Genomic DNA, 57,671 nt, shown 5'->3' with positions numbered 1-57,671 from the left:
GCTTTCATAGAGAGACAAAATTCTATCAACTTTTGGCTGAACGAGAAGATAATTTGGATGTAACCAGTATTGTCGGTGCTGAAAGACCTTTTGAAAAAATCGTTGAAGAAAGTATTATCAATCAAATCGATTTTTTAATAGAAAAGGCTACTAAAAATCAATTAGCGCTCGAGCAGGAGAAGGATGAGCTATTATCTTGGATTCATGAGGTGAAAACACCGCTAACAGCTATGCAATTAATCATCGAACGTTTAGAGGATGAGGAGATAAAAGCTCATTTGAAGTATGAGTGGCTGCGAATACACTTATTACTTGATCAGCAGCTACACCAAAAACGAATACCATTCATTGAAAATGATTTGTATATAGAGAATGTTGAATTGGAAGCTATTCTTTTTAAAGAAATAAAAGATTTACAATCGTGGTGTATGCAAAAAGGGATTGGTTTTGATATCGATCTAGTAATAAAACAGGTACAAAGTGACTCCAAGTGGCTAGCTTTTATCATCAGACAACTTTTAACAAATGCTGTCAAATATAGTAGGGAATCCGATATCATCATTAAAAGTTATCAGCAACATCATTTAACCATACTCGAAGTAAAGGATAATGGGCGTGGAATTGACCCAAGGGATATAACACGTATATTTGAGAAGGGTTTTACATCTACAAGCAGACATCATGATCATGCCGCTACAGGAATGGGTCTATATTTAGCAGAAAAGGTTGCGAAGTCATTACTTATAAAAATCAGTGTTAAATCTAAGCTAGGAGAAGGAACAACCTTCTCATTAACATTACCAAGAAAAAATGAATTCGTTAATCTCAGAAGCATGTGACAAAAATGTCACATGCTTTTATTATTTGTTCGGATAATCGAAGGAGAATAGAAGGGAAGAATTTTATAATGAGAATATAGAATAAAGGAGTCGATAATTATGACAATATTAGAGGCAGTAAAAATTCATAAAAGCTACGGTAATAAATTTAATAAACAGGAGGTTTTAAAAGGAATTGATATAACAATTGAGGAAGGAGAGTTCGTTAGTATTATGGGAGCATCTGGTTCTGGTAAAACCACTTTGCTCAATGTTCTTTCTTCAATCGATAAGGTAAGCAACGGGCTTATTAAAATTGAAAAAAAAGAAATAACAAGGATGAAGGAGAAGCAGCTTGCTGAGTTTCGTAAGCATCATTTAGGCTTTATTTTTCAAGATTATAATTTATTAGATACGTTAACGGTGAAGGAAAATATTCTATTGCCATTATCTATATCAAATGTATCAAAAAAAGAAGCAAATCAAAGATTCGAGACAGTTGCGAAGGAATTAGGAATTTATGAAATGAAGGATAAGTATCCAAATGAAATATCTGGAGGTCAGAAACAACGAACATCAGCAGCGCGTGCTTTTATTCATGAGCCAAGCATTATTTTCGCAGATGAGCCAACTGGGGCACTCGATTCAAAATCTGCGTCAGATTTGCTTAACAAACTAAGTGATTTGAATCAAAAGCGTAAAGCAACGATCATTATGGTTACTCATGATCCAGTTGCTGCAAGCTATTGTAGTAGGGTTATTTTTATAAAAGATGGACAAATCTATACCCAGCTAAATAAAGGAGAACAAGAAAGACATGCCTTCTTTAAGGACATCATGAAAACACAGGGTGTACTAGGTGGGGTGCAAAATGAACATTAATCAACTCATTTTTCGAAATCTGAAAAAGAATTTAAAGAATTATTATCTGTATGTCTTTGCACTTGTTTTTAGTGCGGCACTTTACTTTGCGTTCGTTACCTTGCAATATGACCCAGAAATGGATGAGACGGCTGGTTCAGTAAAAGGGGCTGCAGCAATTAAGGCGGCATCAATCTTACTTGTAGCAATTGTTTCAATCTTTCTTTTATATGCAAATACTATTTTTATAAAACGACGAAGTAAAGAAATCGGTCTATTTCAGTTAATTGGCATGACGAAGGGTCGAATATTCCGTATTTTGAGTGCCGAGAATTTAATGCTATATTTTGGTTCTTTGTTCATTGGAATCTTCGTAGGGTTTGCGTTTTCCAAGTTAATCATTATGGTTTTATTAAAAATTACAGGTGTAAATGGAATTGCAAGTCTGCAGTTTTCCGTTGAAGCACTTGTTCAAACGGTTATTATTTTTACACTGATCTATCTATTTATCTTGATCATGAACTTTGTTTTTATTAAGAGACAAAGTATTCTATCATTATTTAGAGTGACTTCTAAAACAGAAGCAAGAGTGAAAAAACTTTCTATTTTTGAAATCATCATCGGAATCATCGGTATAGTCTTTATTGTTGCGGGCTACTACACTTCAACAAAATTATTTAGTGGAGATTTTGTAACAATGACTGAGTTATTTTTAGCGATGATTTTTATTCTCGGAGCAGTTATTTTAGGAACTTATCTTTTTTATAAAGGGTCGGTTAGTTTTATCTTTAATCTCATCCGTAAAAAAAAGGGTGGCTATTTAAATATTAATGAAGTGTTGTCCCTTTCTTCAATCATGTTCCGAATGAAATCGAATGCCTTTTTATTAACGATTATCACAACTGTCTCTGCACTAGCGATTGCATTATTATCATTAAGCTATATTTCCTACTATTCTGCGGAAAAAAGTGCTAAACAAAATGTTCCAAACCATTTTTATATGACAAATGGCCAGGATGCTGAACTTTATAAAACGGCTTTAACGGAAAATAACATTGAGTTTAAGGAAAAAGTCATTGATGTCATCCAAATTGATGCTAAGATAGAAAAGATTTTAGAAAGTAGTTTGGAAGGTATGGATTTTGACACAGGCACTGTACAAACTCCTGTAATAAGTGATAAGGATATTAATGGAATTGATCTTAAACCAGATGAAACTATTTTCACAGGACAAAATGATCTACTAAGTAAATTTATGTCTTTAAAGGATTCTGGTAATATTGAATTAATTGGAAAATCAGAAGCAATCCCGCAAAAATATTTGGGTATGAAGGATGCTTTTTACGTTTCGTATTATTTCACAAGTGGGGGTTTACCGACAGCCATTGTAGATGAGTCTGTTTTTGAACAATTAAAGAATGATATCAATCCAGCCATTCAATTGGAATCATCAACTTATATTGGGATTGATATTGAAAATAAAGCAGAGCTTGAGCAGGCAAATGAGATATATAATAAAATAAAATTCAGTAGTAAAAGCGATTCCCGTCTAGAAATGAGTAAAAATCAGAAAATGAATATGGGATTAATTATGTTCATAGTTGGATTTTTAGGGCTAACATTTCTGATTACATCGGGTTGTATCTTATATTTTAAACAAATGGATGAGAGCGAGGATGAAAAACCGAACTACACCATTTTACGTAAGCTTGGCTTCACACAATTTGATTTATTAAAAGGAATACAGGCAAAACAACTCTTTAATTTTGGAATTCCATTAGTGATAGGATTATTACACAGTTATTTTGCAGTAAAATCAGGTTGGTTCATGTTTGGGACAGAGCTATGGACACCAATGTTTATCGTGATGTTATTGTATACTGCGTTGTATTCGATTTTTGGTTTACTCTCTGTTCTTTATTCGAAAAAGGTGATTAAGGAATCATTATAAATAAATGAAAAGGCTCCAGTCCGATGGGATTGGAGCTTTTTGATCAAATATCTGTTTGAAGTCCTTTTCCTTTGGCTTTGTATATTTGGTATAAAATCAATGCAATTAAAGATAAAACAATACCTGATATATACGGCAGCCCAATCGTAATTGAGAATAGCCAGCCACCGAGTGGTGGACCTACAATTCTTCCTAATGAATCAAAAGATGATAAAAGCCCGGTTGTACTGCCATGTCCGATTGTGGAAGTCTTTGTTAATAAAGAGGAAATACTAGGACGGATAAAGCCATTCCCAATTCCAAATATCGTTAAATAGACCGCCGCTGTCAAAAAGCTATTAACTAGTAAAATTAGTGCAAAGCCAATGATGGAAATAATGATTCCAAGCTGGATAACAAACCCTTCACCAAGTTTTTTTGTAAGCCTACCAACTAAACCACCCTGTACAATGGCGCTAGCTAATCCCATAATCATAAATATGTATCCTAATTTCACTGTTCCAAGCTCAGCCTTTTCTGCTGCGAAATAAGCAAAGGTTGCCTCTAGACCTGATAATGATAAAGAAACAAATAATTGTAATAAAAAAAGAATTGATACTGACCCTTTAAATGCTGCAAGTAAAGGTGTCTTCTGCTTTGTTTCTCCGGTACGAAGATCAGGTGTTAGTGATTCTTTGAGAATGACCATAACTAAAAAGAAAGTTAACAGACAGGATGCAGCTGCTATGTAAAAAGGAGTGCTTAAACTTATTTTAGAAAAAACACCACCAATTGCTGGCCCAAAAATAAAGCCAAGACCGGTCGCAGCTCCGATGATTCCCATGCCTTTTCCGCGATCTTCAGCAGATGTAATATCTGCCACATACGCCATGACAGTCGGCATATTAGCAGAAGATAAAATACCGCCAATAATTCTAGCTGCAAATAGCATCCAAAGTGAAGTGGACACCGCTGTTAAGAAAAATGATAAAGCTAACCCGAAAATCCCAATCATAATAACAGGCTTTCGACCGACTCGATCGGAAATACGTCCCCACATTGGAGCAAATAAAAGCTGCATTAATGAATAAACAGCCATTAATAAACCTAACTCAGTGGGGGATGCCCCTATTTCCTCCGCATAAAAGGGCAATACTGGAATAATAATTCCAAACCCAACCATAACAAGGAACATAACTACAAACAATATCGGCAAAGCTTTTTTTGCTTCCAAAATAAAATCCACTCCAATATCTAAAACTTGTCCAACCTATATTATACAAAAGATCAGTGCCTGACACCATTTTGGTTGATGTGGGTGGGTTCATAATCGGGCACGGGCACAAATACGACAAGACGCATTTGATCCATTCGACTTCTTTTGGTCGATTTTTTTTCATTTCCCGTGCAATAATTGTAAGTTTTGGGGAGGGCTTGTTGGTTGATGTTGGAGATGCAAGTCCCTCATTTTTTGTTTTTTTACAATTTTATGTTAAATTATGTATAAACCGTGCTTTTTTGAACGATAATGGAAGGATGAGTGATTTGTCATTGAAAGTGTAAAAGCCCATTTCAAACCATGGAATCGAGAAGAGGTTATAATGTTGCCCATTTGGATTGCCGAATAATCTAGAGGTATACTTAGATGTCTCTTGGATTTAATTGAGCATGAAGTGGACCCAAAATATAGAAAGCAGTATAAATCTGTTTGGAAATAGGGAAAAATAGGTATTCTTATAATATTTCTTTAAAAATTTTTCAAAGGGAATAAACTCCAAATGATATTATTGCATTAATTTGATATAATAAGGTATTGTTAACATTACTAAGGGGGAAATTTTTTTGTCAATCGAAGTAGGTAGTAAGGTTCAAGGTAAAGTAACAGGCATCACTAACTTTGGAGCATTCGTAGAATTACCAGAGGGTTCAACAGGTCTTGTGCATATCAGTGAGGTAGCGGATAGCTATGTTAAGGATGTTAATGATCATCTAAAAATAGGTGATGAAGTACAAGTAAAAGTGATTAGTGAGAAAGACGGAAAAGTTGCCTTGTCCATCAAAAAGGCTATTGATAAACCAGAGGGACAAACTTCTTCTTATTCTGGGCGTCCACCACGTCAGGGTAGAGATGATCGTCGTTCCAAAGACTTCCGTTCAAAAGGCAATTTCAAGCCAAAGGAAAGCTTTGAAGATAAAATGGCGAAATTTTTGAAATCAAGTGAAGAAAATTTATCTTCCCTTAAACGCAACACTGAAACAAAGCGTGGCGGCCGAGGAGGAAGACGCGGATAATTCGATAATAAAATATCTGACATATAAGATAAAGGCATGCCTGAAAAAAAACGGGCATGCTTTTTTGTTATGTCTGAGATAGAAAACCTCTATTGCCTAACTAAAGTAATTTTTAAGTTTGCTAGTCTAATAGGTATATTCTTTCACATTCTTGGTAATGCTTACTAAGGAGGTGAGGGACTTATGAAATTAGCAATCTCAATACTAGTATCATTTGGTTTAGTAATAGGTATTTACTCAAATGATCCTACTGAGTCAAACAAAATAAATGACATGATCGAAGTGAAGGAAATTGCAGATAAAAATAAGATTAATATTTCATCCTGGAAAGTATATCAAAGAAAAGAACTAGATACAGTAAATAACTTCACAGACATGAAGAAGAAAACAAACGAAATTATGATAACATATAAAAACTATGACTGGGAACTAACAGATGAGGAAAAAAATCATCACTATGTTTGGAATGGAAAGAAAAATACAAATACTTCTGGCCTAACTGAAGAATTGAAGCTAACCTCTTATGCTAAAGGTGGAAAATATGAAATTGGAATGTCGTATGAGGTAAGGGGAGCAACATTAAATAATAGCCACCTGGACTGGATAGAAAAGACTTTTAAAGAAGATGAAAATGTTTTTTATACAATATCGGGTAAACTTTCAGAGATAGATATTATAAGCGTATCGGAGAAAATATTGGCCGATTCACAGGGGGAAGTAGTGGAGCAACTAACAGAACCATCATTTGTTTCTATTTCAGCATTTTCTAAAGCTTTTGAATCCGAACTAATTACAAAGGACAATCAAAAAATCAATATGCAAATTGGTTTAAGGGTCGATGATAATCCGAATCAGATTGATGTCACGCTTGGAACGCCAATAATTACAAGTGAATACTAAAAAGGAAGGCGCAATCCAGGTGATATGCGCCTTTTAAGAATTATTCCACATTTTTCGCATCTTCGACAATATGGTAGAGCAGATGTGCAAGATGATGGATTGAGCCATATTCTTGTTCTTCAGAATCCTCTTCAGTTTCATCTTGAAATTCGAGATCATTTAAATACAATGCAAGAAATTCATAAAAGTCCTTCAGTTCAAAAGAAAAACAAAAGGTTGGATCCTCGGACTCCTCTTCATACTGGAGGGCGAGATAATGCAAGTTCCCTTCAGAATCTTCACCATCAAAAAAGACAAAAAAGCCAATATTCGTATCTAATTCAAATAAATGACGAGTTCCACCTTCCGTTACCTTTTCAAAATCCTCCTCCTCAAGAATCTTTACATTCATCGCTTCAACCGCGTCTTCTTTGTGAAAATTCACGGATATAGTTTTCATGTGACACCTCCCAATCAATTTCCTCTATCCCGCATTAACGAGCAGTAATCCCACACTACAAGACTTAGCAAAAACTAGAAGCATTAGTGAAGGATAAACTGCCCGTAAAAGCCCGATTAGTTCAACTAACAATCAGCGGGGGCCCACTGCTTGAAGTTTCACTTAGTATAATGCACCGAAAAAGATGGAACTAATCAAGGTTAGATAGCAAAATTGACAACACAACAATTTTTTGGTATATTTATCTCGAAATTAAGATGTTTTAAATTAAGATAAAGTATTCGAATTACAATAATATAGCACCTTAAATATAATTGGAGGAATTAACATGAAGAGTTTAAAAGGAATGCACCATGTTACTGCGATTACAAGTAGTGCAGAGAAGAACTATGAATTTTTTACGTATGTATTAGGCATGCGTTTAGTCAAGAAAACTGTGAATCAAGACGATATCCGCACCTATCACTTATTTTTTGCTGATGATACAGGTAGTCCCGGTACAGACATGACTTTTTTTGATTTTCCTGGTATTCCACAGGGTGTGCATGGTACTGATGAGATTTCTAAAACATCATTCCGTGTACCAAGTGATGAGGCAATCGGGTATTGGGTTAAACGCTTTGACCGCTTAGAAGTAAAGCATACGGGGATTAAAGAGCAATTTGGTAAAAAGACACTCTCCTTTGTTGATTTTGATGATCAACAATATCAATTGATTTCAGATGAAAATAATGAAGGTATTAAAGCGGGTACACCGTGGGAAAAGGGGCCGATCCCATTAGAATATGCGATTACTGGATTAGGACCAATTTTTGTACGAGTAGCAAACTTCGATTATTTTAAAGAAATGATGGAAAAAGTTCTATTATATAAAGAAATTGGTCAAGAAGGAGATTTTCATTTATTTGAAGTTGGTGAAGGTGGCAATGGGGCACAAGTGATTGTCGAACATAATACGACTCTTCCCCAAGCACGTCAAGGCTTTGGAACAGTTCATCACGCTGCCTTCCGTGTGGATGACAGATCTGTATTAGATGAATGGGATCATCATTTGAGAAGCTTTGGTTTCCAAACATCAGGATTTGTGGATCGCTTCTTTTTCGGGTCTTTGTATTGTAGAGTAGCACCACAGATTTTATTTGAATTTGCAACAGATGGCCCTGGATTTATGGGAGACGAACCTTATGAAACACTTGGTGAAAAATTATCACTTCCTCCATTTTTAGAGGGTAAACGTGAACAAATTGAAAGTTTTGTCAGACCAATTGATACAGTAAGAAGTACAATAGAATTGGTAAAGGAATAAGGAATTAAATGCACATCCTAAAAATGGATGTGCATTTCTTGCTTTATGAATATGTAATAATGTATTCGCAATGTTCATCCCCGTTCACATTACACTTTATTTCCCTTACACTTATTTTGCCATCATATATCTTTGAAAGAGCTCCTTCTAAAATTGCTCCTTCTAAGTCACATACCATGTTACCTTCCATAGGCGGAAGCCCTTCACAGAAGCAGTCTTCAATCGCGATATGTATTTCATTATCGGTTCTTTTCAAGATTTTTGGAATCCCAATTTTTAATTCCTCGAATAGGTTAAGGGCATCTTCAACTGTATGGATAGGCATACTCTTTCCAATTTCTCTTCCGACAGTTAAAGTAGTATTTTTCCCCTTCATTGGCAGTCCTTGATACATTCCAATCAAGCGTACAGAACGAAATAATTCGAGTGGGACAAGATCTCCCAAAGTTTCGCGTTTGATTTTTTTCATATCATCAAATGTAAATAAATTCATTATGATTCACTCCATTACTTCTTTGTTAAAAAATCTAAGATTTATATTTTAATTATAGTAATATTTCTTCTTCGAAACATTGATTTATATCAATTTCATTTAGGAAATATACTAGTAGAATGAATAATAAGGGAAAATAGAGGTGAATAAATATGGATAAATTTGGTGCAGAGTTATATAAGGATATCTTCGAGCAACTTAATTTTTCCGCCATTATAACTGACGAAAATAAGACAATTATTTCTGTAAACGCTGCTTATCTATCATTAAGTGGGTGCAAGAAGGATGAAATGCTTAATAAGCAGATTGAATTGTTTTTTGCTGACACATATGATGAATTAAGAGATGAGATCGTAATAAAAACAAATGATGGCCGTGAGATTTTACAACAGCTTATTGTTAATCCAATTAAAGTTGAAAACCATTCATTCCAAATTTGGTTAATGACGGATTATCAGGTAAGTGGTTTAGATCCTTTAACGAAACTTCCAAATCGTTTTTTACTATCCCAAAAAATTGACAAAGCAATTCAAAAAGCCCGAACAGAGGGTGCAATCTTTGCTGTATTGTTTTTAGACTTGGATCGATTTAAATTTGTGAATGATACACTTGGCCATTCATATGGAGATTTGCTATTGAAGGAGGCGGCAAATCGGATTAAGACTGCAATTGGTCATCATAATGTGATTGCAAGAATGGGTGGGGATGAATTCGTTTGTGTTCTTGAAGATATAAGGGACGAAAAAGAGGCAGAGCAATACGCAAAAAAAATACTCGAAGCATTCTCGACCCCCTATCTATTAAATGAAACAGTGATCTATGTAACAACAAGTGTTGGGATTAGTACCTTTCCATATGATGGTGATGAGGTTGAGATGCTCATTACGAATGCTGATTCCGCGATGTATGTTGCTAAGAAAAAGGGGCGAAATCAATATGAGATGTCAAACGCTGATATTAGTGCGGGTGGGTTTGAAAAATTACTGATCGAAAATAACTTGCGAAGAGCATTGGAGAATGATGAACTTTCACTCTATTTTCAGCCACAAGTTAATTTGAAGTCGAACCGAATTATGTCAATGGAGGCATTGCTGCGTTGGAAACATCCAGATTTAGGCATGATCTTACCTGGAGAATTTATTCCAATTGCTGAAGAAACCGGTTTGATTTTGCCAATTGGAGATTGGGTAATACGAACAGCATGCCACAAAATGAAAGAATGGCAAGATGATGGATATCCTCCGATTAGAGTAGCTGTTAATCTATCGGCAGGACAGTTTTTGCAAAATGATTTAGTCGAAAAGATTAGGAATGTTTTAACAGAGGTCTCACTCGATCCCACTTATTTAGAGCTTGAGATTACTGAAAATATGGTGATGCAAGATGTACATAAGGCAATCGACGTACTACAACAGTTAAAAGAATTAGGTGTATGGATTTCAATTGATGATTTTGGTACAGGTTATTCATCCTTAAACTATTTGAAGGATTTCCCAGTGGACACTTTAAAAATTGATCGTTCATTTATCTATGATATTGATAAAAATCCGAGCAGTGTTGCGTTAACAAAGGCGATTACAACATTAGCTCATGATCTGAAATTAAAGGTTATTGCAGAGGGGGTAGAAAATTACAAACAATTATCAATGGTTAAGCAATTCTCTTGTGATGTTGTCCAGGGGTATTATTTTAGTCAACCTTTAAGCTATGACCATGTGGTTCGCTATTTAAATGAATATCAGAGTTCAAAAGTGAATAATGCATAGGATATAAAAAAGAAAAAACTACTGTCTTTAAGACTCAGCCAGTAGTTTTAGTTTCCGATAGTTAAGAATATGTAGATTTTTATTATCATCGAACTTAATTAAATTTTCCTCTGTAAGTAACTTGATTTTCCGGCTAAGAGTTTCTGGTGTTGTTCCTAGCAAAGAAGCCAGCTCTTTTTTTTGAATTGGAAGTTGAAAGCATTTATGTACGGGTTGAATTTTTTCCGAAAAAAGTAGAATTGCTCTGGCAAGTCGTTGTTCTACTTCAAGAAGGCTTAATGAACGAACTAATTCATCGGTTACTTGTAAGCGTTCAAATAAGGTAGTAATGATCTTAGAAGAGAGCTCTGGGTTAGTTCGCATTGCCTTTGTGAAGTCATTCTTATTAATCGTACAAATTATACTATTTTCAAGTGCCATGGCATTGGTATAGTACTTACCGTCTTTTAATAAGGATGACTGTCCGAATATGTCCCCCGGAAATAATAAGCGAATGATTTGCTCCTTACCATTAGATGATACATTTGATAATTTAATAAGGCCACTTTCTGGAATGAAAAAGGTATCTGCGTTCTCCCCCTCCCTAAAAATAATCTCTCCTTTCTGAAAGAAAGTTGCGTGAGTTACTTTTTCTAAAAATACAAACTCTTCTTCATTCAAATTTTTAAAAATAGGCACTGTTCTTACACAGTTAGACTGATGACAACATAGTGATTCCATCTGAGAATTCATTCCTTTGTTGAAAATATGTGAGGTGTAGTGGCATTTATACTTTTACAATATTGCACTATTAACATGGTAGTATATCTCAAAATAAAAAGATTATAAGTGATATATATCACTTATAAAAAATCGAAATTTCAACTTGATTTAAATCAAGTTAAATAGAGTGTTGGTTTAGTAATCTAGGAATGATAGAGACTATGGATATTTTAGTAGCAATGTATCTCTGAAATGACTCCCAGAAAACAATAAAAAATGAGGTTTGGATGGACATGAAAATAAAAATAGAAGGTGAAAAATATAGTTCCATTATTCATTCCTTACTTAACAAAGTAATGGAAATCGGGGAGGAGTGGACAGAGTATAGTGATTTCTGTGAATTAATTGAAGAAATTGATTCAGAGTTATATGAGTTGATCAATATAGGATACGCAATCGATCAATCATTTATTATTTCGGCTACAGATGATAAAGGGAAAATTATCTATGTAAATGATAAATTTGTTGAAATGTTTAAATATAAAGCTTCTGAATTAATAGGAAAAAGACATCGAATCTTGAATTCAGGTTATCATGATAATTCTTTCTTTAGGGATATGTGGAATATCATACAAAATGGGGAAGTATGGACAGGAGAAATAAAAAATAAGGCAAAAGATGGATCCTTTTATTGGGTGAATACAGCGATTGTACCATTACTCTCCACAAATGGCGATCCGTCTAGATATATCGTATTTGGGACTGATATTTCACAGAGAAAAGAAAGTGATGAGAAACTAGTTAATGCTTTAAAAAATGATTTTGAACTAGTAGTAAATACATTACAAAATCTAGTTTTTAAGGTTGCTAAAGATGATTCAGGAAATTTTATTTATCTGTTTGGTGAGGGGAAACTTGCATATCAATTAGGAGTTCAAACTGATGTGATTTATAAAAAAGGCCCAAGGGAACTTTTTCCTGAATATTTAGCTGACTTATTAGAAAAATCATATGAACAAGGATTCCGAGGGACAACGTTAACGTATAATTATTCTTTTAATAAAAGATACCTCCAATCTACATTATCTCCTAAATATGAAGGAGAACAAATCATAGAATTAATAGGCTGTTGTAATGATATGACAGAATTATATGCTGCACAGGAAGAAATCAAGTTTCTATCATTTTATGATACATTAACTAACTTACCTAATAGAAGAAAGTTTAATGATGATATTTCAAAGCTCATAAGTAAATTTAAGAAGGAAGAAATAAGGGGCTTTTCCATTTTTCTTGTTAATTTGGACAGATTTAAAAATGTTAACGATTCACTTGGTCATACCGTTGGGGATAAGTTATTAATAGAAGTTAAGAACAGGTTGTTAACGGTTCAAGTAGAAAAAGGTTGTCTATATAGGCTTACCGGAGATCAATTTATTATTTTATGCACTGATATGTATGATGAATTATTACTTGAACAATATGCCATGACTATTTTGGATGTATTTGATAGTCCTTTTAATGTGGATCAAACATTAACCTTACATATGTCTTGCTGTATAGGTGCTTGCGTGTGCTTAGATGATGAAGAGGATCCCGATTCACTGTTTAAAAAGGCAGATACAGCTTTACATACTGCAAAATCTCTAGGTAAGAACACATATAAAAAATATGAACAAAAAATGAAGCAGCATTATGATGAGTATTTATTAATCGAATATTATCTACCTATCGCTAGGCAAAACGATGAATTCGAACTATACTTCCAACCCAAGTTAGATTTAACAACAAATTCAATAAATGGAATGGAAGCATTACTGCGGTGGGATCATCCAATTTTGGGAAATGTTCCACCAAGTAAATTTATTCCGATTGCTGAGGAAACGGGGCATATTATTAAAATTGATGAATGGGTATTAAAAAAGGCGTGTTTGCAAAATAAGAAATGGAGCGAGGGAATGTTTCAAATTCCTTTACGCGTTGCGGTTAATATTTCCCCACTTCACTTCCGCCATCCCAATTTTGTGAATATGCTAGAAAGAGTTTTGAAGGAAACAAATTTGGAACCTGAATTTTTAGAAATAGAGATTACAGAAAATACAGTTATAGATAATATCGAGGAATGTATAGCATGTGTGGTAAAACTAAGGGAAATGGGTGTGATCGTTTCCATTGATGACTTTGGAACGGGTTATTCGGCATTGAGTTATCTTAAAAACCTTCCAATTAATTGTCTAAAGATAGACCAATCATTTATTAAGGAAATTGCAAAAAATATAGGAGACATTGCAATTGTCAAAGCAATTATTTGTCTAGCACATGAGATGGGACTTAAGGTTGTTGCTGAGGGTGTTGAAGAAAAAGAGACACTAGAGTGCTTAAATGAATTAGGGTGTGATGAAATACAGGGCTATTATGTAAGTAGGCCTATGCCAAGTAGTGAATTCGAGAAAAAAATTATAAGAGGTTGATATTAAGGGGGAAATCGTAATGAGTAAGGGAAGGAACTCGTTATTACAGAAGTTTCAATTTCATACCATCCGAGCAAAATTAATTGCTATTAGTCTATTATTACTAACTGTACCTTCTATCATTATAGGTATTTCAGGCTATGTAGTGAGTAAAAGCAGTTTAGATGAACTTGGTAAAACTAACTTGAAGAATAGTGTCGAATATTCGATTAAACTTATTGATGAATTAAATGTGCGTGTGGAACAAGGTGAATTGACATTAGATCAAGCTCAAGAGGAAGCAAAGGTTTTGTTACTTGGAAACAAGAATGATGATGGCACAAGAGAAATTGATAAAAATATAGATATGGGTGAAAACGGTTACCTATTTATTTTAAATAATAAAGGGGACCTTCTCGTCCACCCTACAAGTGAAGGAGAAAATCTTTGGGATTCAAAGGATTCTAATGGCGTCATGTTTGGTCAAGAACTTGTTAAGAGTGGTTTGGCTGGGGGAGGATTTAGTTACTATGAGTGGCCTCTTCCCTATAACGAAAGTGAAATTGCTCCAAAAGTTAGTTACTCAAAAATGGATCCTAACTGGGATTGGATAGTTGCTGCGGGAACCTTTATGGTAGATTTTAATGAAGGCGCGGACCATTTATTAAATGTACTGGTAATTACACTTGTATTTAGTTTGTTGCTTGGATGTATTATTATTTGGTTATTCTCGGGACGTTTATCTAAACCGATTATTATAGCTGTTGAAAGGATTGGTAAAGTTGCTTTAGGGGACCTAACTGTGGAAGAAATTAAATTAAAACAGAAGGATGAAGTAGGTCGTCTTGCAAAAGGTTTTAACCTGATGGTGAATAATTTGAAGGAGATAATTTCGAAGGTAGCTGAAGCCTCTGATTCATTGGCAGCATCGGCTGAGGAGTTAAATGCCAGTGCAGATCAAAGTGCAAAAGCTTCTGAACAAATTGTTACTGCTATAGAACAAGTATCAACTGGATCCAATGATCAAGCAGAATATGTTAGTAATACACGTATGATTGTGGATAATATTTCAAATAGAATCGCAACAATTACAAATCGAACAAATGAAGCAACTAGTGCTGCGGAAATTGCGTCTAGTAACACAGAAGAAGGACAAGTTGTAATGAAACAAGTAATTACACAAATGGATTATATAGAATCATCGACAACAACTATGAGTCAACATATTAACTCACTTCAAGAAAAGTCATTAAAAATTGGACAAATTGTTACACTCATTACAGAAATATCAGATCAAACGAATCTTCTATCATTAAATGCTGCGATTGAGGCTGCTAGAGCAGGAGAACATGGAAAGGGTTTTGCAATAGTTGCACAAGAAGTAAAAAAATTGGCTGAGCAATCAAGTCAATCAGCAAGACAGATTGATATATTTATTAAGGAAATGCAAAAAAGTACAATTGAGGTTGTTAATTCGATGAAATATAGCAAGGATGCTGTTATTAAAGGAACGTCATTTACTGATGAGGTAGGAGAAACCTTTGAGCAAATTGCCATCGCCGTATTTGAAATAACAGAATTTATAAGAGAGGTACATGAACAATTAAGTGATATCCACATTAGTTCTGATTCATTAGTCGATGCGATGAGGCATACGGATCACATTATTCAAGAAACAAATAATGCTACTCAAGAAGTTGTTGCTTCAACTGAGGAGCAGAATGCATCAATTGAAGAAATAAGTGCTGCTACTCAAGTATTGGCAAGAATGGCTCAGGAATTGCAGGATGCAGCTATGAAATTTAAACTCTAGTAAAATTCAGTACTACTTAGGCATAAGTTAACATGTATATTAAGAAATTGATTTGTATCAAGGTTTCAAAATATGAAAAAAGATATTATTAACCTATACATAGGAAAGGTAGTGTCAAAATGGATGACTTCTCATTTGAAGAATTAAAAAACATTAATAGAAAAAAACTAAGTAACTCAGTACCACTTGAACTTTATCGGGCAATTCGCTTAATTGGAATGTATCAAGGACTTCCAATGCATGGTAAAAGTACGACTGCAACAATTGGGAGAAAGATTGGAGAAAGTCTCCCTGTAAACTCTATTAATGAGGCATTGAAATTATTTGAATCACTAAATATTGGAGTACCTACAATTGTTGATGAAAAGGAGAATGAAGTTATAGTTCAAGTCGATGATTGTTTCTGTAAGGGATTGCCTCATAAGGAAGGCCATCTAGTGTGTGATTTAGAAGGGGCAATTTTAGAAGGGGCTTTTACGAAGATATTGGATAAAAGGGTTAGGGCAAAAGAAACAAAATGTAATGTAAATGGTGATAGTTGCTGCGAATATCAGGTGAAAATGTAATGGACGTAGAAGAGACTGATTAAGAAATATTCAGTCTCTTTTTTTTTTGATTATTTATCTATATGATATATTAATATAACTGTAAAACTATTCATAATTTGGTAAAGTATAATTATATTCAAATATATACAACTAGAATGGAGAAGTATATGAAAACATCCATCTTTTCAATTATCCTCAAACAACTATTACTATGGGGTTTGTCCACAGTTCTTCTTATCATTATTATCTTCATACCAAGAGATGTTATCTTTGAAACTAGTAAATATGGAGATATACAGAATGTTGTTTATCACTATAGTATTGAAAATCATATTGAAAATATCAAGTCCTTTTTTCACTATGTGAAAGAGAACAAAGGATTAGGTGAATACGCAAGTGGGGAATCAGTTGGGGCACATGTTTTTGAAGCATCAATTAGAAGTTTAAAGCTTATCATACCAGCGATTTTATTAGGGTTCTTTTTAGGAATTGTAAAAGGAGTTTTTGATTTTTTAACGAAGAGGAAGAAAATTGGAGTTGGAAGCGGGATGACATGGTTCATGTTATCTGTTCCAGATTTATTTTTCATGGTTTTCAGTCAGCTGGCACTTATGTTTCTATATGAAAAGGGTCTTTTCCCGCATATCGATTTATTTGGACATGAAAAAGCAGAAAATCAGATTGTTGCGATTGTTTTCCTAGCAATGTATCCACTCTTTTTTATTGCAAATATAACATATACGAGCCTGCTGGAAGAGGAATCTATGGATTATATTCCGACTGCAAAATCAAAGGGTGTAGGGAGTTTTAAAATTCTTTCAGTCCATATGTTGAAAAATGCCTTGCAGAAGATCAATGTGAGTAGTAATACAATGACCTTATATGTTCTATCAAATTTATTTATTGTTGAATTTTTAACGAATTACCGAGGTGCTGCTTACTATTTTTTTAGTTCGATTGCAACACCGAGCAGCTTTCGTGTTGGACAGTCATTTTTTATAAATCTAAATATCGCATTCGGCTTTGTACTATTATTTACCTTTATTATCTTTCTTTCAAATGCATTCTTTCAAACTATTAATTCATTCGTGACACCGAAAGGAAAAGACATATGAGGAGATTCTCATTTTATATTGGTATTTCAATCTTAAGCTTTATTCTGTTGATGGCGATTATTGGACCATATTTACCGATGATTGATACTGAGTTATCTGAAAGTCTTTATATAAAGCATGATAATGGCAAAATTGAAGTACCCCCATACCCACCATCAAAGGATTATTTACTAGGAAGTGATAGACGGGGAGTAGATCTATTAAGTAGATTAGTAGTTGGTGCAAGGGAAACATTAGTGGTTATTTTTGGGATCGTATTCATCCGATTTATGATTGGATTACTATTGGGATTAGGGTCCCTCTATTCAAGGGTTATACGAGGTGTATTAAACATATGGTATCAACTTTTTTCCTATATCCCATCGGTTTTCCTTATAGTGATGATTGTAGGAATACCATTCTTCTTATTTTCTCCTAGTCGAGCTTATTGGTTTGTCTTTGTAATTGCCTTAATAGAGGTAGGAAGAGTAGGGGATGTGATCTACAAATTAGTGAAGGAAATTGCAGGCAAGCCTTATTATGAAGCTGGTATTGTCGCAGGATGTACCCCTTTTCGCTTATCAAGAAAGTACATATTCCCGAATATGAAATCGCAATTGGTGACGATTATTGTTAATGAATTAGGTCGCACACTGTTCTTAATTGCCCAGTTAGGAATTGTCGGCATTTTTATTAGCATGTCTTTTGAAGCGGATGGATTTGGTGGATACAATTTTATTAATACATCTGATTCATGGGCATTGGTTCTTTCTGGCATCTTAAAGGATATGTGGAGTGCAAAAATAATTCCAATGAGTGCGATTTTCTTAATATCGTTAACTGTCCTATCCTTTTATCTAGTGGGGAATGGAGTTATTAGAAGATTTAATAAGAGGTAAAGTTGCTAGGATTTGCTAACGACCGTAAAATTATAAATAAGGTCTGCTCTCAATATGTAAGAGGCAGACCTTATTTCAATCCCTTTTCCCAACGATTCCATAAAAGATCAAATTCATGATATCTTCAGTTATAGGGAGGATTTTTTGATAGACTTCTTCACGCTGAATATAGTCATGAAAGGCTTGGATAAATAATAATATCGCTTCATTTGACAGATTAGGGTCCACATACCCGTGTTTCTTCCCTTCGTCAAATAAAACAATAAAGCGCGGAATGGCCTGTTCTACATATATTTTCTCCATATAATTTTTATCAGTTGTATATTCCTTCATTAAATAATCATAAAAATCCTCATGAATCTGTTGTGCCGCTTCTTTCTTAGCAAATACAATCTGCTTGATTTTCTCAGGAAAATCAATGGTATTGTTATTTATGATTTGATCAAATTCATCAGATGCCTTATCCAAATAATATAGAAATGTTTCATGAACTAAATTATGTTTGCTTTCAAAATAATTATAAATTGTGACTTGTGATACATTTGCTTCTTTGGCGATTTCGGAGATTGCGATTTTTTTTACTCCAAATTCCATAAATAAGCTTAATGCTGCCTCTAAAATATTTATTTTCTTTTGTTCTCTTCGCCGCTGAAAACCGTCCATTTCTTTCACCTCATTGTTAGTGTAGACAAAGTTTTGAAATAAAACAATAAGAATATTTCATAAACTATTGTCAAAAGAGATATATTTTTATATTATGAACTAAACCGATAAAAATATTTCAAAACTATTTAAGGGGGTAGTAAGAGTGACAGTTTTAAAAGTAACCAACTTAACGAAAAGGTTTGGAAAGTTTATGGCATTAGACGGTGTTCATATAGAAGTGAATAAAGGTGAGGTCTTTGGTTTCATCGGTCCAAATGGAGCAGGGAAATCAACGACGATTCGTGTCCTACTTGGTATTTTAAAAGCGTCAGAGGGAGAAGTGAAGATTTTTGGAAAGGATGCTTGGAAGGATGCAGTTGACATACACAAGCGTATTGCCTATGTTCCAGGTGATGTAAATCTTTGGCCTAATTTAACTGGTGGCGAAGTAATTGATTTATTTGTTAAATTGCGGGGCTCTAACGATCAAAGTAGAAGAGAAGAGCTAATCAAGAAATTCGATTTAGACCCCTCAAAAAAATGTCGCACATATTCAAAGGGAAACCGTCAAAAAGTAGCGTTAATTGCGGCGTTTTCATCAGATGCTGACCTATATATTTTAGATGAGCCAACATCTGGTCTCGACCCATTAATGGAGAGAGTATTCCAAGACTGTGTGCTCGAAGCAAAAAATGCTGGGAAAAGTATATTATTGTCTAGTCACATTTTATCGGAGGTAGAAAAATTATGTGACAGAGTAGGTATCATTCGACAAGGTAAGATCATTGAAACAGGGACTTTACAAGAGTTGCGTCACTTAACAAGAACCAGCCTTTTGGTCGAAACGAAGGAGCCGCTTACCTCTTTAGCTGAAGTAAAAGGAGTTCATGATATCGAAGAGAAGGATCGGGCACTTTCATTCCAAGTTGATTATGAAGAATTAGATCATGTGATGAAGTATATTAGTCAATTTGGAATTACAAGATTAGAAAGCGCGCCACCAACTTTAGAAGATTTATTCATGCGTCATTATGAAGGAGCTGGAGGTGCATTATAATGTCAAACCAGTTATTTAGTAATACAGGAAAACTATCAAGATTTATCATTCGTCGGGATCGACTTCGAATCCCTATTTGGCTGCTTTCCCTAGCTATCTTTACATTTGTTCTTGCCTTAGCGATACCAGGTATGTATCCGACACAGCAAGAAAGACAAATTGTTGCAGAAACGATGGTAAACCCTGCGATTACTGCGATGATGGGTCCAGCATACGGTATTGAAAACTATACAAATGGAGCAATGTTTGCACATGAAATGTTACTTTTCACAGCAATTGCTGTAGGGATTATGAGTATATTGCTTGTCACTCGGCATACAAGGGCTGACGAGGAAGATGGTCGAATCGAAATGATTCGTTCATTACCTGCAGGTCGATTAGCAAATTTACAAGCAACATTAAATGTTTTGATTGGTACAAATGTATTGCTTGCAGTCGTCGTTGGAATTGGCCTGTATGCACTTGGAATTGAAAGCATGAATTTAGAGGGCTCTCTATTATATGGTTCAGCACTTGGAGCAGCAGGAATATTCTTCACTGCACTAACTGCATTTTTTTCTCAGCTCACAGTAACATCAAGAGGGACAATTGGATTTTCGATTTCGATCTTGCTTCTTTCCTATTTAATTCGCGCGATAGGTGATGTTGGTAATGAGACGCTATCTTGGGTTTCGCCATTTGGATGGATTTTAGGATCAGAGGTGTATGTGAATAATTATTGGTGGCCAATCTTACTTACAATTGGTGTGTCGCTTATTTTGATTTTTATAGCCTTTTACTTGAGTGCGATTCGAGATTTGGGAGCGGGATTAATACCTGCTAAGCCTGGTAGAAATTATGCATCACGATTTTTACAAAGTCCCCTAGGTCTTGCTCTAAGACTACAACGAACAGGATTGATTTCGTGGGCAGTAGGAGTATATCTACTTGGGGCATCGTATGGATCAATATTCGGTGATCTTGAGTCCTTTTTTTCAGATAATGAAATGGTTGCACAATTATTGCAGCCAATGGAAGGCTACTCATTAATCGAGCAATTTATAGGGATGTTAATGTCGATAATTGCAATGATTTGTACGATCCCAGCTTTAATGGCAATCTTAAAGCTCAAAGGGGAAGAGAAGAAGAATCGTACGGAACATTTATTAACTCGTGCGGTATCACGTACAAGTCAGCTGTCGTGTTATTTTATCATATCTGTAATTGTAGGGCTTGTTATGCTAGTTCTATCAGCAATTGGATTGGGATCAATCGGTAATTCGGTATTAGATGAAGGAGTCGCGTTTAGCACTTACTTTAGTGCTGCACTGGTTTATTTACCTGCAATGTGGATTATGAGTGGAATTGCGGTGCTCTTAATAGGTATAGCACCAAGGCTTTCAGGGTTAACATGGCTTTATTTAACGTATTCCTTCTTTGTCGTGTACTTAGGTGGGATGCTTAAACTCCCAGAATGGATGGGGAATATATCGCCATTTGGTCAAATACCAAAGCTTCCTGTTGAAGACATGGATTGGATGAGGTTCTTTATTTTATCTGTGATTGCGGTGGTATTAACAGTGATAGGGTTTTTGGGTTATAATAAGCGAGATATACATGGCTGAGATCCGAAGGGAAGGAGTAACGAAGGTTACTTCTTTTTTTGGCATTCAGAAGGTTTCCTTAAATTTTTCTTTATGGTATGAAGAAATTTGATATGATTAATAGATAGTACATTCTAAATATTTTCATACTAACTAGATTTCTCTCCTAGTTTTTCATGGTCAATAGGCATCGGAGGTTTTATAAATGGGTCGTAAAGATGATATTTTCGATTATGTAAAACATGTGAAAAAGAGTGTTTCTGCGAATGAGGTATCAGAGCAACTGCAATTAGATCGTTCAAATGTAAGTAGATATTTAAATGAGCTCTTTAAAGAGGGTTTGATTGAAAAAACAAGTGGTAAACCAACACTGTACTTCTATCCAACCACAAGTCAAAACCGTGAGATAACCGCGCAAAATGATGTGGAGACATCTCATGTGTTTGAAGGTTTAATAGGGTCAGAAGGTAGCTTGAAGATTGCGATTCAGCAAGCGAAGGCCGCGATTTTGTACCCACCTAGAGGGTTGCATACATTAATATTAGGGAAAACTGGGACTGGTAAATCATTTTTTGCAGAATGTATGTATAAGTATGCTTTAGAATCCGGCAATATTGAGGGGAATGCACCATTTATTCAATTTAATTGTGCAGATTATGCGCAAAATCCCCAGCTTTTATTCGGTCATATTTTTGGAGTGAAAAAAGGAGCCTTTACTGGTGCAACAGAAGATCGTAAAGGATTGATTGAAAAAGCAAATCAAGGAATATTGTTTTTAGATGAAATCCATCGCCTTCCACCAGAAGGACAAGAAATGTTATTTACATTCATAGACAAAGGTGAGTTCCGTAGTCTTGGAGATAGTGAACAAGTCAAAACCGCGTCCGTTCAGATAATTGGCGCTACAACTGAATCAACCGAGTCTTTTATGCTAGAAACCTTTACCCGAAGGATTCCAATGACCATTACGTTACCGTCTCTAGAGGAACGGAAATTTGAGGAAAGGTACCAACTAATTGAACATTTTTTAATTCAGGAATCGAATCGTTTACATGAAAAAATCTATGTGGAAAGACGCGCACTTGCTGCATTTTTACTATATAGAACTTCAGCAAATATCGGTCAGCTACAACGGGATCTAAAGCTTGCGTGTGCAAAATCCTTTTTGCAATACAAATCAAAACAAGTATCTACCCTTTTTATCAGACAAGAAGATTTGCCTCTCCATGTTCAAAAGGGTCTGTTAGATGTAAAAGAATATCGAGATAAGATGGACAGAATCATAGATGCTGATCAAGAAATATTCACCTTTGTTGATAGAGAAGCATCAGATGGTAAATCTGACATCGATGATATGGATTTTTATCAGCATATTGAGACGAAATTAAAAATCCTTAATAAAGAAGGAAAAACGATCAAGGAAATTCAAACTGAATTACTCAGTGATGTAGATCAGTATTTTAATGAATATATTGATCAGCTTCCTCAAATTGGGTTTGATGAAATGGTTGATGTTCAAATATGGAATCTTACTGATAAAATTTACAAATATGCTGAACAGGAATTAAACCGTTCATTTAAGAAAAAAATGAGGTTTGCATTTGCTCTTCATTTACAAGGTACTGTTGATAGAATAAGACAAAATAAAGCAATCAATCATCCAAATCTTAATGAAATTCATAAAAAGTATTCAAAAGAGTTCAAGGTTTCGATAGAAGTAGCACAAATAATTGAAAATGAACTAGATATCGAGATTCCACTAGATGAAATTGGTTTTATTACGATGTTTTTAGTTGCTGATGTTGAAGAAGGCATGTATATCCAGGAGGATAAGGTAAGGATTATTGTGATCATGCATGGAACCTCTACAGCCTCAAGTATGCTGCAAACGGTTCAGAATTTATTAGGGGTTCAAATTGGTAAGGCTTTTGATATGCCTCTTACAATGGAAGTAAGAGATATGTATGATGCAGTAAAAAAGAATATATTAGAATTGACACCTTCAAAAGGAGTATTGTTCTTAGTTGATATGGGATCTGTATCGTCGTTTGGAAATATGATTTATGAAGAGACTGGTATCAGAACAAGAACGATATCAATGGCTAGTACCCCAATTGTAATGGAAGCAGTCCGAAAGACATCTTTAGGTAGGAGTTTAGAGGATATTTATCAAAGCTGTCATCAGCTATTTGAAAGCCAATTCAAATCAGTTGTATTTCGCCCTAAACCTACCAAGAAGGCGATAATAACGGCCTGTTTTACAGGAGAAGGCGTTGCAATAAAAATAAAGGAAAGATTAGAACATCTGGAGGTTAGTATAAAAAGTAGACACAAGCTTTGGCGTCATGATTAAATCAAATTAAGACGAAAAAGGACGTGTTTAATATGGGGAAAAATAGAACCTATTCAAAAGAATTTAGGGACTATGTGACCAAACTGGTTGTACTGGATGGAAGGAAGATTGTAGATACTTGTCAGGAACTTAACATCCCTTATGATACTCTTCAAAAATGGGTGGCTAGTTACCGAAAGAAACAGAAGGAAGAAGAACATATCAGACAGAGTCAGTTGTTGACTGCATCTGAATACAAGGATCTGTTTGAGGAGGAACGGCGCAAGAAACTCGAGCTTGAGGAGGAGGTCGCCATTCTAAAAAAGGCTATGCACATCTTCACGCTAGAAAAGAAGTGAGATTTGAATTTATTGACGCTCATAAGGTTGAGCATACTATTGTGAAGATGTGTCAAGTACTGGGAGTATCAACTGCGGGCTATTACAGATGGAAAGAACGTCAAAAGCAGGGGGAGACAGAAAAGAACAAACGCGATCGTTATCTAGATGAAAGAATTCTGTTCCACTTTAATGACAATTTAGGCACGTATGGCAGCCCGAGAATTCATAAAAAGCTTGTTGGGGAGGACAAGATACTAGTCTCAGAAAAGAAGGTCGGAAATCGCATGAGGGAGTTAGGCCTATTCGCTGTGCCGCCAAAAAGATATATCCATACTACAGATTCCAACCATGATAAAAAAGTATTTGGTAACGAATTAGACCGCAAATTTAGACCAGAAAAGCCAAATCAGGTCTGGGGTACAGACATTACTTATATCCATACAGGAGAAGGCTTTTTATACCTTAATCCCGTCATCGACCTGTTTTCACGAAGGGTTATTAGCTATGCGATCGATGATTGTATGGACCATACTTTGCCACTACGTGCCATAAAGAAAGCAATAGATATACGAAACCCTGAGGAGGGATGGATCCACCATTCGGATCGGGGCTCCCAGTATTGTTCTACCAAATATATTGAAGAATTAGTGGAGGCCAAAGCAACCATCAGTATGAGTCGCAAGAGTACACCCTATGACAATGCGTGTGTAGAATCTTTTTTCGCCACTCTAAAAAAAGAATATATTTATAGATTTGTATTTAAAACAAAGGGAGAAGCCATCGCAGCAATTGACTTTTACATTCAGTTCTATAACAGAAAACGGATGCATTCAACACTAGGATACGTCAGTCCAATTGAGTACGAAAAAGCGTATGAAAATGCGCAAAGCAAGGACGCCAATAATAGGCAAATTACCTCTGCGTAAAGGAACAATTGGTTTTAGATTGTTCCTTTACACAGAGGCCTCCAAGCGAAGCGCGGAAGTAAAAAAGTACGCCAAAGCAAGCAGGATAATTATCTACTTTATTGACAGAAGTCCACATCTAGTAACCGGGAATAATATCGAACTAATTTCTCTGCAATTTCTTCATAGACAATCATTTACTGAAAAGATTGAACAATTATCAGAGGAATATGATATTCTAGCGATTGTCGGAACGGTTCAATTTGAATACAATGATATTCCGTATTTTTCTTTAATTGACATTTTTAATGATGACCATTTAAAGAAACTAAATAGCATCATTTGCAAAGATGAGCCATACAGTGAAATGATTCAAACATTAGAAAATCACTTAACGATGGTACCTTCTGTTTCCCGTTTAGTACAACGTTTGAGGAAGGTCATTGTTAACTTAGAGCTTCAATTAAATGTGAATCTTAAAGAAGATATAGTTATAGGAATGATTCTTCATATGGCTTTTTTAGTTGAAAATATGAAACTTCAACAGCCAGGGCGTATTTTTCCTAATATGGAAGAGTATTATAATTCCCATAAGGAAGAAATAGCAAAAGTTAAAGAAGTTCTCAAGGATATTGAGATTGAATATGATATTAAACTTACTGATGGTGAAATAGCTTACATTTGTCAAATGTGCTTAGAAAATCAACAATTATAGATGTGTGTAATGAAAAAACACAAGTGTGTAAGAATTCTTATACTTTGTGTTTTTTTGTGTGTAAATGACAAACGTTGAAATGAAAGTGTTTTCATGTTTTTGAAGTTGGCACGATTCTTGCATGTATATATTTAAGTGAAAGGGCAACTACTCTTTCAAAATTTATTTTAATCAATCTTATTAATTATAAAAAAGGAGAGATTTTACGATGAAGACAATTATGCTAGTTTGTTCAGCAGGTATGTCAACAAGTCTTTTAGTTACAAAAATGGAGGAGGCAGCAAAAAATGCGGGTGAAGATGTAAAAATCTTTGCGGTATCTGAAGCAGAAGCAAATCGCCATTTTGATGAAATCGATGTTCTATTATTAGGACCGCAAGTACGCTTTTTAAAAGGTAAAATTGAAAAAGCTGTGGCGGGCAAGAACATTCCGGTTGATGTAATCGATAGCATCGCTTATGGAACAATGAATGGTCAAGTAGTATTAACAAAGGCTTTATCTCTTCTAAAATAGACGAGTACTGCAAGAAACAAAAATTAAGCAATTATATATATAATAGAGAAATGAAAAGGGGAAACTTATATGAATAAATTTCTTGAAATTGCTGGACGTATTGGTTCACAAAGACATCTTGTAGCAATTCGAGATGGTTTTGTAATTATTATGCCTTTAATGATTTTAGGATCAATGATTACGCTGATTAATAACCTACCGATTGATGCATATCAAAATTTTATGAATTCAATCTTTAATGGAGATACATGGAAACAATTTGGTGGAAGTGTTTGGACAGGTACATTTGCAATCGTATCATTACTCGTTAGCTTTACCATTGCTTATCAATTAGCAAAATCATATGATAAGGATGGCTTATCAGCAGGGATTGTCTCTTTCGCTGCATCGATCACGATTATGCAGCCAGTTGCTGAAGGTTCTGGACTTCCAATGATATGGGCAGGAGCTCAGGGATTATTTATCGCAATTATTAGTTCACTTATTGCTACTGAGCTGTTCATCAGATTACTTGGAAACAAAAAGCTAGTTATGAAAATGCCACCTAGTGTACCACCGGCTGTAGCAAGATCATTTGCTGCATTATTCCCAGCAATGATTACATTATCTCTTTTTGGTCTAATTAAAGTATTAATGCTTGTAGGTGGAATTCCTGATATTCACCAAGCATTCTATGATTTGATTCAATCACCAGTTTCAAAAATGGCTAACACATTATGGTCTGCAGTTATTATTGCATTATTAATTCATGTGTTATGGTTCTTTGGTCTACATGGTTCAAATATTATGGAGCCAGTTATGCAAACAGTGTACCTACCAGCAATCGAAGCTAACGCAAAAGCATTAGAAGCTGGTCAAGAAATACCTTATATCGTTACAAAACCGTTCTTTGATGCATTTATGTATCTAGGTGGAACAGGGGCAACATTAGCGTTGATTATTGCAGTATTTATTGCTGGTCGTCGTCATAAGCACTACCGAAATATATCTGGATTAGGTGCGGCACCATCATTATTTAATATAAATGAGCCAATCCTTTTTGGATTCCCAATTGTATTAAATCCATTATTAATCATTCCATTTATTATAACACCGGTTGTTTTAACTGTATTCAGTTACCTAGTGATTGCGGCAGGAATTGTACCGAAAACAATCGCGTTTATCCCATGGACAACACCACCAATAATCGGAGGATTCTTAGCAACAGGTTCATTGAAAGGTGCGGCATTAGCATTTGTTAACTTAGTAATCGCAGTAGTAATTTATCTACCGTTTATTAAAGTAGCAGAAAGAAATGAAGTTAAAAAGCTTGAAGAACTAGCTAAAGCTGAGCAAACTACTCAACAATAGATATAACAGGGAGTCGAGAGCAATGAATATAGAAGAAACAATCATGAAGATTATTCTTCATAGTGGAAATGCAAAAAGTGATGCCTTTGAAGCGATCCAAGCTGCAAAGGATCATAATATTGAATTGGCAAGAGAGTGCATGGAAAAAGCTAATCAAGAGCTAACAAATGCTCACCATGTACAAACATCTTTAATTCAAGCTGAAGCTCGTGGAGAAAAGACGGAAGTATCATTACTACTTATTCATGCACAGGATCATTTAATGAATGCAATCACTTTTAAAGATCTTGCTAATGAATTTGTAGATTTATATGAAACATTAAAAGGTTAATAGGATAGATTATCATCATAGAGTGGCTATGTGAAAAGATATGTTATATTTTTAACAATTTCTTCTCACAGAGCCTTTCTTTATTGGATTTTCGTACATCAAGAATAGATACAATGGGGAGGAAAATAAAATGAAAATTGCTGTTATTGGTGGAGGAAGTAGCTATACTCCAGAACTAATTGAAGGATTTATTTTACGTGCAGATAAAATGAAAATTGATGAAATTGTACTTGTTGATATTGAAGCGGGTAGAGAAAAACTTGAAATCGTCGGTGGTCTTGCTAAAAGAATGATTGAAAAAAGCGGCCTGCCAATTAAAGTTGAACTTACCTTTGACCGCGTCAAAGCAATTACAAATGCTGATTTTGTTTTAACTCAATTCCGTGTTGGTGGTCTAGATGCACGTGCTTGTGACGAACGAATTCCATTAAAATACGATGTAATTGGACAAGAAACAACAGGTCCAGGAGGATTCGCAAAAGCACTTAGAACCATTCCTGTCATTCTTGATATTTGTAAGGAAATTGAAGAGTACTCTAATGATGCTTGGTTAATTAACTTTACAAATCCAGCTGGTATGGTAACAGAAGCTGTTCATAAGTATACGAATGTAAAGGCAATTGGGCTATGTAATGTGCCAATCAATATGAGACAAATGTCAGCGAACATTTTAGAGGTTGATCGTGATGATGTGAGCATGTCATTTGCGGGATTGAATCACCTTGTATATGCAACGAATGTACATGTAAAAGGCAAGGATGTAATGGATGAATTACTTCAAGGTATTATTGAAGGGAAAAATATGAATATGCGAAATATCCATGATGCTCCTTGGGAAGAAGAATTTTTACATGCGTTACGTGTTCTTCCATGTCCATACCATAAGTACTATTACATGATGGATGAAATGCTTGTTGAGGAAAAAGAAGCTGCAGAACAAAGAGGTACACGTGCAGAACAAGTAAAAGAAATTGAAAAGGAACTTTTTGAAACATATAAAAATCCTGATTTAAATGTGAAGCCTAAGGAATTAGAACAACGTGGTGGCTCATTATATTCTGAGGCGGCGGTTTCACTTATTACTTCAATTATGACGAATGATAATGCTATTCATACAGTGAATGTACCAAATAACGGTACGATTTCACAATTACCAGATGATGTTGTTGTTGAGGTTACTTGTGTGGTGAACAGTGAAGGACCAAGACCATTACAGGTGGGTAAACTTCCAACAGCTGTTGTTGGTTTAGTACAACAAGTTAAGGCATTTGAGGAATTAACAATTGAAGCAGCTGCTACTGGAAACAGACATAAGGCACTGCTTGCATTAGTGAATAATCCTTTCGTTCCATCAAGTAAGGTTGCGAAACAAATATTAAATGATATTTTAGAAGAAAACAAACAATACTTGCCACAGTTCTAAATAAGGGAGAGTGTTAAGGATGAGAAAACTAGGAATCTCAATCTATCCGCAGTATGGTACTGAAAAGGAACAAATCGAGTATATTGAAAAAGCAAGTTCATACGGATTTTCTAGAATCTTCACTTGTTTAATGTCTGCAGATAATGAAAATGATGTTCGCAAGCTTCAGAATCTATTGAAAAGAGCAAATCAGCTTGGCTTTGAAGTGATCGCCGATGTAAGTCCATCCGTATTCCAAGAAAAGAATCTATCTTATAAGGATTTAGGTTATTTTAAAGAGCTAGGACTTTCAGGACTTCGACTTGATCTTGGTTTCTCTGGAATGGAAGAAAGTGTGATGTCCTACAACGAACACGGACTAAGTATTGAATTAAACATCAGTCAGGGTACTAACTATTTGGAGCAAATTCTTTCGTACGCGCCAAATAAGCACCAATTAATTGGCTGCCATAATTTTTACCCGCGTCGATTCACTGGTCTTTCAAGAGAGCACTTTTTAAAATGTTCTAAGCAATATAAAGAGCACGGTATTCGAACAGCTGCGATGATTTCTTCTAAGGTTGCAGCATATGGTCCATGGCCAGTTCAGGAAGGACTACCAACGCTTGAGGAACATCGTTTTCTACCACTTGATGTTCAAGCAAAGGACATGTTCCAAACAGATTTAATTGATGATGTCATAATCGGTAATTCATTTGCTTCAGATGAAGAACTGAAGAGCTTATCAGACCTTAATCGTTATCAATTAGAATTAAAGGTTGAATTTAAAGAAGCTACAACGAAGGTAGAAAAAGAGATTGTTCTTGAAAATCAACATGTATACCGTGGTGATGCATCAGCTTATATGGTCCGTTCTACTGAAAGTCGTGTAATATATAAACATGAGGATTTTCCAGCACATGATACTGATTTAATTACTCATGGTAGTGTAACGATTGATAACAATGGATATGAGCGTTATAAGGGCGAGTTGCATATTGCACTTCAAGATATGGAGAACAGTGGGAAAACTAATATTGTCGCAACTGTTACTGAAGAAGAGAAATTTTTACTAAATCATATGCGCCCGTGGCAAAAGTTTAAGTTGATTGAGAAATAAAAGTGTGCAGAATGAGAAAATTAAATGATAAAACCAAGTTTTTAATTGAACTTGGTTTTGCCTTTTACGAAGGAGGTCAATCTAATGAGTGATATTCAATATAAGTTTCCAGAAGGATTTTGGTGGGGTTCTGCAGTTTCGGCAACTCAGATTGAAGGTGCGGCAGATATTGATGGAAAGGGACCGAATGTATGGGACTATTGGTTTGAACAGGAACCAAATCGTTTTTTTGACGGAGTAGGACCAGCGAATACATCTCAATTTTATTATAAATATAAGGAAGATATTCAACTATTGAAGGAAACAGGGCATAATAGCTTCCGCATGTCGATTTCTTGGTCACGTCTAATTCCTAATGGTCGTGGCGAGGTTAATCAAAAGGCAGTTGATTTTTATAACCAAGTGATTGATGAATTATTACTTAATAATATTGAACCATTCGTTAATTTGTATCACTTCGATATGCCTCAAGCGATGTACGAGTTAGGTGGCTGGGAGTCTAGAGAAGTAGTAGCGGCATATGCAGAATACGCTTCTGTGGCGTTTGATTTATTTGGAGACCGCGTGAAGAAATGGTTTACTCATAACGAACCGATTGTTCCAGTTGAAATGGGTTATTTATATGGTTCACATTTACCTGATACGGTAGATTTTCATAAGGCTGTAATCGCTGCATATCATACGATGCTTTCAAGCGCAAAGGCTATAGAGAAATATCGGGAAAAGAATTTGGATGGGAAAATTGGGATCATTTTAAATCTGACACCATCCTATCCAAGAAGCCAGCATCCAGCTGATTTGAAGGCTTCCACGATAGCTGATGCTTTGTTTAATCGTGTGTTCCTTGATCCATCCGTGAAAGGAATCTATCCTGATGATTTAGTAGAATTGATTAAGGCTGAAGGATTTATGCCACATATTGAAGCAGGCGATCTTGATACTATATTTAATAATACGGTTGATATTCTTGGCATCAACTACTATCAGCCAAGACGGGTAAAAGCAAAGGAAAATATGCCGAATCCATATGCACCATTTACACCAGATCGTTTCTTTGATTATTATGATATGCCTGGGAAAAAGATGAACCCTTATCGTGGTTGGGAAATCTATGCAAAAGGAATCTATGATATTTTAATCAATGTGAAAGAAAACTATGGAAATATCGAGTGCTTTATTTCTGAAAATGGAATGGGAGTTGAAGGTGAAGGCCGATTCCTTGACGAAAATGGGGTAATCAATGATGACTACCGAATTGATTTTTATAAGGATCATTTAAAATGGATCCATCAAGCAATCCAAGAAGGTTCGAATGTAAAAGGCTATCACGTATGGACATTTATGGATAACTGGTCTTGGCTTAATGCCTATAAGAACCGTTACGGACTTGTTGCTGTTGATGTACACGGAGATAACTCGAGAACGATTAAAAAGAGTGGAAAATGGTATAAGCAATTGTCCGATAATAATGGTTTTTAAATTAACTGGAAGAGGGAGTGACATTTTTTGTCACCCCCTTTTTTATTATTTTTCCATTGTTACATGATGGGAATATCCTTATTGACCCCATTCTTCTTTTGAAGGACCGTACATTCCAGGAACCTTAAGCCCTGCTTGACGCATCAGGACAGTCATCTGTCCTCTATGGTGGATTTGATGGGTGTTGACCATTCCTAGTGTAAATCCATTTGGCCATTGTTGACCATACATATCTACCATTTCATTCAAAGAATCATCATTCCACTGTTCTTTAATCGCAGAAATCATGTTTTCACTTGATGTTCGGTAAGCATCTGCCATTTCCTTTGCAGTTGCTGGTGCAGGACTTTCATGCTCAGCACCTTCAAATTTGAGTCCAGTTCTTGAAAGCATTTCATGAAGTGATGTAACGACATGCCATGCAAGATCACCTAACGTACGGTGTCCTTGTGCAACTGACTGTGATAAGGATTCGTCAGTTAATTCATCCAAGATTTTTTGGGTAGAACTCCCCTCGTATTGCCACTCTTGTACGAAATCCTCAATTGAATTAAACTTCATTATCGGTTCCTCCTCTAATAGGTTATATTCCATTATTCTTCATGGTCATTAAAATTCCTTCTTAAACAACAATAGGATAAAAATATTCTATTTAAAATGGCTTCAAAATCATAAGAGCAATGATAATTAAAAAAATGATATTTTCAAGATTTTCATATCGAAATAACTCTTTTGATAAACGGAAGTACTCCTCAGGAATATCTTCGCCCACATGTGATGCTAATAAAGCTTTAATGGGTCTTGAGCGTGGTGATAGCATAACCGGTCCAATTGCAAGTGCTATGAGAAACAGAATCAAACTTGTGTTATACCAAAAGGTTCGAAAAAGATATGGTGACATAATACCCATAATCAAACCAGTAATTAGTAAAAGAATGCCGCCAATCATAACAAATATATGTAACTTATGTCTGATTTTATAAGAATGCCTTAATTCAGTCATTGTATTGCCTGATTTTACAACAGTAGTTAAAATAAACCCTGGCCCCATTCCGAGAATGGCAGAAAATATATGGATAAAAACTATGACTTTATAGAATGTTATCAACTGCATGTACCTCCATTCACTACCGTATACAATTTTATCATAAAGAAGAATGGAATATACAACAGTGTAATTTGACAATTATGTGAATGTACGACAATTCAATTTATTTTTTGCAATATTGTTAGATGCTATAATGTATATAGAAATTAGAATATCCTTGATTTATGATAGGGGGCTTTCATCATACATAAGATTGTTAAATTATTCTTTATTGTCATGGGATTTATAGCCCTTGGCTTCGGTATATTAGGAATTATTTTACCAGTATTACCTACAACACCTTTATTGCTATTGGCATCCTTTTGTTTTGTAAAAGGATCTGAGCGATTTGAGCACTGGTTTAAAGGAACGAAGATTTATAAGAGGCATCTAGAAAGCTTCGTCAGAGAAAGATCGATGACATTAAAACAGAAAATTATCATTTTATTATTTGCTGATGCAATGATAGCTGTACCATTAATTATTCTCGACAGCATTCTAATAAAAATCTTCCTAATCCTAGTCGTAATCTACAAATACTACTACTTCATCACAAAAATAAAAACGGTGCCTGAAACAATTGTGGATAGTGTGGATAAATCTTGAGTTAATATAAAAACCTTGCCAGTGGCAAGGTTTTTCTCAATTTATTCATTTATAAGGCTAAATTCGTGAACCCACACCTTCATTTGCGGAAGCCACGGCATTCCTGGGTGATAAGCTAGAATAGATTGTTTGTAGTCTTCGACTGTGTCAAAGCCTTCTTGTTGAGCGTGTTGATCTGTTAATTCGCCAAGACTTTGCTCATATACTTTATCGACACGATACTTTTTACCTTCTAATTCCATTATTTCACCAACATCTGCATATCTTCCATTGCGGCGTGTTGCTGTTTTCTTGCCTTCTAAAACCTTCTGTACATCCGCTTCCATTGTAACGAGCTTATCAACTGTACTAGTTTTTGGTGGTAGTTCATTATGAGTTGTCATATGTATGCTCCTTTCAATTGTTATCCTTACTAATGTATCACATTTCAAACTAGAAAATGAATGTTAATCCTATATCTACAACTCTGATGTTGTACATCGGGAATGAATGAGCTATCCTAAAATAAAATCTAAATATTCAAACATATTAAATGAACGACACTATCCTATCATATCCAGCTATTTTCACAAATATAACGTGAGGAGAGAGAATCTTTGGAAACAATTATTTATTTTAATCAACAGCAAACAATTTTATTTGCTGTTGAAGAATTAAGAAGATACTTACGGAAAGCGGGTCATCTGGTACAGGTATATCATGCGTCATACAAAGAGAAAGTAATTGAAGGGCAGAATATTATTTTAATGTTGGAGGAGGAGTATAGAATATCGCCATATTTTATTGAAGAGAACCCTCTACAGAAAGACGGATTTGCCATATATGAAGACAAGACAAATACATATATCATCGGAAAAGAAGCGCGTTCAATCCTATATGGTATTTATTATTATTGTGAAAAAGTACTGGGATATCAGTGGGTAACTCTTATTGAGGAACCCCCAGAAAAGCCACAACGAAAGCCGCTTATAAAATCATGGGACATTCATAATCCTATCTTCAGTAGAAGAGGAAATATAATCGAAACGGTTAATGATCCGATTTACCTTCACCAGTTAATTGATTGGGGAGTTAAAAACCGATTGAATGAATTCTTTTTTACCTTCTTTTTATGGGATGAGGTTAAGGCATCTATAAAAGAGGCATTAGTACAGCGGGGTGTACATGTAACTTTGGGAGGACATAGCTTAGACTTCCTGTTAAAAGGCGAAGACAATGAGCAACCCAATTTTTTCGCTGGAAATCATCAGCTTCAACATATCGTCATTCAAAAAATAATCGATATTTGTAAGGAAACTCCAATTATCACTAGATTATCACTATGGCCTGAGGATATTGGGATTAGTGAGAAGGAATTCGCTGATTTTCTGCCAACGTATGTAACATTTATGGAACGATTAAAAGCAGCATTAAAAGTAAACCAACTTAATGTCAAAGTGGAGCATATCGTCTATAATGCAGGGTTGTCTTGGAATATGCTGGAACGTAAGGAGAGTACCGAAGCATCTACTGATATTGATGTACTTTTTGCATATTGGGGACGAGATTATTCTAGATCAATAGATTCACCCTCACCACAGCAAAAACGCGCACATCATGCTTTAGTAGATTGGCGAAAACAAACAAGGCAAAATCATACATCAATGACAGTGTTAGAGTATTATAGTGATTCTTTTATGTTAAGTGAACTATTTCCACCACTACTTAACAGAATGCAAAAAGATATTCTTGATTATAAGAATGAAGGCGTGGATGGTGTGTTAAATCTGATTGTTCCCTATCACGCCAAACGAGCTAATGCAGAAATGAAGAAAAAATACCCATGGAAATGGATTAATCAACTCAACAACTTTTTCTATGCAGGACTAGTCTGGGGGAGGGACTACAATGAATTACTCGAACAGTTTTTTGCGATATTTGGGGAAAATAAAGATCAATATCGTTCCATTGTATTAGAGTTAGAGAATATAGTAGCAAAGCATAGTAAATGGAATGTGCCATTATTTCCTGCTAGAGTTGTAGATCCCGAGAAGGCTCAATTACCTAACAGTTCAGAGGCTATTATAATCTTGTTAGAGGAGATCCTTGATTTCCTAAACAGTCAGGAAGCGAATCTGGATCAAGAATTATTGGCTTTACAAACAACAGATAATTATCATGCATTTTCTAGTAATGAAATGCTGCTCATATACTTCCACTATGTAAAAAAGGTAGCTCATTTATGTAAACAAGGATGGAATTTGAAAATTAATTAGATGTTGAATAAGGACAGCGAATCTAGCTTATTTTGAACGATTGAATTTCAAAAGGAATCAGTCATGATGAAATGATTCCTTTTCTTTTTTTGATTTTTGAAAATGCACTGAAACTAATCAAGTTGGCTAGGAGTGCAAATACACTACCACTGAATAAGGGGATAATTCCTGGAATAAATAATATAATGTAGTAGATAACAATAACACTAATGCCGATGCTTACTGTTTGCAAAGGGCATGTAATGGCAATGAAGAAGGCTTGTTTAATATATTCAAAGAATTTTAATCGATAGTGTACATAAACAGGAAAGAAGAATAATAATGTCATCACAAATGAGAGTAAAATAAAGAAAAAAACGGGTATTAAGAATGCCGGTTTGCCTTCATTCATTTGGATAAAAATAAAATCAACATACAAGATGTAGCTAATAGCCCCAAATATTAACGCAAACCCGTTCACTTTGAAAAACTCTGTTCGAAATATTGACCAGAAGGTTCCAAAAATCTTGAAATCATTCTCCTCATTCAACCATTTCCGGACAATGGTAAACATCGCTACTGTCGCAGGGAATAAACCAAAAAGAATAAGTCCCACTAAAGTAAATAGGATCCAAAGCAGATTAGCATATGCTAATTTCATCATCCAGATAGCGATTCTATTGAATTTTTCCCACCTATCCATACACTCCACCTCTTTAAAAGTAACTATACCCTTTTCAGTATTTTCAATCAATATTTTTATTATAGCGTCGTTTGTATTTAAAGACACTTTAGAGACTTGTCGCTTGATGAAAAAAGACATAAAATGAAGATTAGTTATTGAATATTGAAAAAATTATTTGTAGGTGAAGGAGTTTAAAAATATAATAGTAAGCTTTCTGTTGAAAGCGTTGCCAATAAAAGGGGGTGTCCATTCATTCAGTGCAGGCTTTAGAGACTTACCTTTTTTCATGAAGAAAAATAAGAGAGGGGTTATGTTATGAAGCGATTTGGATTACTCATTATGTTGCTTATTATGGGCTCTTTGCTTGCTGCTTGTTCTGACGATGAAAAGGCTGATGCACCAACAGACGGAAAGCTCGAAGGTGAAATCACTGTTTGGGCACATCCTTTTACTGGTGGGGGCGAACCAGAAGCAAAGATGTGGGATGAGATTATTGCCTCTTATGAAAAAGAGACAGGAGTTAAGGTTAAATTTGAACAAATTCCTTGGGCAAATCGTGACCAAAAGGTTCTAACTGCTCTTGCAGCAAATAATGGTCCAGATGTATTTTATGCAATTCCAGACCAAATGCCGCAATATGCAGATGTGGGTATGCTTTTAGAACTTGACCCATATTTAAAAGATAATGACATGGATGATTTTGTGGAATCCTCACTTGTTTCAACAAAATGGAAAGGCAAAACATATGGGCTTCCAATCCTTCAAGAAGCATATACCTTCTTCTATAATAAAGAAATTATTGAGGCGATAGGCGAAGATCCTGAAAAGCTACCAGCAACTTGGGATGAGTTTGAAGCTTGGGCTAAAAAGGCAAAAGAAAAAGGCTTCTATGCTTTAAGTTATCAAGGTGGAGGATCGATGAACGGCACACTATATCCATACCTATGGCAAGCAGGTGGAGATATTCTTACAGAGGATAATGAAGTTCTTATTAATAATGAAGCTGGTGTAGAGGCATTTGAGTTTATCAATGATTTATATCAAAACAAGTATATTCCAGAAGATTCTATCACGGCGATGCAGCATGATGAGTTATGGGATAGTGGAAAAATCATGGCTGTTTTAGGCTCTGGTATTTCATTAAGTAATTTATTAGCAAAGGATAATATTGAATTTGTGATTGCACCACCACTTAAAAATAAGGAACAAGTGACATATGGAACAACAGGAATGTTCGTCGTACCTTCTAATAGTGATAATAAGGCGGCAGCAGCAGAATTTGTTAAAGTGATGACAAATTCAGAAAATCAAAAGAGATTCAATACAGTTACCCAATATATTCCGACAAGAGAGTCTGCAAAGGATATTTTCGATGGTCAAGAATATTTAAGTCAACTAGCATCATACACGCAATATGCTTTGCCTGGTGTAATCCATCCAAAAGGTCGTACAATCATGCCATTCATTCAAGCAGAAATTCAAGCAATGATGGCAGGAGAGAAGACACCGAAGGAAGCAGCGGATGCAGCAGCAGAAGCAATTGAAGCAGAGTTGAAAAAATAATACCCCAAAACGGAGAGTTCTGATCTTGTCATGATCGAGCTCTCTGTTCCTAACTTACATAAGAAATAAGGTGATTAGACTGATAAATATTGAGGAAAGTAAAAAGGTTTTATTTTCACCCGGAGTGAAGCCACCCTTCAAGGAACGCGTGAAAAAACAATGGAATAAAAATGCGATTGTTTATATTTTCTTGATCCCAATCTTAATTCACTTTTTAATTTTCCAAGTGTTCCCTTTTCTATTTAGCTTTGTATTGACATTCCTAGATTGGAGAATAATAGGGTCCCCTGATTTTGTTGGGCTAAAGCACTGGAAGGCATTTCTTGTTGATAAGCTGGCTTGGAGAGCAATTTGGAATACAGTTCTGTTTTCAATCTATTATATCGTTCCAACAATGGCGCTCGGGTTAATATTGGCTCTTATCATTAACTCAGGTGTTAAGATGGCAGGATTTTTTAAAGGAATCTTTTTCTTACCTGTCGTCACCTCATTTGTCATTATTGCGGGTATATGGGGTTGGCTCTTCGGTGGAACAGAATCAAGTTTGGCCAACTATCTATTAGGTTTAATCGGTATTGATCCACAATTGTTTCTATCTGATTCGAAACAGGCATTGATGGTACTTGCTGGCTTAAGTATTTTTAAGGTAAGTGGAAGCACAATGATTTATTATTTCGCTGGTCTCCAATCAATCCCGAAACAATTATATGAAGCTGCCCGTATTGATGGGGCATCATCTCTTAAAATATTTTGGAAGATTACATTTCCACTCCTTTTACCAATTCATTTTTACGTTGCCATTATTACAACAATTGGTTCCTTTCAAATTTTTGATTCAACATATTTACTTACGGCTGGTGGACCGAATTATTCCACAACAACGATTGTTTATTACTTGTATCAACAAGGATTTACGAATTTGAACTTTAGTTATGCAGCTGTATTATCTTATGTATTATTCTTTATTATTTTGATCTTCTCACTAATTCAGAGGAAATTTTTAGGTAAGGAAATGAATCATTTTTGATAGGGTTTTGCTTCTTGAAGGAGGAGGAGAATATGACTAAAAAGGTCATTTCATATATCGCATTAATTCTGCTAGGATTATGTTTTTTAATACCATTCGTGATTATGGTGCTTGGTTCATTTAAGGAAATGAGATATGCATTACTAGGACCGCTATTTGATTTTTCTAGTAGTCTTTCACTCAATAACTATTTATATATTTTTAAAGATGGGATTTTTCTTAGATGGATCTGGAATACTGTTGTAATTACAATCATCCCAGTGCTAAGTCAGATGTTGTTTTGTGCTATTTTAGGCTATATTTTTGCAAAAAAACAATTTAAGGGTAGAGAAGTGACTTTTTGGATATTTATGGCGGTAATTATGATTCCACAGCAATTATTAATCATTCCAAAATATATCATGTTTGCGAAATTTAGTTGGATCAATACGTATTGGTCTTTAATTGTACCGGAGATATGGGGGATAATGGGTGTATTCTTGATACGGCAATTTTTACAAAGTATTCCGAATGATTTTGAAGAGGCAGCACGAATTGATGGAGCTAATGATCTGAAGATTTTCTTTAAGGTTATTTTACCATTATCGATACCAGTTGTTGCAACAGTTGGGACATTTTCATTTATTTCAAACTGGAATGATCTATTCCAGCCACTTATTTATATGACCCAAGAACAAATGTACACAATCTCAGTGGGATTAGCGTCTATGTTAGGCAAGGAAGGTAACTTTGGAATCGAAATGGCCGGTTCAGCTCTTTCGTTTATTCCGACATTTTTAATATTCCTATTCTTCCAACGCTATTTTACAGAAGGGATTCAAATGTCAGGATTGAAATAGTGAATGATATGTACGGAAATGAATAGAGCGATATAAAGTCGATGAAATGGTTCTTCACCGACTTGTGTCAATTTTATTCATTTTCAACGATAAAGCTCAGCCGATAGATTCGACGTGGTCTCCCTTTATACGTAACCTTTTCTTCACCAACAATATCAACAAGCTCGGCATCCATCCATTTTAAAAAGATGCGGTGGGCACTCCTGATGGTAATATTGAGAGTTGAAGCCAATTCCTGTGCGGTGTAATCAATTTTTCCGTACCTAGCAACTCGAGCCATAAGCTTTGTCATGTAGGCGGCAGTCATTCCGGCCTTTTCTGCTTTATCTAAAAGCTTCGCATCTGTAATGGACAGATCATATCTTTCGTACTGGAGATGGGTAGTGATATCTACAGGTCCGATTACACTCCTGTCTTCACGAACGATGTAACAAACGTTACCGCCTAATTCAATTGATTGACGTAATGCAAGTCGGGCGTGACTGCCTGCTTCGGCAGCAGTTCGTCCAAACCCAACACCTATGCTTAAGGTTAATCCAATTTTACTTTTCGTTTCTTGGAGTAAAGGGATGAACTTATAACCCCTTGTTTCACGTTCAAAAATACCACGTGTTGTGATGAATGAATATTCTTCACCACCTAAGTTAAGTAGATGACCGTCAAGCTGTTTGATGTAATCAAGCAGCATTTGCTGGACCTTCAATTTTAATAATTGAACATCATGCTCTGATGTATATTTTTCAATAACTCTTTTAAAATTATCGATATTAATGAGTCCGAAAACAATTTGGGATTCCTTATTTCTTCTTGTTTTTGTTGCTAATAATGCGCGTTCAAGTGACACAATCATGTCCTGATGTGTAGGGATAACCCATTGATTAGCAACACCGAGTTCAGTTAGTTTGTTTGAGACTTCCTCAATACCAGTAATTGCGATCGAACCATTATTTTTATAGTTTTCAATATGAAAATTGATGATATTTTCTATCATATTTGGTTGTGATTGATTTTTAAAGACTGTGTATTCGTAGTTAGATTCTTCAAGTTCGAAGAGGATTTGTTCTACATATTTCTCCTCGATTGTGTCAATGGAGAGATGTTTTAAGCCATAGCTATTCTTGATGAGGAATAATGAGCGATAAAGTCCTGTACCCATTAAAGGAACGTGATGAACAGGAATAGTAAAATCGATTTCTCGTTTAGCTGAAGCGTATAAATGATATTCTGTGAAAAGAATAACATCTACTCCATTCATGATTTCTTTTGCAGTGTCAGTAATATTACTATCGTATTTTACTGAACATAATATAGGTTTGAAATTTGGGAACGATTTCAAAGATTTCTTTGTTTGTTCCATAAGGGCATGGGGACCGATAACACCAATCTTGATTTCAGAAGTAACCTCATCAATTGAATGTTGTTTTAGCAAGTGATCAACTCCTATCTTAAAGACATATTAATAGACTTGTCTTTTTGAAAATATCATACTGACAAACTAGTGAAATGTCAAAGAATCCTTTAAGGACAAGGTTCAATAGTACTGATCTTTTGATATAAAGACACTTTATAGACTTGTCTTTTAATGTATGTGTCCATAAAATGAGGATGAAATGATATTTCTGAAATTTCAATAAAGTATTAGGCATAACGATTAGGAGTGTTGTGGATGAGAACAATTGAAGAATTAGAAAACTTTTTGACGGAGCCATCAACTGTTTTAATTGAGGACCTTGCCAAAATTGATGGTGATATTTTGATTTTAGGTGTGGGTGGAAAGATGGGGCCAACATTAGCAAAATTAGCAAAAAGGGCGATTGACAAGGCAGGCTTGGAGAAGAGGGTCATTGGGGTATCGCGTTTTTCAAATGGAATGCTAAGAGTGGAATTAGAACAAGCTGGAATTGAAACAATCACAGCTGATCTATTAAATGAAACTGAGCTTGAGGCATTACCAGATGTGAAGAACATCATCTATATGGCAGGAAATAAATTTGGAACGGTTGGGAACGAGCATTTTACGTGGGCAATGAATGCCTATCTTCCAGGCCGTCTTGCTGAAAAGTTTAAAGATTCACGGATTGTTGCTTTTTCTTCCGGTAATGTGTATCCATTAACGACAGTTGTAAGTAGTAATTGTTCAGAAGATACTCCTGTGAATCCTGTTGGAGAGTATGGTCAGTCTTGTCTTGGACGTGAACGTATCCTTACGTATTTTTCTCATAAAAATAAGACTCCAATGGTCATCTTCCGATTGAACTATGCAATTGATTTGCGCTATGGAGTTTTACTCGAAGTGGCAAAGCAAGTGTATGAAGGAAATGAAATTGATCTTACGATGGGGAATGTAAATGTCATTTGGCAAGGGGATGCGAACGAATATGCCATACGCTCATTACTTCATTGCAAGGCACCGGCGACTATTTTGAATGTTACAGGTCCAGAAACCATTTCAGTTCGATGGCTTGCAGAAGAGTTTGGAAAGCATTTTGGTAAAAAGGCAATTTTCATAAATGAAGAAGATCCAAAAGCATTGCTTAATAATGCCTCAAAGGCACATCGATTATTTGGTTATCCGAAAGTATCACTTCGTGAAATGATTGATATGATTGCCGAATGGGTGGCGAATGACGGCGCTACACATAATAAGCCGACTCATTTCCAAGAGCGAGAAGGAGCGTTTTAAATGTTGAACCCCAAAGTAAAAGAACATTTACATGAAGGAACTGTTATCCCGGCACATCCATTGGCACTGACACAAAATAGACAGCTAGATGAAGCGGGGCAACGGGCACTTACCCGTTATTATATTGACGCAGGCGTGGGCGGTGTTGCAGTAGGAGTGCATACAACACAGTTTGAAATTCGTGATCTGCAGTTTAATTTATATGAGAAGGTTTTACAATTAGCAATTGATGAAATGAAAAATGCACAGGTTCCAGATACTTTTATAAAAATAGCTGGTATTTGTGGGCCGACAGAACAGGCAATTAAAGAAGCAACATACAGTAAAGAAATTGGCTATGATTTAGGTTTATTGAGTATGGGGGGATTGCAAGACCTAAGTGAGAATGAATTACTTGATCGTGCTGGAAAAATAGCAGAAATTATTCCGGTCTTTGGATTTTATTTACAGCCTTCAGTTGGAGGGAGAGTCTTTTCATATGATTTTTGGAGGCGTTTTGCTAACATTCCAAACGTACATGCAATTAAGCTTGCACCATTTAATCGTTATCAATCCCTTGATGTCGTGAGGGCAGTTTGTCATTCAAGTCGAAATGAGGAAATTGCTTTATATACAGGTAATGATGACAACATCGTCAATGACTTATTGACAACATTTAAAGTCAGGGTCGGTAATAAAAATGTAGAAAAGAAAATTGTTGGTGGCTTACTTGGTCATTGGTCTGTTTGGACGAAACGAGTTGTGGAGCTTTTTAATGAATTAAAAGAGGTTCGAAAGGAGGATGCCATCCCGAGTGAGTGGCTAACAATGGGGCAGGAAATGACAGATGCAAATGCCGTCCTCTTTGATGTGAGCAATCAATTCAAAGGTTGTATTGCTGGGATCAATGAAGTTTTGACTAGACAAGGGCTGTTAAAAGGAAACTGGTGCCTACTCGAGAGAGAAAAATTAAGTCCAGGTCAATCAGAAGAAATCAATCGAATTTATAGCGATTATCCACATCTACATGATGATGAATTTGTGAAAGAAAACCTGTCAAAGTGGTTTGAAAATAGGTAAGTAGAGAGGAGTTCCTTCATATTGCGTAAAATCATTGCAAACAATAAACAGGTTGAAATTTCTGAGGATGAAGTACCAACGATTAAACCTTCATATGTTCTTGTGAAAACGATGTATTCTGTTATTTCACCAGGTACCGAGTTATCAATTATTGGAAATAGTGAAGGTAAACAAATTACGCTAGGCTATAGTGCCATGGGTGAAGTTGTGGAATGTGGAAGTAATGTGACAGATGTAAAAAAAGGTGATTTGGTAGCATGCTATGGTGCTCCGTATGTTCAACATGCGGAGTACTTATTGGTTCCAAAAACATTATATGCAAAGGTTCCGGCAAATGTGGATTCAAAGGAGGCTGCTCTAGCTGGGATCGGAGCAATTGCGATACATGCACTTAGAATTGCAAAGCTAGAATTTGGGGAAACAGCTGTAGTTGTTGGACTGGGTTTGTTAGGTCAAATGATTGCCAAAATAGCAAATGCCGCAGCATATAATGTAATCGCCTTTGATATTCATGATAACCGTTCAAAGATGCTTTCAGAGGAAAATATCAAATCATATTCATCGATTGTAGGAATGGAAAAGGCAATTCAGGAATATACCCAAAATAATGGTGCAGATGCAATCTTGTTATGTGTAGGAGGAAAACGCTCACCAATCACACATGAAAGCTTGAAGTGGATCCGTAATAAAGGAAAAGTTGTTATTGTCGGTGATATTGAACCAGATTTTCCTCGAGAATTGATGTTTGGCAAAGAAGCACAGCTCTTAATCTCCAGAGCGGGTGGACCAGGTCGTTATGATGGAATCTATGAGCAACAAGCGATTGACTACCCATATGGCTTTGTCCGCTGGACTGAGGGCAGAAATATTGCAGAGTATATCAGACTCGTAAGTGAAAGACGGATTGATGTTACGCCATTTATTACAGACGAAGTTCCTTTCGAAGAAGTAGCGGGTGAGTTTGAGATACTAGTAAATAAGGAAACAACAACATTAACTAAATTGATAAAATTTCAATGAAAAATGAGTTCCAAATGGAGGGGAAATGAATGTTAAAAGTTGGTGTAATAGGTGTCGGTTCGATTTCGGAGTTTCATATTAAACCATATCTCGCAAATGAGCAGGTAGAATTAGTAGCCCTTTGTGATCTCAATGAAAAGCGTTTGGCGGAAAAGGGAGAGCTATATGGGGTAAGTCAGTTATACAGAAGTTACCATGAGTTGTTGGAGAATGAAGCAATCGACGCAGTCAGTATTTGTACATGGAATAACTCACATGCTGAAATTGCGATAGCTGCTTTAGATGCGGGTAAGCATGTTCTTGTTGAAAAACCACTAAGCATGACCGTTGCGGAGGCTGAAGCCATTCAAGAAGCGGTTGAAAGAACAGGTAAGGTACTCCAAGTAGGATTTGTGCGCCGCCATGGAGACAATGCCAAGCTTCTAAAAACATTCATTGATAACGACGAATTAGGTGAAATCTATTATGCGAAAACGTCCTGCATTCGAAGACTAGGAAACCCTGGTGGCTGGTTTAGTGACCGCACGAAATCGGGTGGGGGGCCACTTATTGATCTTGGTGTACATATGATTGATATTTGCTGGTACTTCATGGGGAAACCACGTCCAGTATCAGTAAGTGGAAATACATATTCAAGATTGGGTAACCGGAGTCATATTGAACATCTGTCTTTCTATAAAGCCGCTGATTATGATCCAACCTTAAACGATGTTGAAGATCTAACGAATGCGTTAATCCGATTTGAAAATGGAGCCTCAATATTAGTGGACGTCAGCTTTACCCTTCAAGCAAAAAAGGATGAAATATACGTCAAGTTATTTGGAGAAAAAGGTGGAGCAGAAATCGAACCTGAATTAGCTTTAGTAACAGAAAAGCATAATACGATTCTGAATATCACTCCACAAGTCGATAGCCTAGGATTTGATTTTAACAAGGCATTTGTAAATGAAATCAATCATTTTGTCGGATGCTGCTTACACGGAAGAGAAAATATTGCTCCAGTAGCTGATGGTGTCCAAGTGATGAAGATGCTAAATGCAGTCTATGAATCTGCCAAAACCGGAAAAGAAGTGTATTTGTAGGTGGGTTTGATGCCATATGATGTTGTCATTGTGGGGGGTGGCCTTGGAGGCTGTGCAGCAGCGATGTCAGCTTGTGCGAATGGTCTTAAGGTCTTGCTAACCGAAGAGACCGATTGGATTGGTGGTCAGGTTACCTCACAGGGTGTACCACCTGATGAGCATCCATGGATTGAAGAATTCGGTTGTACGAGAAGATATCGAACCTATCGGGAAAAGGTAAGAGAAACCTATTTGCGAAATTTAAATGTACAACAAAGTGGGAAAATCTTTAACCCTGGAAATGGCATCGTTAGTCTTATTTGTCATGATCCAAGGGTTTCCTTACATGTATTGAATGAAATGCTTCTGCCCTATTTATTAACGAACCAACTAACAATTTCCTATTATACGAAAGTTACATCGATTGAAAGGGTTGGCAGTTCAATAGAAAAAATGAATTTTAGAAATACTAGAACAGGTGTAGAGGAAATGGTAGAAGCCCCTTATTTTATTGATGCGACTGAAACTGGTGATACTTTACCTCTTGCAGGGATTGACTATGTAACAGGTGCTGAAGGTAAAGCAGATACAGGGGAACCACATGCACTGGAAAAGGCAGATCCTCACGATATCCAAGCTTTTACGTATGTATTAGGGATGGAATATCGTGGTGGTGAAGACCATACGATTCCAGAACCAGAAATGTATGCTTTTTGGAGGGAATTTCATCCTGATATTTGGCCGGATAAATACTTGAGCTTTTTTGCTCCTCATCCAATTACGAAGGAAAAAAGGGAGTACACTCTATTCCGCGAAGAAACTGGTTTTCCATTGTGGGAATATCGAAGAATCTTTAATAAAGACCAATATGTAGTACCTTTTCAGGCTGGAGATATTACATTAATGAATTGGCCGCAGAATGATTACTTTTTAGGAAATATGTATGATGTTTCAAATGAAGAGAAAGAAAAGAATATATTTCAAGCGAAGCAATTAAGTTTAGCACTTTTATATTGGCTACAAACTGAAGCACCAAGAAATGATGGTGGAAATGGTTACCCTGGGTTAAAACTTCGAAAGGATATTTTTGCAACTGGGGATGGCTTGGCTAAGGCTGCATATATAAGAGAGTCAAGACGGATTAAAGCTGAATATACCGTTGTCGAACAGGATGTATCTCCAAGTTTTAATCATGGGAGAACAGGTAAAAGGTATAAAGACAGTGTTGGAATTGGTTCGTATAGTATTGACCTACATCCAAGTATGACGGGTCGAACATATCTTGATATTCCGGCATTACCATTTCATATACCATTAGGTGCCCTACTTCCTAAAAATGCAGATAATCTGCTAGCGGGCTGTAAAAACATAGGTACAACTCATATAACAAATGGTTGCTATCGATTACAGCCAACCGAGTGGAATATAGGTGAAGCTTGTGGAGCGTTAATCGCATTTTGCATAAAAAATAAAATGGCCCCAAAAGCAGTTCGTGAGGATAAACACTTATTATCAAGCTTTCAAGAAGAACTAAGGAAAGACGGATTTGAGCTCGAGTGGCCTGATGAATTTTACCAATAAGGGGGATATTATGAATATTAGTGTAAGCATGTATAGTTTGAATTCAACCATTCAAAAGGAAAATTGGACTGTTCTTGATTTTATAGATTATGCGAAGAGTATTTCATTAGATGGAGTAGAATTACTTGATTTTTATTGGAATGACAAAGAGAAGGAATTGGAAGAAGTCGTGGCAGCAGTTAAAAAGCATAAACTTAAGGTTTCCGCATACGATGTTTCAAATAATTTTGTGAAGGAATCAAGTGAAGAACGAGACATTGAAGTAGAAAAGGTGAAGGACGGAATCAGAGTTGCTAAGCAATTAGGTACGAATATTGTCCGTGTGTTTTGCGGTGATTTACACGGTACCTTAACATATGAGGATGGCCAAGATTGGATTGTTGAAGGATTAAGGCAATGTGTTGAATTCGCTGAAAAGGAACAAGTATATTTGGCGATTGAAAATCATGGACTTTTAGCAGGAAAAAGTGAACAGGTTGAAGAAATTATTGACAAGGTGAATAGTCCATATTTGAAATCAACCTTCGATACAGGGAATTTTTTATTAGTACATGAAGAGCCCCAACAGGCCTTTGATCGATTAAAGGATAAAATTATTCATGTTCATTTTAAGGACTTTCGTGAGAAGAATCCAAGCGAAGAAGTTAATGGATTCCGGTCTACTCAAGGTGTGGAAGTTATAGGTGCAGTCCCTGGGGACGGGCAAGTGAATTTAGCTTATATTGTCCAAGGCTTGAAGGATATTGATTATCAAGGCTGGTTGTCTATTGAGTATGAAGGATTTGAGGATGCAAAGATTTCAAATGAAGAAGCAGTAAGACGTCTGAGGGAATTATTGAAGTAGGAGGTATCTAGTATGAGTAAGATTGTAATTGCTAATGTAGATAAAATAGAATTTTATACTACTAGAGAAAAGGTAGTGCTTGTGAATTCAGTTGACCAACGATTTGATGAATCAAAAGCCTATTTATTACCACTTACTGAGGTGATTGATGAGACAATTTTTGGAGAAAGTGATGTCTATCTACCTTTTGCATTGTTAGAAGATATTAATGCGAAAGATGGTGTTCATGTCTATTTTGATCTAGAGTTATATCCATTTTTTCAAATGGTGAGAGAAATAGTGTTGAAGGATGAGAGGCCAAAGGGGGTTCTTCGTTATCGAAGGGTAGGTAAAAGGGAAGAATTCATTATTGAGGATTTACTCGTAATAACATCATTACTCGGTGAACCACAGGACATTAAAGTGAAGCGTACAAATCATACGGTTATTCCTAACCATACAATTGTTACCATAAATTTCGGTAGTGGAATAATGGCCCATCTTGAGTTTACTATCTCTGATGGCGAGCGAATTGAGCTTGAGTGGAGTGGGATAAAAAATATTCTTGAATTCAATAGTGAAGAAATGACACCTATTGAACCGAAACAATATACTTCACTTCCATTATCTTATAGTGTTGATGCGATTTTCGATACGGCACATAAGGTGGACGACAATATTAAGGGGCGCATTGAAAAATATAGCAGCCTTTTAAATGGAGGTGCTTCCGTATGAAGATTGGGATGATGAGCTTTGCTCATATGCATGCGTATAGTTACGCAGATAGCTTAATGAAAATCCCTAATGTTGAGTTAGTTGGCATTTTTGATGATGAGATCGAAAGAGGCCAAGAGGTTGCTAAGAAATATCATACAAAACATTTCACTGATCAGAATAACTTTCTAGAGATTGAAATGGATGCAGTTATCATTTGTAGTGAAAATAACCGCCATAAAGATATGGTATTACATGCAGCTAAAGCAAAAAAACATATTTTATGTGAAAAACCAATTGCTACAACGATCGAAGATGCAAGAGAGATGATTGAGGCATGTGAGGAACATGGAGTTACGTTACAAATTGCATTCCCGGTTCGGTTCAGTACACCGATTCAACAATTAAAAGAAATGATTGATGCTGGTGAGCTCGGTGAAATACTTGCTTTTCGAACAACAAATCGTGGTCAAAATCCAGGTGGATGGTTTATCGATAAGGAACAATCTGGTGGTGGTGCAGTTCTAGATCATACCGTACATATGGTTGATATTATGCGTTGGTATTTGGGCAAGGAAATAACTGAGGTGGATGCAATCATTGATTCCTATTTCCATAATATTGATCTAGATGATGCCGGTATACTTACATTGGAATTTGAAAATGGTGTTATTGCCTCACATGATGCGAGTTGGTCAAGATTTGCGGAATACCCGATGTGGGGTGATGTAACGATTGAAGTGATTGGCTCAAAACAAACAGTAAAGGTTGATGCATTTAAAGAGCATGTCAGAATGTTTGCAAGTGGAGCAAAATCATTAAGCCATGTCTTTTATGGAAATGATATGGACTTTGGTCTTATTAAAGATTTTGTTGAATGTATAGAGCAGGAAAGAGAACCATCGATTACGGGATATGATGGGTTAAAAGCGTTAGAGGTAGCTTTAGCAGCTTATCAGTCTAGTAAATTAAAAACAACTGTAAAGCTCTAGCATTTTATGGGCACCTATTTAAGGTGCCCATAATTACTAATGGGAAATCAGTATATGAGGAGTCGGTGTAAATGGAAATTCGTCGTGTGAGGAAACATGAGATCCAACAAGCAATTAATTTAGCAGATAAGACATTTCGTAATGAAGGCCATACTTCAATGGGAGAAGCATTCCCACATATTTTTACTAGAGAATTGTCATTTGGTGCATTTGATGGAGATAGACTCGTAAGCTTCATGGGATTAGTTCCTTCGAAAATTACGCTTGGAGAAGCAGTTCTTCAAGTATTCTCAATTGGTGCAGTTTGTACAGATGTCGATTATCGCAATCAAGGGTTATCTAGTAAAATCCTAAATGAAGTTTATCAATATATTGATCAAGCACATGCCTCTCTATTATTAATATCAGGTGATCGTGGATTATATACAAGAAATCATTGCTCCCATTTTGGTAATGCTAGTAAGTATCTTTTAGATAAAGATCACATTATAAAACATACATATGATGGTGAAATTCGCCTTGCTAATCCAACTGATATTTTCCAAATAGACGACATTAGGCAGCAAGGTAAGGTTCGTTATGAAAGTAACCTATGGGAATGGTCGATGCTGATTGAAGCAGGAGGATATACGAGCATCTTTAAAATGAAGCAATCCGTATTTGTTGCTGTTAAAAACAATAGAATCGAGAGCTATGTGGTAATAGGAATTCCTACCGAACAAAGTACGAAAAAACAAGCCATAGTAACGGAGTGGGGTGGAAATTCAAAGGCAATCCACAAGATATTAATGGACGTATTGAATCAAAATCTCACATCTGAAATGGAAATAACCATTCCTTGGCAGGATGAATTGGCCAATGAACTAATTGACATACCACATGAAGAAAAGAAAAATAGCGGAACGGTATATGTTGTAAATGCTGGGAGATTGATTGAACAATTAAAACCATTAATCGGTAAAATGGGACTAAATTTTTCAGTATCAGAAACTGAAAATCGAGGAGTCATCCTTCAATATAAAGATTCAAAAGTGATAATGTCTGCGGGAGAATTTGTTAATTGGGTGTTTGACGGTGATTTTAAGACAGGAGTTAGTGAACTTGATGATGTCTTTCCAATTCCATTCCCATACACAGAGGGAATTCATTATGTGTAATTTGTTTTGATAAAAAAATTTAAGACTAAATCCTCTAGATGTTTTCATACTTTGCATGTATGATAAAAGGACGAAATGGGTCAATATGTTAATACCCTTATAAAGAAAAGGAGAGTCCCTATGTCAACTGAAAATGAACAAGGAACGAATGATAAAAAGAAGGTAAGCCTTCAAGATTTAGTGAAGCAACAGCTAGCTAATAAAAAGCAAAATCAAACAAATGGCAGTAAGGCTGGTAATTTGAAGGGTACAAACCAACGCATGCAAAGCCAACAAACAAAAAAACCGAGTAATACCCGGAGAAAAATGGGTAGTTAATACGTGTATATGGTAGGGAAAAGGGGGCTAGTTAGTTTAGTTCCTTTTTTCTTTTGTTTGTTTGGATTGGAGCGTATACAGTACTAAAGGTAGAATAATAGAAAAAGCGGGGGTTTATGTGAGAACCTCCGCCTTTGTTTGCCTAATTTATTCAAAAAAGCTCCGAACTAAATGCAAAATTCTATTTAACCCTTAAAAAAAACGCATAGTAAGCTTCTCCTTTTATTTCCCCTTCCCACTTTGCGTTCACATGATAATAATAAATACCTTTCTCTGTAGGAACAGTTATTACCTTATTTGTGACCTCTATCTCTGTCTCAGTATCCTTGTGAATCTGTGTGACTTTTAATGAATCAGGAAAAATTAATGCTTGGTAAGCAGTTGCACTTACGATAAATGAAAGTTTCTGTCCAGGTGCTACGGGGTAATCTCTAGTGTCTATTAACAGATCTTGTGGCTTTTTTGGTGTTAACGTGCAGTTACTTTCATTCCAACAATATGAATTTATCTTGGAAGATACTGAAGTATTTGGATCCCCAACCCCAACTAATGATAAATCAGGGGGCCGTTTTGCAGATGCACTTTTTTCATTTACTGCTTCAATGTCAATTTCTTCAATACTATTTTCATTGATATTGGGATCTTCATTCTTATTTTCTACTTGATTATTATCCGAACATCCAAATAAAAAGATTCCTATGGATAATGTTGTGAAAAGGAGAAATAATTTTTTCAATTTTACACCCACCTATCCCTATTTTTAGGAAATTATATCATTTTATAAAAAATATTTCAAATTTTCGTATATTAATAAAAGATCTATCATTTGATTAGTAATATCATAAAATGAACTAGTAACGTAAGAAAAGCGGAGGCCTTTGTAGTAACCACCGCTTTGTTTGCTCAAGTTGTTTTCTTCTCGAAAAATCTCCGTAACCCTTCACCCAAAATATTAAAGGTAAAGATAGTAAATGTAATGGCGATACATGTATAAAATGGAATCCAAATAGCAGATAGAACGTCCCTTCTCGCTTGACCGAGCAGTGTTGGCCAGTTAAAGCTTTCGTTAATCATTTCCCCTGAGCCGTAATTCAATTGGACAAATTTTTGGGAAAGGAATACAGAAAAGATTCCTAGTTGTGCAATTAGCAAAGCTGTTCGGCCGATGTCGATAAAAAAGTTAACCATAATCGAAGGGTACGTATTAGGTAAAATATTGCCTAAAGCCAATCTCAGTGGGGACACACCAACCGTAATCCCTGCTTCGATATATGGTTTGCGCGCAATTCTCTGTGTTTCTTCGCGAATTACATGACTGACTTTTCCAACCTCGATTAAGGCGAGAAAAAGAATGGACCATTCCAAACGATTTTCATTCATAACCAATGCAGGTACACATAAGATTAATAATGCCGAAAATATAACGGGAATACTTGAAAATACATTATTCCATGTTGTCACAAGCCAAGAAAAAATATTGTTTTTCCGTGTTGCAAGTAACCCAAGTGGAATCGCAATTGCGTATCGAATGACAACAATCCCGATGATAATCTTGAGTGTATCCTTCGTACCAGCAATAAGAACACTTATCAAATTACGCCCTTCATAATCGGTTCCAAAGGGGAATTCTCCAGACGGAGCCAAAGGGGCTTTTAAAATACTCCCATCAGGTGGAAATCTAAGTCTTTCTACTTTTAGTCCTTCCTGTACAAAAGGTAAGTGTGGTCCAACAAAGGCAATTAAAAGAAGGAAGGATACCATGGCAATGCCAATGATTAAAAACCAATTTTTATTCAACGAGATTCACCTCTTTTTACTTTGGATCTAATTTTGCTTTTATTAATTGACTAAAAATATGAGCAATCATAACGAGGAAAAGAAAACTAATGCAAATGCCAATGATTAAACCTTGCTCACGTATTGGGAAAAAAGGAATTTTATTCGAATAACCAATTGCCGAGAATAGACGATATGCAGCTCCTTCATACCCAATTAAATATTCAACAACAAGTAAATTTGATAATAAAAATACCATTAGACTTTGCAAATGACTTGAAACTGTTATTAGACAAGGTTTTAGCATATGGTTGATCAATACTTTTCCTGGGGTGAAGCCCTTTGAATAAGCAACCTGAATATGTGGTTCACGATCCTGTGTTTGTAGGGAAACAGATGTGACTCGTGCTACATAAAATAATGGTGCGATTGATATGAGAATGCTAGGTGCGATAAATTTATACCAGGACTCTGTTCCCATAATATTAATCTCAGGTATGAACAAAAGCAGAAAGTAGACTAGACAAATAACGATAAAAAAGTCGGGTAAACCAGAAAAGAACCAAGTTGTACCATTTCCTAATATACTTTTTTTCGTATTTTTACTTCGATAATCAAAAATCCCCTTTAATATTCCAAAAATGACACTAATGAAAAAACCAATCGCGATAACTTTTAAGCTCCTTGGCAGGAATTTCTGTAATTCATCTTCAACCGAACGGGTTCTAAACTTTGTACCCCCTAAACTCTTATTTTCGTATACCTCTTTGAAAAACGATACAACGTTATTTTTGTATTCTTCCAGATTAAAATCATAGCTATACTCAACAACCATGGCTTGACCAGATACTTCTATGCTTGCATCTCGGGGGAAGAGCACAAATAAGATAATAAAGAAAAACACAAATAGGTAGATTGCGACAATTTTTATTACCTCTTTTGTAGCATTCATTACAATCACTCCTTGAAAAAAGCAAACTATTCATACTATTTCTACAAAGTATGTCGAAATACCTTTTTAATATTGTAAAAAATGTGAATAATACTACTTGTATAAATGGGAGGAAATGAATTTGTTCGAAGCAATCATCCACGGTGTCATTCTAGCATTTGGGTTAATCTTACCGCTCGGAGTTCAAAATATATTTGTTTTTTCACAAGGAGCAAGTCAGTCCAGCTTTCTACGAGCCATACCTGTTATCATTACGGCAGCCATTTGTGATACAATCCTCATTCTTTTAGCTGTTCTAGGAGTTTCCTTCATACTGCTTTCATTACCAAGGCTTAAAACAATCATCTTTGGTGGGGGCATTATTTTTCTCATATACATGGGGTGGCTTATTTGGAAGAGTGAACAGGCTGGGGAATCAAACAAAAGTAAGGAAGGACTATCACCTAAAAAACAAATTATGTTTGCAGCATCAGTATCCTTGCTTAATCCACATGCCATTCTTGATACAATTGGCGTAATCGGGACAAACTCATTAAGCTATAGTGGTGATGAGAAAATAGCATTTACATGTGCAACAATTGTCGTTTCTTGGTTATGGTTTTTCGGTCTAGCAATTGTCGGAAGAAGTGTAGGGAGAATTGATCAAACTGGAAATCTATTAAAAGTAATAAATAAGCTATCTGCACTGATAATTTGGGGAGTTGCTGTATATATGGGTGTACAGTTGGTTGCAATGTTAATAATGTAATGATAGGTAGACTAATTGCTGTTATGGTAGTTAGTCTTTTTGTTTGTTAATCGGTATATAAGAATATCCCCAATCATATAAATTCATTAAATAGACAACATAGGTTTTAAAAAAATGGGGGGATTTAATTGAAGAGAATACTATTGTTAGCAATGACATTTGTCTTTATTTTTGTTCTTGCTGCTTGTGGTTCGAAAGACTCTGGTGGGGATGGGAAGACGCTTAAGGTTGCGACAGATGCGGCTTATGCACCATTTGAGTATACGGAAGGGGATAAGATTGTTGGTTTTGACATTGATGTAATTAACGCAGTTGCCGAAGAAGCTGGATATGAGCTCAATATCGTCAATACTGGCTGGGACCCATTATTTTTAGAGCTTGACAATAAAACATCTGATGTGGGGATTTCAGCGATTTCGATAACAGATGATCGAAAAGTAGACTATGATTTCACACTCCCTTATTTTCTATCTATTAATAAAATATTAGTTCCCGAAGACAGTGATATTCAAAGTGCAGACGATCTTTTAGATAAAGTCGTTGCAGTACAGGGTGGAACGACTGGTCATGAAGCCGTTGAAAAATTACTTGGGGAAAAACATAAAAATATTAAGTCATTTGAGAATAATAACTTAGCCATTATGGAGCTTGAAAGCGGTGGTGCTGAAGCTGTTGTCGCGGATAATGGTGTAATTGAATGGTATGTGAAGAATAACCCTGATAAAAAGTTAAAGGTTGTCGGTGATAAGAATACATTTGATCCCGAATACTATGGAATGATGTTTCCAAAGGGTACGAAAGACCTTAAAGTTGATTTCGATAAGGCATTAGAGAAAATAATTGAGAATGGAACATATGAAGAAATTTATAGTAAATGGTTTGTGGATAAGCCTGATTTAGAGACACTTAAGGCACAACAGGAATCAGAAAAATAGAACCTCAAGAATTGCGTAACTCAATATTTGTGTTACGCAATTTTTGGTTTTCGAGGGAGGTTATAGGATGGGTTTTAGGTTCGATATTATTATTGAGTATGCTCCTTATTTTTTGAAAGGGACAGTATACACAATCGGTTTATCGATCGCCGGGATTTTACTTGGGACAATCCTTGGTTTATTTATCGGATTAGGTAAAATCATGCGTAATAAGCTACTCGCATTTCCGTTCGTTTGTTATATTACATTTTTCCGGGGGACGCCACTTATGGTGCAAATCTTAATTGTATATTTCGGGGTAGTACCGTATTTTCTCGGAGAAACAAATGGAATTATTGCTGGGATCATTGCACTAACATTGAATTCGGCAGCATATGTGGCTGAAATATTCCGTGCAGGCATTCAATCATTGGAGAGAGGTCAAATGGAGGCTGCTCGCTCACTGGGGATGAGTCATATTCAAGCAATGAGACATGTAATTTTGCCCCAAGCCTTTAAACGAATGATACCACCTTTAGGAAATGAGTTTGTCATTCTTGTAAAAGACTCTTCACTTTTATCAATTGTGGCGACTCCGGAGCTCATGTATTGGGGACGGATGATGACTGGCCAATATTCGAAAGTGTGGGAACCATATTTGACGGCAGCCTTTATCTATTTATTTTTAACCCTTTCGTTAACTCTTCTATTAAACTTACTCGAAAAGAGGTTGAAGACGGAATGATCAAAGTGGATGGGATTAGAAAGTCTTTTGGGAAAAATGAAGTTTTAAGAGGCATTTCTGTTGATATTAAGCCCCAGGAGGTAGTCGTTGTCATCGGACCATCAGGTTCTGGGAAATCTACCTTTTTAAGATGCATTAATTTACTAGAATCGATCGATGAAGGACAGGTTTTTATAGAGGGAATTGATATAACAGATAAAAAGACAAATATAAATAAAATTAGGACAGAGGTAGGGATGGTTTTTCAGCAATTTAATTTATTTCCACATAAAACAGTGATGGAAAATATCATTCTATCACCAGTACAGGTGAAGAGGATTTCGAAAAATAGGGCGATTGACCATGGTTTCGAGCTTTTGCGCAAAGTAGGATTATCAGAAAAAGCAGATGCGTATCCAAGCTCCTTATCGGGTGGCCAAATGCAGCGGGTAGCGATTGCTAGAGCATTGGCAATGGAGCCAAAAGTAATGCTTTTTGATGAGCCAACATCAGCATTGGATCCGGAAATGGTTGGCGAGGTTTTAGAGGTGATGAAGCAGTTGGCAAAGGAAGGAATGACAATGGTTGTTGTTACTCATGAAATGGGCTTTGCCCGTGAAGTAGGAGATCGTGTCCTTTTTATGGATGAAGGCATAATTGTTGAGGAAAATGTGCCCAAGGAATTATTTAATAATCCACAACACGATAGAACGAAAGCGTTTTTGAGTAAAATTCTATAATGGCAATTGATGTGGTTGTGGATATTGTGGATAAATTCATAAGTCCATTGTGGATATTGTGTGTAATGTGGATAACTTAAAGGATTTGAGGAAGAAATAGCTAGATTATAAGGAAAAAAAACAAGTTAATCGAAAAGCCAATCAATAAAAAGATAAGGAAATTGCATTTTTTAAGAAATACGGTCGTTATTTTAGGAATACGGCTGTTAATCCGAAAATACGGTCGTTAATTGCTATTGTACCTATATAGTAGACAGTTTTAGAGAAACAACCACTCTCAAAT

General features: G+C 35.7%; 56 protein-coding genes (1 of these 56 running past the window's edge). 43 read left to right on the top strand and 13 right to left on the bottom strand.

Annotated elements, in window-relative coordinates:
* The 3 genes from MJG50_RS14380 to MJG50_RS14370 form a co-directional block, all read left to right on the top strand.
* Nucleotides 1–839: the 3' portion of a sensor histidine kinase gene (locus MJG50_RS14380; protein ID WP_240256440.1), read on the top strand. 166 nt of this gene lie to the left of the window's left edge; the window shows 839 of its 1,005 coding nt (coding positions 167–1,005); its start codon lies off the left edge, out of view; the stop codon is at nt 837–839.
* Nucleotides 840–938: 99 nt separating this feature from the next.
* Nucleotides 939–1,700, top strand: coding sequence for an ABC transporter ATP-binding protein (locus MJG50_RS14375; protein WP_240256439.1), 762 nt, complete (start codon nt 939–941; stop codon nt 1,698–1,700).
* Nucleotides 1,690–3,630 (top strand): FtsX-like permease family protein, encoded by a 1,941-nt coding sequence (locus MJG50_RS14370; protein WP_240256438.1) that lies wholly within the window; start codon nt 1,690–1,692, stop codon nt 3,628–3,630. The genes MJG50_RS14375 and MJG50_RS14370 overlap by 11 nt, the downstream gene beginning before the upstream one ends.
* 43 nt (nt 3,631–3,673) lie before the next feature.
* Here the strand turns inward: MJG50_RS14370 and MJG50_RS14365 are convergent, their stop codons facing one another.
* Complete coding sequence (locus tag MJG50_RS14365; RefSeq protein ID WP_240256437.1) at nt 3,674–4,843, bottom strand: MFS transporter; 1,170 nt, start codon at nt 4,841–4,843, stop codon at nt 3,674–3,676.
* Nucleotides 4,844–5,451: 608 nt separating this feature from the next.
* Between MJG50_RS14365 and MJG50_RS14360 the strand changes: the two genes are divergently transcribed.
* Both MJG50_RS14360 and MJG50_RS14355 read left to right on the top strand, forming a co-directional pair.
* Entirely contained in the window at nt 5,452–5,901 is a 450-nt protein-coding gene (locus tag MJG50_RS14360) for a S1 domain-containing RNA-binding protein (protein ID WP_240256436.1), read from the top strand.
* 183 nt (nt 5,902–6,084) lie between these two features.
* Nucleotides 6,085–6,801 carry a YwmB family TATA-box binding protein gene (locus tag MJG50_RS14355; protein ID WP_240256435.1) on the top strand — a complete coding sequence of 239 codons (717 nt, stop codon included), beginning with the start codon at nt 6,085–6,087 and terminating at the stop codon, nt 6,799–6,801.
* A 40-nt stretch (nt 6,802–6,841) separates the two neighbouring features.
* Here the strand turns inward: MJG50_RS14355 and MJG50_RS14350 are convergent, their stop codons facing one another.
* A complete protein-coding gene (locus tag MJG50_RS14350) occupies nt 6,842–7,240 on the bottom strand; it encodes a cytosolic protein (protein ID WP_240256434.1) in 399 nt (132 codons plus the stop codon).
* A gap of 328 nt (nt 7,241–7,568) precedes the next feature.
* On the opposite strand from MJG50_RS14350, the gene MJG50_RS14345 reads away from it, so the two are divergent.
* Nucleotides 7,569–8,546, top strand: a complete 978-nt coding sequence (locus tag MJG50_RS14345) for a ring-cleaving dioxygenase (RefSeq protein WP_240256433.1) — start codon at nt 7,569–7,571, stop codon at nt 8,544–8,546.
* Nucleotides 8,547–8,589: 43 nt separating this feature from the next.
* On the opposite strand, the gene MJG50_RS14340 is transcribed toward MJG50_RS14345, so the two are convergent.
* Complete coding sequence (locus MJG50_RS14340) at nt 8,590–9,039, bottom strand: V4R domain-containing protein (RefSeq protein ID WP_240256432.1); 450 nt, start codon at nt 9,037–9,039, stop codon at nt 8,590–8,592.
* 152 nt (nt 9,040–9,191) lie between these two features.
* Here MJG50_RS14340 and MJG50_RS14335 point away from each other — a divergent pair, with 152 nt between their 5' ends.
* A complete protein-coding gene (locus tag MJG50_RS14335) occupies nt 9,192–10,805 on the top strand; it encodes a sensor domain-containing protein (protein ID WP_240256431.1) in 1,614 nt (537 codons plus the stop codon).
* A gap of 27 nt (nt 10,806–10,832) precedes the next feature.
* Here the strand turns inward: MJG50_RS14335 and MJG50_RS14330 are convergent, their stop codons facing one another.
* Nucleotides 10,833–11,465 carry a Crp/Fnr family transcriptional regulator gene (locus MJG50_RS14330; protein WP_240256430.1) on the bottom strand — a complete coding sequence of 211 codons (633 nt, stop codon included), beginning with the start codon at nt 11,463–11,465 and terminating at the stop codon, nt 10,833–10,835.
* Nucleotides 11,466–11,794: 329 nt separating this feature from the next.
* Here MJG50_RS14330 and MJG50_RS14325 point away from each other — a divergent pair, with 329 nt between their 5' ends.
* The 5 genes from MJG50_RS14325 to MJG50_RS14305 all read left to right on the top strand — a co-directional run bounded on the left by MJG50_RS14325 (nt 11,795) and on the right by MJG50_RS14305 (nt 18,311).
* Complete coding sequence (locus tag MJG50_RS14325) at nt 11,795–13,978, top strand: sensor domain-containing protein (protein WP_240256429.1); 2,184 nt, start codon at nt 11,795–11,797, stop codon at nt 13,976–13,978.
* Between the two features lie 19 nt (nt 13,979–13,997).
* Entirely contained in the window at nt 13,998–15,770 is a 1,773-nt protein-coding gene (locus tag MJG50_RS14320) for a methyl-accepting chemotaxis protein (protein ID WP_240256428.1), read from the top strand.
* Between the two features lie 119 nt (nt 15,771–15,889).
* The gene (locus MJG50_RS14315) at nt 15,890–16,336 is read left to right on the top strand and encodes a V4R domain-containing protein (RefSeq protein WP_240256427.1); all 447 of its coding nucleotides are present in this window, start codon (nt 15,890–15,892) and stop codon (nt 16,334–16,336) included.
* Between the two features lie 137 nt (nt 16,337–16,473).
* Nucleotides 16,474–17,433 carry an ABC transporter permease subunit gene (locus MJG50_RS14310; RefSeq protein ID WP_240256426.1) on the top strand — a complete coding sequence of 320 codons (960 nt, stop codon included), beginning with the start codon at nt 16,474–16,476 and terminating at the stop codon, nt 17,431–17,433.
* Nucleotides 17,430–18,311, top strand: coding sequence for an ABC transporter permease subunit (locus MJG50_RS14305; RefSeq protein ID WP_240256425.1), 882 nt, complete (start codon nt 17,430–17,432; stop codon nt 18,309–18,311). The genes MJG50_RS14310 and MJG50_RS14305 overlap by 4 nt, the downstream gene beginning before the upstream one ends.
* Before the next feature lie 75 nt (nt 18,312–18,386).
* Here MJG50_RS14305 and MJG50_RS14300 read toward each other — a convergent pair whose 3' ends face one another.
* The gene (locus MJG50_RS14300) at nt 18,387–18,974 is read right to left on the bottom strand and encodes a TetR/AcrR family transcriptional regulator (RefSeq protein ID WP_240256424.1); all 588 of its coding nucleotides are present in this window, start codon (nt 18,972–18,974) and stop codon (nt 18,387–18,389) included.
* 145 nt (nt 18,975–19,119) lie between these two features.
* On the opposite strand from MJG50_RS14300, the gene MJG50_RS14295 reads away from it, so the two are divergent.
* From MJG50_RS14295 to MJG50_RS14240, 12 genes are all read left to right on the top strand, one after another.
* Nucleotides 19,120–20,013 (top strand): ABC transporter ATP-binding protein, encoded by an 894-nt coding sequence (locus tag MJG50_RS14295; protein ID WP_345893242.1) that lies wholly within the window; start codon nt 19,120–19,122, stop codon nt 20,011–20,013.
* Nucleotides 20,013–21,617, top strand: a complete 1,605-nt coding sequence (locus tag MJG50_RS14290) for an ABC transporter permease (protein WP_240256423.1) — start codon at nt 20,013–20,015, stop codon at nt 21,615–21,617. Before MJG50_RS14295 ends, MJG50_RS14290 begins: the two co-directional genes overlap by 1 nt.
* Nucleotides 21,618–21,801: 184 nt before the next feature.
* Nucleotides 21,802–23,949: a sigma-54-dependent transcriptional regulator gene (locus MJG50_RS14285; protein WP_275695623.1), complete on the top strand. Its 2,148-nt coding sequence runs from the start codon at nt 21,802–21,804 to the stop codon at nt 23,947–23,949.
* A gap of 32 nt (nt 23,950–23,981) precedes the next feature.
* Nucleotides 23,982–24,287, top strand: coding sequence for a transposase (locus MJG50_RS14280; protein WP_240256422.1), 306 nt, complete (start codon nt 23,982–23,984; stop codon nt 24,285–24,287).
* Entirely contained in the window at nt 24,284–25,195 is a 912-nt protein-coding gene (locus MJG50_RS14275) for an IS3 family transposase (protein WP_240256421.1), read from the top strand. The genes MJG50_RS14280 and MJG50_RS14275 overlap by 4 nt, the downstream gene beginning before the upstream one ends.
* On the top strand, nt 25,149–25,889 hold the full coding sequence (locus MJG50_RS14270; RefSeq protein ID WP_240256420.1) for a PRD domain-containing protein: 741 nt from the start codon (nt 25,149–25,151) through the stop codon (nt 25,887–25,889). Before MJG50_RS14275 ends, MJG50_RS14270 begins: the two co-directional genes overlap by 47 nt.
* Before the next feature lie 208 nt (nt 25,890–26,097).
* Nucleotides 26,098–26,403, top strand: a complete 306-nt coding sequence (locus MJG50_RS14265; protein WP_240256419.1) for a PTS sugar transporter subunit IIB — start codon at nt 26,098–26,100, stop codon at nt 26,401–26,403.
* Nucleotides 26,404–26,472: 69 nt separating this feature from the next.
* Entirely contained in the window at nt 26,473–27,753 is a 1,281-nt protein-coding gene (locus MJG50_RS14260; RefSeq protein WP_240256418.1) for a PTS sugar transporter subunit IIC, read from the top strand.
* A gap of 22 nt (nt 27,754–27,775) precedes the next feature.
* Entirely contained in the window at nt 27,776–28,084 is a 309-nt protein-coding gene (locus tag MJG50_RS14255) for a PTS lactose/cellobiose transporter subunit IIA (protein WP_240256417.1), read from the top strand.
* 130 nt (nt 28,085–28,214) lie between these two features.
* Nucleotides 28,215–29,507 (top strand): 6-phospho-beta-glucosidase, encoded by a 1,293-nt coding sequence (locus MJG50_RS14250; RefSeq protein WP_240256416.1) that lies wholly within the window; start codon nt 28,215–28,217, stop codon nt 29,505–29,507.
* Between the two features lie 19 nt (nt 29,508–29,526).
* Nucleotides 29,527–30,606 (top strand): DUF871 domain-containing protein, encoded by a 1,080-nt coding sequence (locus MJG50_RS14245; protein WP_240256415.1) that lies wholly within the window; start codon nt 29,527–29,529, stop codon nt 30,604–30,606.
* 84 nt (nt 30,607–30,690) lie between these two features.
* Nucleotides 30,691–32,085, top strand: a complete 1,395-nt coding sequence (locus MJG50_RS14240) for a glycoside hydrolase family 1 protein (RefSeq protein ID WP_240256414.1) — start codon at nt 30,691–30,693, stop codon at nt 32,083–32,085.
* 78 nt (nt 32,086–32,163) lie between these two features.
* On the opposite strand, the gene MJG50_RS14235 is transcribed toward MJG50_RS14240, so the two are convergent.
* A complete protein-coding gene (locus tag MJG50_RS14235) occupies nt 32,164–32,646 on the bottom strand; it encodes a DinB family protein (protein WP_240256413.1) in 483 nt (160 codons plus the stop codon).
* Nucleotides 32,647–32,737: 91 nt separating this feature from the next.
* Nucleotides 32,738–33,199 (bottom strand): DUF2269 family protein, encoded by a 462-nt coding sequence (locus MJG50_RS14230; protein ID WP_431307293.1) that lies wholly within the window; start codon nt 33,197–33,199, stop codon nt 32,738–32,740.
* Between the two features lie 174 nt (nt 33,200–33,373).
* On the opposite strand from MJG50_RS14230, the gene MJG50_RS14225 reads away from it, so the two are divergent.
* Nucleotides 33,374–33,778: a YbaN family protein gene (locus tag MJG50_RS14225; protein WP_345893243.1), complete on the top strand. Its 405-nt coding sequence runs from the start codon at nt 33,374–33,376 to the stop codon at nt 33,776–33,778.
* Between the two features lie 41 nt (nt 33,779–33,819).
* On the opposite strand, the gene MJG50_RS14220 is transcribed toward MJG50_RS14225, so the two are convergent.
* On the bottom strand, nt 33,820–34,161 hold the full coding sequence (locus MJG50_RS14220) for an ASCH domain-containing protein (protein ID WP_240256410.1): 342 nt from the start codon (nt 34,159–34,161) through the stop codon (nt 33,820–33,822).
* A 213-nt stretch (nt 34,162–34,374) separates the two neighbouring features.
* On the opposite strand from MJG50_RS14220, the gene MJG50_RS14215 reads away from it, so the two are divergent.
* Nucleotides 34,375–36,033: an alpha-glucuronidase family glycosyl hydrolase gene (locus MJG50_RS14215; protein WP_240256409.1), complete on the top strand. Its 1,659-nt coding sequence runs from the start codon at nt 34,375–34,377 to the stop codon at nt 36,031–36,033.
* A gap of 61 nt (nt 36,034–36,094) precedes the next feature.
* Here the strand turns inward: MJG50_RS14215 and MJG50_RS14210 are convergent, their stop codons facing one another.
* Entirely contained in the window at nt 36,095–36,715 is a 621-nt protein-coding gene (locus MJG50_RS14210) for a YesL family protein (protein WP_240256408.1), read from the bottom strand.
* 297 nt (nt 36,716–37,012) lie between these two features.
* Between MJG50_RS14210 and MJG50_RS14205 the strand changes: the two genes are divergently transcribed.
* The 3 genes from MJG50_RS14205 (at nt 37,013) to MJG50_RS14195 (ending at nt 40,126) form a co-directional block, all read left to right on the top strand.
* The gene (locus MJG50_RS14205; RefSeq protein WP_240256407.1) at nt 37,013–38,260 is read left to right on the top strand and encodes a sugar ABC transporter substrate-binding protein; all 1,248 of its coding nucleotides are present in this window, start codon (nt 37,013–37,015) and stop codon (nt 38,258–38,260) included.
* A 148-nt stretch (nt 38,261–38,408) separates the two neighbouring features.
* Nucleotides 38,409–39,287, top strand: coding sequence for a carbohydrate ABC transporter permease (locus MJG50_RS14200; RefSeq protein ID WP_240256406.1), 879 nt, complete (start codon nt 38,409–38,411; stop codon nt 39,285–39,287).
* 32 nt (nt 39,288–39,319) lie between these two features.
* Nucleotides 39,320–40,126, top strand: coding sequence for a carbohydrate ABC transporter permease (locus MJG50_RS14195; protein WP_240256405.1), 807 nt, complete (start codon nt 39,320–39,322; stop codon nt 40,124–40,126).
* Nucleotides 40,127–40,199: 73 nt separating this feature from the next.
* Here the strand turns inward: MJG50_RS14195 and MJG50_RS14190 are convergent, their stop codons facing one another.
* Entirely contained in the window at nt 40,200–41,555 is a 1,356-nt protein-coding gene (locus tag MJG50_RS14190) for a GGDEF domain-containing protein (RefSeq protein WP_240256404.1), read from the bottom strand.
* Between the two features lie 237 nt (nt 41,556–41,792).
* Between MJG50_RS14190 and MJG50_RS14185 the strand changes: the two genes are divergently transcribed.
* The 10 genes from MJG50_RS14185 to MJG50_RS14140 all read left to right on the top strand — a co-directional run bounded on the left by MJG50_RS14185 (nt 41,793) and on the right by MJG50_RS14140 (nt 51,534).
* Entirely contained in the window at nt 41,793–42,809 is a 1,017-nt protein-coding gene (locus MJG50_RS14185) for an NAD-dependent epimerase/dehydratase family protein (protein WP_240256403.1), read from the top strand.
* Nucleotides 42,810–43,868 carry a dihydrodipicolinate synthase family protein gene (locus MJG50_RS14180; protein WP_240256402.1) on the top strand — a complete coding sequence of 353 codons (1,059 nt, stop codon included), beginning with the start codon at nt 42,810–42,812 and terminating at the stop codon, nt 43,866–43,868.
* 21 nt (nt 43,869–43,889) lie between these two features.
* Complete coding sequence (locus MJG50_RS14175) at nt 43,890–44,888, top strand: zinc-dependent alcohol dehydrogenase (protein WP_240256401.1); 999 nt, start codon at nt 43,890–43,892, stop codon at nt 44,886–44,888.
* Between the two features lie 29 nt (nt 44,889–44,917).
* Nucleotides 44,918–45,970 carry a Gfo/Idh/MocA family protein gene (locus MJG50_RS14170; protein ID WP_240256400.1) on the top strand — a complete coding sequence of 351 codons (1,053 nt, stop codon included), beginning with the start codon at nt 44,918–44,920 and terminating at the stop codon, nt 45,968–45,970.
* 9 nt (nt 45,971–45,979) lie between these two features.
* On the top strand, nt 45,980–47,530 hold the full coding sequence (locus MJG50_RS14165; protein WP_240256399.1) for an FAD-dependent oxidoreductase: 1,551 nt from the start codon (nt 45,980–45,982) through the stop codon (nt 47,528–47,530).
* Between the two features lie 10 nt (nt 47,531–47,540).
* A complete protein-coding gene (locus tag MJG50_RS14160; protein ID WP_240256398.1) occupies nt 47,541–48,374 on the top strand; it encodes a sugar phosphate isomerase/epimerase family protein in 834 nt (277 codons plus the stop codon).
* A gap of 12 nt (nt 48,375–48,386) precedes the next feature.
* Nucleotides 48,387–49,088, top strand: coding sequence for a hypothetical protein (locus tag MJG50_RS14155; RefSeq protein ID WP_240256397.1), 702 nt, complete (start codon nt 48,387–48,389; stop codon nt 49,086–49,088).
* Nucleotides 49,085–50,059 carry a Gfo/Idh/MocA family protein gene (locus MJG50_RS14150; protein WP_240256396.1) on the top strand — a complete coding sequence of 325 codons (975 nt, stop codon included), beginning with the start codon at nt 49,085–49,087 and terminating at the stop codon, nt 50,057–50,059. Before MJG50_RS14155 ends, MJG50_RS14150 begins: the two co-directional genes overlap by 4 nt.
* A gap of 71 nt (nt 50,060–50,130) precedes the next feature.
* Nucleotides 50,131–51,216, top strand: a complete 1,086-nt coding sequence (locus MJG50_RS14145; protein WP_240256395.1) for a GNAT family N-acetyltransferase — start codon at nt 50,131–50,133, stop codon at nt 51,214–51,216.
* A 120-nt stretch (nt 51,217–51,336) separates the two neighbouring features.
* Complete coding sequence (locus MJG50_RS14140) at nt 51,337–51,534, top strand: hypothetical protein (protein ID WP_240256394.1); 198 nt, start codon at nt 51,337–51,339, stop codon at nt 51,532–51,534.
* Between the two features lie 181 nt (nt 51,535–51,715).
* Here the strand turns inward: MJG50_RS14140 and MJG50_RS14135 are convergent, their stop codons facing one another.
* From MJG50_RS14135 to MJG50_RS14125, 3 genes are all read right to left on the bottom strand, one after another.
* A complete protein-coding gene (locus MJG50_RS14135) occupies nt 51,716–52,270 on the bottom strand; it encodes a hypothetical protein (protein ID WP_240256393.1) in 555 nt (184 codons plus the stop codon).
* 167 nt (nt 52,271–52,437) lie between these two features.
* A complete protein-coding gene (locus MJG50_RS14130; RefSeq protein ID WP_240256392.1) occupies nt 52,438–53,331 on the bottom strand; it encodes an ABC transporter permease in 894 nt (297 codons plus the stop codon).
* A 16-nt stretch (nt 53,332–53,347) separates the two neighbouring features.
* Nucleotides 53,348–54,262: an ABC transporter permease subunit gene (locus MJG50_RS14125; RefSeq protein WP_240256391.1), complete on the bottom strand. Its 915-nt coding sequence runs from the start codon at nt 54,260–54,262 to the stop codon at nt 53,348–53,350.
* Nucleotides 54,263–54,383: 121 nt separating this feature from the next.
* On the opposite strand from MJG50_RS14125, the gene MJG50_RS14120 reads away from it, so the two are divergent.
* From MJG50_RS14120 to MJG50_RS14105, 4 genes are all read left to right on the top strand, one after another.
* Nucleotides 54,384–55,010: a LysE/ArgO family amino acid transporter gene (locus MJG50_RS14120; RefSeq protein ID WP_240256390.1), complete on the top strand. Its 627-nt coding sequence runs from the start codon at nt 54,384–54,386 to the stop codon at nt 55,008–55,010.
* Between the two features lie 128 nt (nt 55,011–55,138).
* On the top strand, nt 55,139–55,945 hold the full coding sequence (locus MJG50_RS14115; protein WP_240256389.1) for a basic amino acid ABC transporter substrate-binding protein: 807 nt from the start codon (nt 55,139–55,141) through the stop codon (nt 55,943–55,945).
* Nucleotides 55,946–56,012: 67 nt separating this feature from the next.
* Nucleotides 56,013–56,669 (top strand): amino acid ABC transporter permease, encoded by a 657-nt coding sequence (locus MJG50_RS14110; RefSeq protein ID WP_240256388.1) that lies wholly within the window; start codon nt 56,013–56,015, stop codon nt 56,667–56,669.
* Nucleotides 56,666–57,388 carry an amino acid ABC transporter ATP-binding protein gene (locus MJG50_RS14105; protein ID WP_240256387.1) on the top strand — a complete coding sequence of 241 codons (723 nt, stop codon included), beginning with the start codon at nt 56,666–56,668 and terminating at the stop codon, nt 57,386–57,388. The genes MJG50_RS14110 and MJG50_RS14105 overlap by 4 nt, the downstream gene beginning before the upstream one ends.
* The last annotated feature ends 283 nt before the right edge of the window (nt 57,389–57,671 follow it).

The organism is Fredinandcohnia quinoae, assembly GCF_022427965.1.
GTDB lineage: Bacteria > Bacillota > Bacilli > Bacillales > Bacillaceae_L > Ferdinandcohnia > Ferdinandcohnia quinoae.
This window is presented reverse-complemented; position numbering and strand designations above follow the sequence as displayed.

What these genes read in the sequence shown, in the direction of transcription:
- MJG50_RS14125 (WP_240256391.1), bottom strand. Translation starts at nt 54,262, where the DNA reads ATGAATGCTACAAAAGAGGTAATAAAAATTGTCGCAATCTACCTATTT.
- MJG50_RS14255 (WP_240256417.1), top strand. Translation starts at nt 27,776, where the DNA reads ATGAATATAGAAGAAACAATCATGAAGATTATTCTTCATAGTGGAAAT.
- MJG50_RS14185 (WP_240256403.1), top strand. Translation starts at nt 41,793, where the DNA reads ATGAGAACAATTGAAGAATTAGAAAACTTTTTGACGGAGCCATCAACT.
- MJG50_RS14305 (WP_240256425.1), top strand. Translation starts at nt 17,430, where the DNA reads ATGAGGAGATTCTCATTTTATATTGGTATTTCAATCTTAAGCTTTATT.
- MJG50_RS14150 (WP_240256396.1), top strand. Translation starts at nt 49,085, where the DNA reads ATGAAGATTGGGATGATGAGCTTTGCTCATATGCATGCGTATAGTTAC.
- MJG50_RS14290 (WP_240256423.1), top strand. Translation starts at nt 20,013, where the DNA reads ATGTCAAACCAGTTATTTAGTAATACAGGAAAACTATCAAGATTTATC.
- MJG50_RS14140 (WP_240256394.1), top strand. Translation starts at nt 51,337, where the DNA reads ATGTCAACTGAAAATGAACAAGGAACGAATGATAAAAAGAAGGTAAGC.
- MJG50_RS14285 (WP_275695623.1), top strand. Translation starts at nt 21,802, where the DNA reads ATGGGTCGTAAAGATGATATTTTCGATTATGTAAAACATGTGAAAAAG.
- MJG50_RS14195 (WP_240256405.1), top strand. Translation starts at nt 39,320, where the DNA reads ATGACTAAAAAGGTCATTTCATATATCGCATTAATTCTGCTAGGATTA.
- MJG50_RS14170 (WP_240256400.1), top strand. Translation starts at nt 44,918, where the DNA reads ATGTTAAAAGTTGGTGTAATAGGTGTCGGTTCGATTTCGGAGTTTCAT.
- MJG50_RS14180 (WP_240256402.1), top strand. Translation starts at nt 42,810, where the DNA reads ATGTTGAACCCCAAAGTAAAAGAACATTTACATGAAGGAACTGTTATC.
- MJG50_RS14220 (WP_240256410.1), bottom strand. Translation starts at nt 34,161, where the DNA reads ATGACAACTCATAATGAACTACCACCAAAAACTAGTACAGTTGATAAG.
- MJG50_RS14270 (WP_240256420.1), top strand. Translation starts at nt 25,149, where the DNA reads ATGCGCAAAGCAAGGACGCCAATAATAGGCAAATTACCTCTGCGTAAA.
- MJG50_RS14265 (WP_240256419.1), top strand. Translation starts at nt 26,098, where the DNA reads ATGAAGACAATTATGCTAGTTTGTTCAGCAGGTATGTCAACAAGTCTT.
- MJG50_RS14345 (WP_240256433.1), top strand. Translation starts at nt 7,569, where the DNA reads ATGAAGAGTTTAAAAGGAATGCACCATGTTACTGCGATTACAAGTAGT.
- MJG50_RS14205 (WP_240256407.1), top strand. Translation starts at nt 37,013, where the DNA reads ATGAAGCGATTTGGATTACTCATTATGTTGCTTATTATGGGCTCTTTG.
- MJG50_RS14105 (WP_240256387.1), top strand. Translation starts at nt 56,666, where the DNA reads ATGATCAAAGTGGATGGGATTAGAAAGTCTTTTGGGAAAAATGAAGTT.
- MJG50_RS14310 (WP_240256426.1), top strand. Translation starts at nt 16,474, where the DNA reads ATGGAGAAGTATATGAAAACATCCATCTTTTCAATTATCCTCAAACAA.
- MJG50_RS14315 (WP_240256427.1), top strand. Translation starts at nt 15,890, where the DNA reads ATGGATGACTTCTCATTTGAAGAATTAAAAAACATTAATAGAAAAAAA.
- MJG50_RS14250 (WP_240256416.1), top strand. Translation starts at nt 28,215, where the DNA reads ATGAAAATTGCTGTTATTGGTGGAGGAAGTAGCTATACTCCAGAACTA.
- MJG50_RS14145 (WP_240256395.1), top strand. Translation starts at nt 50,131, where the DNA reads ATGGAAATTCGTCGTGTGAGGAAACATGAGATCCAACAAGCAATTAAT.
- MJG50_RS14355 (WP_240256435.1), top strand. Translation starts at nt 6,085, where the DNA reads ATGAAATTAGCAATCTCAATACTAGTATCATTTGGTTTAGTAATAGGT.
- MJG50_RS14165 (WP_240256399.1), top strand. Translation starts at nt 45,980, where the DNA reads ATGCCATATGATGTTGTCATTGTGGGGGGTGGCCTTGGAGGCTGTGCA.
- MJG50_RS14160 (WP_240256398.1), top strand. Translation starts at nt 47,541, where the DNA reads ATGAATATTAGTGTAAGCATGTATAGTTTGAATTCAACCATTCAAAAG.
- MJG50_RS14260 (WP_240256418.1), top strand. Translation starts at nt 26,473, where the DNA reads ATGAATAAATTTCTTGAAATTGCTGGACGTATTGGTTCACAAAGACAT.
- MJG50_RS14340 (WP_240256432.1), bottom strand. Translation starts at nt 9,039, where the DNA reads ATGAATTTATTTACATTTGATGATATGAAAAAAATCAAACGCGAAACT.
- MJG50_RS14325 (WP_240256429.1), top strand. Translation starts at nt 11,795, where the DNA reads ATGGACATGAAAATAAAAATAGAAGGTGAAAAATATAGTTCCATTATT.
- MJG50_RS14370 (WP_240256438.1), top strand. Translation starts at nt 1,690, where the DNA reads ATGAACATTAATCAACTCATTTTTCGAAATCTGAAAAAGAATTTAAAG.
- MJG50_RS14280 (WP_240256422.1), top strand. Translation starts at nt 23,982, where the DNA reads ATGGGGAAAAATAGAACCTATTCAAAAGAATTTAGGGACTATGTGACC.
- MJG50_RS14350 (WP_240256434.1), bottom strand. Translation starts at nt 7,240, where the DNA reads ATGAAAACTATATCCGTGAATTTTCACAAAGAAGACGCGGTTGAAGCG.
- MJG50_RS14300 (WP_240256424.1), bottom strand. Translation starts at nt 18,974, where the DNA reads ATGGACGGTTTTCAGCGGCGAAGAGAACAAAAGAAAATAAATATTTTA.
- MJG50_RS14235 (WP_240256413.1), bottom strand. Translation starts at nt 32,646, where the DNA reads ATGAAGTTTAATTCAATTGAGGATTTCGTACAAGAGTGGCAATACGAG.
- MJG50_RS14230 (WP_431307293.1), bottom strand. Translation starts at nt 33,199, where the DNA reads ATGCAGTTGATAACATTCTATAAAGTCATAGTTTTTATCCATATATTT.
- MJG50_RS14210 (WP_240256408.1), bottom strand. Translation starts at nt 36,715, where the DNA reads ATGGATAGGTGGGAAAAATTCAATAGAATCGCTATCTGGATGATGAAA.
- MJG50_RS14335 (WP_240256431.1), top strand. Translation starts at nt 9,192, where the DNA reads ATGGATAAATTTGGTGCAGAGTTATATAAGGATATCTTCGAGCAACTT.
- MJG50_RS14155 (WP_240256397.1), top strand. Translation starts at nt 48,387, where the DNA reads ATGAGTAAGATTGTAATTGCTAATGTAGATAAAATAGAATTTTATACT.
- MJG50_RS14375 (WP_240256439.1), top strand. Translation starts at nt 939, where the DNA reads ATGACAATATTAGAGGCAGTAAAAATTCATAAAAGCTACGGTAATAAA.
- MJG50_RS14320 (WP_240256428.1), top strand. Translation starts at nt 13,998, where the DNA reads ATGAGTAAGGGAAGGAACTCGTTATTACAGAAGTTTCAATTTCATACC.
- MJG50_RS14240 (WP_240256414.1), top strand. Translation starts at nt 30,691, where the DNA reads ATGAGTGATATTCAATATAAGTTTCCAGAAGGATTTTGGTGGGGTTCT.
- MJG50_RS14245 (WP_240256415.1), top strand. Translation starts at nt 29,527, where the DNA reads ATGAGAAAACTAGGAATCTCAATCTATCCGCAGTATGGTACTGAAAAG.
- MJG50_RS14110 (WP_240256388.1), top strand. Translation starts at nt 56,013, where the DNA reads ATGGGTTTTAGGTTCGATATTATTATTGAGTATGCTCCTTATTTTTTG.